We start from the raw sequence: 54,074 nt of genomic DNA on the forward strand, positions 1-54,074 counted from the left end.
TACCTCAGAGATTTGTAAGGTTCGTGTAAGGGTTTTTGTGAGGTTACCAGCCGGTTCCGTAACCGTTTTGTCACATGTGGAGGATCTTTCGGCAGGCTCCAGGGCTAGCCTTCGATGCATTTGAGGACCTAACGTCACGCTATGAACCTGGAGCTGCGGCATCTCAAGGTGGTCGTTGCCATCGCGGAAACCGGCAGCGTGACCAAGGCAGCGTCACAGCTCGGACTCGCCCAGCCGGCCTTGACCGCGCAGTTACAGCGCATCGAACGCACTCTCGGCGGACCACTGTTCGAGCGGGACCGCCGCGGCGCCCGGCCCACGGCTCTGGGTGAGCTCGTCCTCTCCCGCGCCCGGGTCCTGCTGCCGGCCATGAAGGGCCTGCAGGACGAAGCGGCCCGGCTGGCCGGCTCCTCCGGTTCGGACACGATGAGCCGCTATCGCATCGGGGCGCTCGGCGGCCCGATCCTCGGCGGCATGGTCTACCGGCTCTCCACGATCCAGCCCGACGCGCAGATCACCACCCACGCGTCGTACTACGTGGAGGAACTCGCCACCATGCTGCAGGGTGGCAAGCTCGACTACGCCCAGGTGGGCGTCTGCGGCGACGCCATGCCCTCGGCCGACTACGGCCTGGTCTGGCAGACCGTCGCGGTCGACGCGGTGTGTGTCCTGATGCCCGACGACCACCCGGCCGCCAAGGCCGTCGACGTCGACCTGGCCGAGCTGGCCCACGAGCAGTGGGCGGGCGGCACCGGCGACGGCTGCTTCGCCGACTGCTTCGCGGCGGCCTGCGCCCGGGCCGGCTTCACCCCGCGCCGGGTTCTCGAGAGCGACGTGCGCGGCTGCGTCGACATGGTCGAGTCGGGGCTGGCGCTCGGCCTGTGCCAGCCGACGTTCCGGCCGCCGGCCGGGCTGACCTCGCGGCCGATGCGTGGCGCACCGCTGCGCTGGCGGCAGGTGCTCGGCTGGCACCCGGAGTCGCCGGCCGCCCGCAGCGCGACCAAGCTGATCGAGATGGCCGAGGAGGCCTACCAGGAGGTCGTGTCCCGCAATCCGCTCTATGTCGAGTGGACGAAGGAATACCCGCACCTCGGCGGCGGCGTGCCCGACAACATGGCCCCGCTCAGCGCGAGCTGAACGGGGCCGATGCCGGCCTTACTGGAGCGATGCGGGCGCGGGCGAGCTCACGTCGAAGCTGAGCGTGCCGTCCGCCACCTCGACCCGCACGGTCTGACCCGGGGCCAGGTCGGCGGCGAGCAGCAGCCTCGACAGCCGGTTGTCCAGCTCACGCTGGATGGTCCGGCGCAGCGGCCGGGCGCCGAACTCGGGCTGGAAGCCCTTGTCCGCCAGCCAGTCCACCGCGTCCGTGCTGATCTCCATGGTCACGTCCTGCGCGTGCAGCCGGCGCCGAGTCTCCTGCAGCATCAGCTCGGTGATCTGCCGCAACTGGTCGGTCTCCAGCTGCCGGAAGACGATGATCTCGTCGATCCGGTTGATGAACTCGGGCCGCAGCTGGTCCTTGAGCCGCTTGTCGAGCCGGCTCCGCAGTTCCGCGTCCGCGCCGTCGAACGACGACCCGAACCCGACGCTGCGCCGCGTTCCGCTGATGATGTCCGAGCCGATGTTGCTCGTCATGATCAGCACGGTGTTCTTGAACGACACCGTCCGGCCCTGGCTGTCGGTCAGCCGCCCGTCGTCCAGCACCTGGAGCAGGATGTTGAACACGTCCGGGTGCGCCTTCTCGATCTCGTCGAGCAGCACGACGCTGTACGGGCGGCGGCGGACCGCCTCGGTGAGCTGCCCGGCCTCGTCGTAACCGACGTAACCGGGAGGCGCGCCGACCAGCCGCGACACGGTGTGCCGCTCCTGGAACTCGCTCATGTCGAGCCGGATCATCCGGTCCGAGTCACCGAACAGCGCCTCCGCGAGCGAACGCGCCAGCTCGGTCTTGCCGACCCCGGTCGGGCCGAGGAACAGGAAGCTGCCCACCGGCCGGTTCGGGTCGCCCAGTCCGGCCCGCGAGCGGCGGACCGCCTCGGCGACCGCCTCGACGGCGTCGTCCTGGCCGACCACCCGGTCGTGCAGGTGCCCCTCGAGGCGCAGCAGGCGCTCCCGCTCCTCCTCGGTGAGCTGCGACACCGGGATGCCGGTGGCCCGGGAGACCACCTCGGCGATGTCCGCGTCGGTGACCTGCGGAATGCCGTCCTTGGCAACCGTCGCCGAGTCGATCTTGGCGCGCAGAGCGTTCATCCGGTCGCGCAGTTCCGACGCCTTCTCGTAGTTCTCGGCGGCCACCGCCTGGTCCCGGTCCCGGGACAACTGCTCCAGCTCGCGCTCGTCCTCACGCGTGTCAGCTGACGGCGTCTTCACCCGCAGACGGACCCGCGCGCCGGCCTGGTCGATCAGGTCGATCGCCTTGTCCGGCAGGAACCGGTCGGTGATGTAGCGGTCGGACAGCTCCGCCGCCGCATCCAGGGCCGCGTCGGTGATGCGTACCTGATGGTGTGCCTCGTAGTTGTCGCGAAGCCCACGCAGGATCGCCACCGTGTCCTCGACGCTCGGCTCGCCGATCAGCACCGGCTGGAACCGCCGCGCCAGGGCCGCGTCCTTCTCGATGTTCTTGCGGTACTCGTCGAGTGTGGTCGCGCCGACCACCCGCAGCTGCCCGCGGGCGAGGGCCGGCTTCAGCATGTTCGAAGCGTCCATGCCGCCGCCGTCACCGCCGCCGCCACCGGCGCCCACCAGGGTGTGGATCTCGTCGAGGAAGACGATCAGTCCGTCGCCCTCGTTCTGGATCTCGTCGATGACCTTGCGCATCCGCTCCTCGAAGTCGCCCCGGTAGCGGGTGCCCGCGACCAGGCCGGCCAGGTCGAGCTGGATGACCCGCTTGCCCTCCAGGGTCAGCGGCACCTCACCGTCCACGATGCGCTGGGCCAGGCCCTCGACCACGGCGGTCTTGCCGACGCCGGCCTCGCCGATCAGCACCGGGTTGTTCTTGGTGCGCCGGGACAGGATCTCCACGGCCTGCTCGATCTCGTCGGCCCGGCCGATGACCGGGTCGATCTCGCCGCGGCGGGCCATCTCGGTGAGGTCCACGCCGTACTGCTCGAGCGTCGGGGTTTTGCCGTTTCCGGCCGGCGCCGTTCGAGCAGCGGGCTGCGGTTCGCCGCCCTGGAGCGCCTGCGGGTCGAGCTTGCCCTGGAGAAGGCGGCCGGCCGCCGAGTCCGGGTTGAGGCCGAGCGCCATCAGGATGTGCTCCGGCCCGATGTACGAGGAATCCAGCGCCCGGGAGATCTGCAGGCTGTCCAGCAGAGCCCGCTTGGCCTGCGGAGTCAGCGCCACCTGGTCCGGCGGGTTCTCCCGGATCCCGGCCGGGCGGCCCAGCGCGGTCAGCAGCGCCTCGGGGTCGGCGCCGGCCCGGCGAACGGTCTGCTTCATCGCGTCCTGCTGCAGCGCGCCCCACAGGAGGTGGTCGGTGTCCAGATCGGCAATGCCACGATCCGGGTCGGCGAGCTCAGCGGCACGGCGGGCGGCTGCGGAAAGCACCTCACGAGCGTCGCCGCTCATGTACTTGGTGATGTCGATGCGCTGCTGCCGGCGCGGCTCCGCCGCCCCGAAGAAGCGCGAGAACAGGTCGTCCCAGTTGCCGGGTCCACCCGGTCCGATCGGTCCGATGCTCATAAGTCTTCTTCTCTCTCGGTACGTCCGTTGCCCCCCGGTCAGCGCCAAGGTCCACGGGATAATTCCCAAGACTTGACACGAGTAGGCTCAACTTCATGACCGTACCTCTGGTGATCGTCGACGGGGCCAACGTCGTCGGATCCGCCCCCGACGGCTGGTGGCGAGACCGCGCGGCAGCGGCAATTCGCCTGCGTGATGCCCTTGCGGCGGTCATCCCGGCCGGCCTCCCGGAGCTGCCCGGCCCGGTCGAGGTCACGCTGGTGGTCGAAGGAAAGGCCAAGGACATCCCGCAGGCTGAGAGCGGCGTCACGGTGGCCCGGGCGCCGCATTCCGGCGACGACAAGATCGTGGATTTGGTACGGGATTCGAGCCGCGACCGCCGAATCGTGGTCGTCACGGCCGACCGAGCCCTACGCGATCGCGTCCAGGCGCTGGGCGCCGAGGTGCGGGGTCCCTCGGCGGTCCCCCGCCGTTAAGCTGTGCCGATGATCGCCCCGGCCGCCCCCGTCTCCGGGGCTCGCCGCGCCTCGGCGGCGGCCCTGCTGGTGCTCGCCCGCTGGGTCACGCCCGATCTGCCGCTCTACGGCAACGACCACGACCGCGGCGACTTCGCTCCCTGACCGCCTCAGCGCGGCCTTCTCCTTTCCTTCTCATCGCTGGGAGCGATGTTCCTGATGCCTGCCGTTTCTGCCGTCCTGCGCGCCCCGCACGTGCCGCTCGTCCTGATCGCCAGCCAGGTGGGCCGGCTGCCCACCGCGGCCGCGCCCCTCGCCCTGCTGCTGTTCGCCCGCCAGTCGGTCAGCCTCGCTGTCTCCGGCATCGTGGTGGCGGTGTTCACGGCCGGCATGGCCGTCACGGCGCCGCTGCTCGCCCGCGCCGTGGACCGCTGGCGCCAGCCACCCGTGCTCTACGGCTCGTCGGCGTTGTCGGCGGTCGGATACGTGCTGGCCGCCCTGAGCGGCGGCCGCCCCGCCCTGCTGGTGACCGGCGCGTTCCTGGCCGGCATGGGCACGCCTCCGCTGGAGGCCTGCCTGCGCGCGCTGTGGCCGCACCTGGTGCCACCGGCCGACGTCACCGCGGCGTACTCCCTGGACATCGCCCTGCAAGAGGTGATCTTCGTGGTCGGCCCGCTGGTGACCCTGGCCGCCGTGGCGGTCGCCGGCCCGGCGACCGGCCTGATCACCGCCGCCGTCCTGCAACTGGCCGGCGTGGCCGCCTTCGTGGCCGCCCCCACCGTGCGCCACTGGCGCGGCGAACCCGCCGGCCACCGGCACTGGGCCGGCCCGCTCCGCTCGTCCCGGCTGGTCACCCTGATCGCCGGCATCGCCTGCGTGGGCGCCGCGGTCGGCAGCATCCCGGTGGTCCTGACCGGTTACGCGGAGGCCTCCGGCGACCGCGGCCTGACCGGCTGGCTGCTGGCGTTCCAGGCCCTGGGCGCCCTGGTCAGCGGGCTGCTCTACACCCGCGCCCGCCCCGGGACCCTGCGCCGCCTCCCGCTGCTGGCCGCCTGCTTCACCGTGGGTTACCTGCCGCTGCTGCTGGTCCCGGCGCCGGCCGCGATGTTCGCCTGTCAGTTCGTGAGCGGCTTCGGCCTGCCCCCGCTGCTGACCGCCGCCTTCCTGGCCGCCGACCGCCTGGCCCCACCGGGAACCGCGGTCGAGGCGTTCGCCTGGATCTTCACCGCCTTCACGGTCGGCAGCGCCACCGGCGCCGCGATAGCCGGCCCCTTGACCGATGCGACGATCCGCACCGGTTTCACCTTCGCCCCGCTGGCCGGCCTCCTGGCGATAGCCGCGATGGCCGTCACCGCCCACCGACAATGCGGTCCGTCATCGGATCGCGCATAGGGTCGGGAGCAGTGTTTCTGATGGTGCCGATGGTAGTGTCGGCCGTATGACGGTGAGCATCTCGATCACACTCGATGACGAGCTGGGCGCCGAGCTCAACAACGCGGTCGCCGGCAGCAATCGATCCGCCTTCGTGGCCGAGGCCATCCGGGATTACCTGGATCGCCGCGCCGTCGCGGACGCGGCCGCCTGGCACGCGTCCCTCACCGGCCCGGACGCTGAGGTCTTCACCGACTTCAACGCCGAGTGGTGATCTCGAAGCGCGGCGACGTCGTCGACTACACCCTCGGCAGCCGGCGGATCCGGGTCCTGGTCGTGAGCGCCGACACGTTCACGCGCGCCTATCCCATCATCGTGTTGATCCACGACCGCGCCGACGGCGACGTGCCCGGCATCCTCCTGCCGCTGCCCGGCGATCTCGGCGGTGGCGGCACCATCGACCTGACCCGGGTCAGGTTCGCCGTGCCGGCTGCCTTCGGCCACCGGCACGGCCGCATCAACACCGCGCTCGCCGCCAAGGTCGATCAGGGGCTGCGCCGCCTGCTCGCGCTTTAGTCCACATTTCTCGGCCCGCCGGCTTCACTCGCGTACGGACCGACGATCAGCGGAGCGGGATTCGTTCCTGCTTGCTGCCGTAGCCGTCGACGACCGTGACGACCGCCTCGCCGGTCTTCTGGTCGAGAGTTATCCGGACCTGCACCCACCGGCGGCGCAGTTTCGTGATCAAGTCGGTCCACCCGGCAGCCGGCACCGATGCGGCCCGCGACAGGACGAGGCCATGATCACGGACGGCGGCGTCGCCGAACATCTCGATGAGGCCGGCCCACGGATCGCTCGGCTCGGTCACCGCCACGAGCACGGTGCGGGCGGCTTCCGCGTCAGCGTCGCCCTGGTCGAGCTGGTCCATCAGGTTGAGCTCGACCAGAGCGCCGAATCGGGGCAGCGGACCGCTGTCGTCGGCGCCGAGCCGGATCCGGAAGCCCAGGCTCAGGTCACCGGCTTCGGCCACCCCCACCTGGAACTCAGCCCCGCGACCGTCGTTCAGAGCGGCGAGCACCGCCTGATACTTCGCGATGAAGTAGGCGACGCGGACCAGCACGCCCGCGCCCGGCACGACGCTGTCGACCACACGTTCGGCCACTCGCCAGACCGCCGTCTGCACCGCTTTCTCGAAGAACACCGCCCAGGGACCCTCGCTTTCCGGCCCCTCCGGCAGCTCGCCCCAGCGCATCCGGTCCGCCTGAGCCTCGCCGATCTCGCGCGGGCCCACGGAGTCGGAGACAACCACCGGCTCCGCAAGCAACAGGCCCTCCGGTTCCTCGGAGAGTCCGAGTCGGTCCCCGTCGTCGAAGGGGTCGGGAAGACCGTCCGGCCGGCCGAGCGGGAGATCGTCGTCGATGTCGGGCTCGAAGTCGTCGGCGCCCCAGCCCTCGGGCGCGACCGCTTGCACGGAGGAGGACTCCCACTCGGGCGGGTCGTCGTCGCGGAACGAGGCGAGCGGCTCGAACGGGTCGGGAGGGTCGTTGAACTCGCGGAAGAACCCCATGGCGGAACGCCCTTCTGTCGCCTCCGAGGATGACACCTCGTCGCACACCGGATTCATTCCTGTTCACTCAGTAGTCAGATCTTGGACAGCTGAGGGCTAAGGCGGAGGTCGGGGACGATGCTTCGGGCAAGCGCTCTCCCTGGGTTTGCGAAAACGGGCGTGCGCGGACAGCGAGGCAGGAAGGGGGCAGTAGGCTGAGGGTGCAAGTCGGGTTCCGCACAGCAGGAGGCTGCACGGGTGGCCAGTGTCGCCGAGGTCAAAGCCGCCGTGGATGCCGCGCTCCAGCAGGTCAGCGAGGGGCAAGCGGCGATCCAGGCGGCCCGGGAGAAGCTCGGCGAGGCGCAGCAGAGCCTGGCCGCGGCGCTCGACGGCAGCGGGAGCGATGCGGTCGGCGCGGCGCACGGGTCGCTGTCGCAGGCCGACCAGTCGCTGGAAGAGTGTCTGGGTGCCACCGCTCTGGCGGTGGAGCAGGCGCAAAACTACACGGCGATGCTCTGACGCGATGTCGCTGATCCAAGAGCTCGGCGCCCAGCTTCGCGCCACCTCCGACGAGCTGCCCACCGGCCTGGTGACGGCCGCGATGGAAAAGCTGCGCAGCGCCACCGAGATCCTGATGTGGGTTCGGGAGACCTCGATCGACCCGGTCGGCGTGCCGCAGCTGGGCAACGCCACCGAGCATGCCGAACGGGCCGCCGCGGCGCTGCGGATCGCCCAGGACGCCATCGCCACCTATCTGACGCAGGTCGGGCTGACCGGCGACGCGGCCGCGCCGCCCGACTCGGACTGGAAGGCCGGGCTTGAGCGCCCGGAGGTCAAGCCGGAGAAGCCGGAGGACGCGAAGCCCGAGGGCGAGAAGCTGGGCCCCTGGTGGCATCAGCGGATCGCCCAGCTGACCGGCGAGGACGCGCCCGAGGTGAACGACAAGGACCAGCCGCAGGCGGACACGGCCGAGCTGTTGCGCCGGGTCGCGAGCGGGGTGCGGGCCGGGGACAAGGCACGCCTGGGCCGCGAACTGCATGCGGCGTCGGCCGCGACCGGGCTGGCGCTGTCCGCGGTGACCCCGGCCGTGCTGCATCGACTGGCCGGTGATCTGCTCGGGCACGAACCGCGGCCGGAGGATGTCGAGCGGCTGCGGTCGGCGGCTGCGGGGCGGGTGCGGTCGCTGCTGCCGGGCACCTCGCCGGCGGTGCTCGACACCCTGATCGCCCGGATCTGCCGGGTGCCGGTCGCTCAGCAGGGGCAATCCGGGCATCCCGCCGACAACGCTGTCACGGCGGGCGTGCTCACCGGCGTGCTCCTGGCCCGTCTCGGCCGCGACGCCAACACGCTCGACCCGAACGCCCCCGAACCGTTGCGCCGCCCCGAGGCCGCCGACGCCCGATGAGAACGTTGATAGCCCATGTCTGAGTCGTCGACCACGCAGCAAGTCATGGACATCCGGGCCGGGCTCTCGCACGCTCTCGGCGCGGCCGAGAACGCGCTGGCCGCCGCCCGCGTCGCCTACGAGTCGGCGGTCGCCCGCCGGGAGCGGGTCGTGCAGGCCGCGATCGAGCGCCGGCACAACGTGGCCGAGGCGCGCGACCAGCGGCTTCTCGAGATCGACGAGCAGAGCAGGAGAAACCTGTCCGCGTACGCCGAGGCCGCCGCGGGCGCCGCCGACCGGGCTGCTCCCGGCGCCGCCGGTGATCCGTGGGACGACTGGCAGGTCTCGCCGCTGGACACCGCGGCCGAACTGCGGGTCGGCCGGCTGCTGCTGCCGCATCCGGAGGACGTCCCGGCCCTCGTCCCGCTGCTCGACCACGGCCACGTCGTGGTGCGCGGCGATCGGGCCATCGGCGACGAGGTGGTCGCCGGGCTGCTGCTGCGGGCGCTGGGCACGGCCGCGCCCGGATCGCTGCAACTGTTCGGGCACGACCCGGACCACCTGGGTGGTGGGCTGGCCCGGTTCGCCAGCCTGGCGCCGGCCGGGGTGCTGCGGTTCACCGGGCCGGGCGAGCTCGGCTCGCTGCTCGACGATCTGGTCGACCACGTGCGGCGGATCAACGAGACGGTCCTGGCCGGGGAGTACACCTCGTTGCGGGAGCTGGCGGCGGCGACCCACCGGCGGCCGGAGCCGTGGCGGGTGGCGGTGCTGCTCGGCGTGGGCGAGTTGAGCCGGGCGGAGCAGACCCAGATGCAGCGGCTGCTGCGCACCGGCGCCGCGGCCGGCGTGCACCTGGTCATCCAGGGGATGCCGATGCAGCCGGGGCCGGGCATCGAGTTCATCACGGCCCAGCCGGGCGACAACGCGCATATCAGCAGCGCGGGTGCTCTACCCGTACGGCTGGATGGTGGTCCGCCGCAGCCGGTTGTCGCCGCGGCCTGTCGCCGGATCGCCGAAGCTGTTGCCGCCGGGCCCGCACCGGTGGCGCTGGACAGCCTGCTGCCGGCCGAGTTGTGGACGGAGAGCGCGGCGACCGGGTTGTCGGCGCCGCTCGGCGACGGGCCGCAGGGTGTTCCGGTGACCGTGACGCTGAGCGATTATCCGCCGCATGCGCTGATCGCCGGGCCGTCGGGCACCGGCAAGACCAACCTGATCTACGCGTGGATGGGCGCGCTCGCGGCTCGCTACTCCCCCGACGAACTGGCTTTCTACCTGCTGGACTTCAAGGAGGGGGTGTCGTTCGCGCGGTTCGCGCCGGGGCGGCGGGACCCGAGCTGGCTGCCACACGTGAAGCTCGTCGGCGTCAACGTCAACACGGACCGTGAGTTCGGGCTGGCGCTGATGCGGTTCCTCGGTGAGGAGCTGCGACGGCGGGCCGACGCCGCGAAACGGCACGAGGTGACCAACCTGGCCGAGCTGCGCGCCGAGGACCCTGATGGGGACTGGCCGCGGATCGTGGCCGTCGTCGACGAGTTCCAGGTGCTGCTCTCGGGCCGCGACGCGGTCGCCACCGAGGCTGTCGACCTGCTAGAGGACCTGGCCCGGCGGGGCCGCTCGCAGGGCATCCACATGATCCTGGCGTCGCAGGACGTCTCCGGCATCGAGGCGCTGTGGGGGCGGCCGGCGCTGGTCGCCCAGTTCTCGCTGCGGATCGCGCTCCCTCGCGCCCGGCGCGTGCTGGCCGAGACGAACACCGCCGCCGAGTCGCTGCCGCGCTACCACGCCGTGGTCAACGCGGACTCGGGGTCGATCGAGGCCAACAAAATCGTGCGGGTGCCGGCGGCCGGCGATCGTGACCGGTGGAACGCCCTGCAGCACCGGCTGTGGCGCAAACGCCCGGAGGGGCAGGGCCCGCCGCGGCTGTTCGACGGTGACGTGATCCCGCACCTGTCCGACAGCCCGGACTATCAGCGGCTCGCGCCGCTGGAGGGCACGTCGGCGCCGGTGGTGCTGCTCGGCGAGACGATCGACGTGGCCGCCCGGTCGGCGCGGACGGTGCTGCGCCGCGCGCCCGGCCGCAACCTGGCGATCCTCGGCACCCGGACCGAGGAGGCGTGCGCGATCATGGCGACCGCCGGGGTGTCGCTCGCGGCTCAGTTCCCGCCGGAGGGCGCCCGCTTCTCGATCCTCTGCCTCGACCAGGACGCCGCCCCGGCCGCCGAGGCGCTCTGTGCCGAACTGCCGGACTGCGGCCTGTTCTGGGCGGACAACGCCGACTGGCTCCTGGAGGACGCCGCCAGCGAGGCTTCGGCGTCGTGGCCGGCCGACCGGCCGCATTTCCTGATGGTGTACGCGGCGGATGCGCTGCCCGGCGGCAAGGTCGTCGCCGACCAACTGCGCACCATCCTGCGGCAGGGGCCGGAGCGGCGTATCCACGTGCTGGGCTGGTGGCGCGGGGCGGGGCTGCTGCGTGACGCGCTCGGCGGGCACGCGTCGCGGACCGATCCGATCGGCGCCTGGGTCGCCCTGGACGTGCACGGCAGCGAGCTGGCCCCGTACTACCCGGGCGCCGGCGCGCCCGTGTGGTACCCGCGGCCGTGGCGGGCGCTGCATTTCGACCGCTCGGTGCATCGAGGCGCCGAAGTGATCATCCCTTATGGACAACTATGAGCGACGTACGCCCGGCCGATTTCGACACCGCCGACTACCGCAGCGTGCTGCGGCGGCTGACCACGCTGGACGAGGAGGCGGCCAACCTGCGCGCCGAAGCGGTGCGCTGGCACGACGGCCGGATCCAGGCCGCCGACGAGGCGGTCCGCAAGGCCGACGAGGCGTTGAAGGCGGCGCGGCTGGATGCCGCCGAGGCGCAGCGCACCCTCGAGACGGTCGACGCCCGGGCGGCCGGCTTGTGGGCGGACTACGTGCACAAGGTCGGGGCGGTGGCCGAACGCTACGGCCGCGGCAAGCCGCCGGCGGTGATCCCGCGGCAACGCGGCGAGAAGGACGCGACCGATTACCTGGACGAGGTCGCCACCAAGGTGAAATACACCGCGCCGGCCCGGCCGCTGAACGCCGCGACCAAGGCGCTGTTCGCGGTGTTCGGCCTGGTCAGCGGGATCGTGGGGTCGGTCGTGTTCCGGGTGCTGCGGCAGAACGCGCAGGGCGCGCAGACCGGCACCTGGCGCGACGCCCTGCCGGTGGTCGCGCTCGTGGTGCTGCTGGCCTGCCCGGTCCTGGCGGTGGTGGCCGCCAAGCGGGTCGCCGACCGCCGCGCCGTCGGGCTGGACGTGTCGACGGTCGTCACCGTGCTGCTGGCCGGCCTGGCGACGGCCGGCCTGATTCTGGCCGCCGCCGGGATGGGCTGAGCCTCAGGCCGGTTCGGGATTGGCCTCAGGCCGGTTTGGGGTTGGCCTCAGGCCGGTTTGGGGTTGGCCTCAGGCCGGTTTGGGGTTGGCCTCAGGCCGGAACCACCAGGGCTTCGCGGAGCAGTCGCCGGGCCAGGACCAGGCGGTCCGCGTCGTCGTCGAGCAACAGGTCGCCGACCCGGGTCGGCTCGCCGCCGAGGGCCTGACGCAGCGCCGCCGCGCAGTACGCCGGAAAACGCAGCGTGCGGCCGGTGAGCCGGAGCACCACCTGGTCGGCGCCGTCCTCGGCGATCCGCCAGCGCAGGCCGCCGCGCACCGTGATGGTGTCGGCCGGGCCGAGCGCGTCGGCGAAGTCGAGCTGCCGCAGCGGGGCGACCGGTTCGGGGCGGGCCGACGGCCAGTCCCGGGCGGCGAGACGCTCGGCGACCTCGGCCGGCGCGGTGCCGGCCAGCCAGTCGCGCAGGGCCTCGACGGTCTCGGTCAGTTCCGGCTCGATCGCGTCGGGCTCGCCGACGTCGAGGCCGAACGGCAGGGTGGCGCGCAGCCGGGCGTCCTGGGCGGCCATGGCGAGCAGCTCCTCCACGATCGCGTACCGGGTCAGGGCCCGTACGCCGAAGGTCAGGTGAAGTGACCTGGCGCCTTGAGCCTGGGCCGAGTGCAGCCAGCCGCGCGGCAGGTAGAGGGCGTCGCCCGGCTCGAGAACCACGTCCAGGGCGGGCTCCCCTTGCGCGGTCGCGCCCACCTCGTCGGCGCGGCCGCCCCACGGCTGCTTCTCCAGGGGGTCGGCCAGGACCGGCTCGTGGATGCGCCACCGTTTGGTGCCGTCGACCTGGAGCACGAACACGTCGTGGGTGTCGTAGTGGGTGCTGAAGCCCTGGCTGGCCGGGGGCGTCAGGTACGCGTTCACCTGCAGCGGGCGGCGCAGTTCGGCGCCGAGCTCGCGCGCGTAGTCGATCAGTGGCGGCCAGATGCGGTGCAGGCCCTGCAGGACCAGGGTGGCGCCACCGGCGTACAACCGCATCGCCTCTTCGTCGACGACCTGGTCGCTGATCTCCGCGCCGGCCCCGCCGGAGCCAGTGAACCGGGCCGCCGGAAGCACTTTGCCCTCCTGGGCGACCCGCAGGAACGGGGTGCGCAGGCCGCGGCGGCTCAATAGCTCGTCGACCGCGTCGGGGGAAAGCAGGTCGGTGAAGCCGGCCGGGTCGGCGGCCCGGCACAGCAACGGCGCCCGCCCCCAGTGCGCGGCGGCGAACTTGTCCTGCTCGATCTTCACTATCCGGGCGAGTGCCGGGCGGTGACCGCCCGGCACTTCGATCGTCATGTCGCTTCCTCAGGCCGCGGAGCCGTCGGCGCCGCCGTCGTGCCCGTCCGGGTTCGCGCCGCCGTCGGCCGGACCTTCGCCGGCCGAGCCGTCCGCGCCGCCGTCGTGGCCGGCCGGGTTCGCGCCGCCGTCCGCCGGGCCCTCGCCCGCGGAACCGTCCGCGCCGCCGTCGTGGCCGGCCGGGTTCGCGCCGCCGTCCGCCGGGCCTTCGCCGCCCGCGGCCGAGCCGGTGGTGATGTCGTCGTCGCTGAGTGACATCGAGTTCTCCTTCGTTGTTGCGGTGGAGACCTCGGCATACCCCCGCTTGATCACATCTAACCTGCTGCCGGACCGGGTCACTCCCCCAGCAGTTCGATCAGCGTGGACGCGTTGCGCTGGGCGTAGTCGGAGTAGCAGTTGTTCATGAAGACCTGCGTCTTGTCGGCGTGCTCAGCCAGGTCGCGGAGCTGTGGCGCCCAGCCGGCGAGTTCCTTGCCGGAATATTCGTAGCCGAACTTCTCGTGGATGTCCTTGCTCGTCCACTTGGTGCTGTGGCCGTGGAAGCGGACCACCGCCAGGTCGGCCGTGGCCTCGACGATCGGCGGGACCGACGACTTGTGGCCCTGCGGCATGTCGACGCAGACGAACGGCAGCCGGTGATTGCGCAGGAAATCCAGGGTCTCGTTGCGGTTCGCGCCCTCGAACCAGGAGGAGTTGCGCAGCTCGAACACCGGCCGCAGCGGCTTGCACCGGGCCGCCACCTCGAGCATGTATTCCTTGTTGGATTTGCGGATGCCGAACCACGGCGGAAATTGAAAAAGCACGGCGCCGAGCTTCCCGGCCTCCTGCAACGGGTCCAGCGCCGAGAGAAAACGGCTCCAGACTTCCTCGTACGCCGAGGGCGGCAGATCGCCGGGATAGATGTTTTTCTTGTCGGTCTGCGGGCGCAGGTCCTTGTAGATTGCCGAGACCTTCGTCGGATGACCGGTGAGCAGGCTGAACGCCTTGATATTGAAAGTGAAGCCGGCCGGCGTGCGCTGCGCCCACAACTTCGTGGTCTGCTCGGCCGGCGGGCCGTAATAGGTCGAGTCGACCTCGACCACCGGGAACTGCTTGGCGTAATAGGCCAGCCGTTTCTCCGGGTCGTCGGCGGACGCCGGGTACCACCCCGACGCCAGCAGCGTCCGGTCGGTCCAGGAGGCCGTTCCGACCTCGATCGCGCCCACGTCAACCACCCCTGGGGATACGGCGGGTCCGCCGCTGGCACGCGGCGGACCCCGGTGTGACGGTGGGCTCAGCCGGCCCGGCGCTCGCGGTTCGACTTGCAGTGCACGCACGTGGTGGCCGAGGGGAAGACCTCCAGTCGCTCCCACGGGATCGGGTTGGAGCAACCCTCGCAGTTGCCGTAGGTGCCGTCGTCCAGCCGCTGCATGGCGTGCTCCGCCTGCGTGCGCCGGTCGAGGAGGGTGCGCAGCAGCGACGTGGCCGCGTCGCGCTCGGCCGTCTTGGACCCGCTGTCGGCCTGGTCGTCGCCGGCGGCGTCGCCGATCTCGACCAGCCGGAGCTTGTGGTTCTCCGCGACTGCCGACTCGTACTCGGTGTTCAGGCTGTCGAACCGGCCCCGGAGGATCGCCCGGATCTGCTCGACCTCCTCGGCCGACCGGCCTTTGGCGGTGGCGCTCTTCCCCGTGATCACAGCTCCATTGACGAGCATGCCGCTCCCCCTGCCCTTCATCTGCCCCTGCCGGCGGGTCCCCCCGCGGGCCGGCCCCATCGCACCGTGGGGCCTCCCGGTACCCGCCGCCGAAGATCCCAAACGGGCCTCCGCCGAAAAAAGTAACCGGAGCATAACTGTCAGTGGTCGACTCCGCCACAGACTCGCTTCACCAACTCTTCTCACTCACGTGAGACGACGAGCGCGGGACGGCGGGGGTCGTCGAGGCGGACGACCATGTCGGCGAACGCGGCGGGGTCGACCTCGTCGGCGTACCGCTCCAGGGCCGGGATGGTCCATGCCTGGTCGGACGGGGTGCGGCGGCGCAGCGCGGCCGGTGAGAGCTCCAGATGCACGGCGAAGTCGAAGTCGAGGCCGCCGCCCAGAAGGAGGGGTCCGCTGACCAGAACGACCGCGCCGGGCGGCAACGGGTGATAGGGCTCACGAGCGGCTCGATCGGTCCCGGCGTTCCAGAATTTGGTCAAGATCTTTCCGCTGCCGCCCGGGCCGGCCGGGCCGAGGACCTCGCGCGCCAGGGCGGACTCGTCGAACCAACCGGCGTAGAACGAGTCGGGGTTGGTGCGGCCCTGCTCCAGACGCAGCGAGGCGGGGCGGAGGAAGTCGGCGGTGTCCACCCGGACCGCCGGGCGGCCGCGCAGCCGCAGCGGCCCGACCAGGGCGTCCGCCAACGCTCCCGGATCGGCTGCCGCGGAGCCGTCGATAGCCACCCGCCGCAAACTGTCAGCTTCCCGACTCACTAGGTAGGAAGCCAGCTCATCGACGAGACCCTCTACGGACACCGGACGCACGCGCACGCCCGGCAACGCTACTCGTTGGCCTGGACCACCACGCGGGCGTCGTCGGAGAGGCGGTAACCCACGCCGTAGACGGTGGTGATCACCGGGAGGCCGCCGCCGAGCTTGAGCCGCAGCCGGCGGACGTGCACGTCGACCGTGCGCTCGCCGGTGTGCTCGTAACCCCAGACGCCGGCCAGCAACTGGCCGCGGGTGAAGACCCGGCGGGGCCGCTCGGCCAGGAACAGCAGCAGGTCGAACTCGAGCCGGGTCAGCGCCAGCGCCTCGCCGTCGAGCAGCACCTGCCGGGACGAGGTGAGCATGCGCACCTCGGGACCCGCCGGGCCGGGCTCGGGGTCGAGCGGGAACTGACCGGCCGGCTCGACCGTGATCGTGCCCTGGCTGATCTCGACGAGCTCGCGGACCGCCTCGATGAGCCGGTGCGCCTGCGGGGTGAGCGCGTCGGTGGTGAGTGGAATGGCGACCGTCACGGTCAATGAGGGGTCGGTGGGCCGGCGTGGTCCGGAACCGCGTCCCGGACCTGTGACATGGCGGTTGACACGAGGCGACAGCGCGCTTACCGGCATTGTGAAAGAGCCCCCTGAAATTGCATGGTCGGTAACCGTATGGGACCGATCACGCTCCGTAAATTCGCGGCAATAATTCCGCTACGGCCGTTGCCCGGTCAAGACAGCAACCACACTGTGGGAAAATCGTTCCACTTTAGCTTTGACGCACCGAAATGCATTCTGCGAACAGATTCTGTCAGCCTGCTTAAAGGTTAGCTAACGGCAACAGCGCTGGTACTTGCGGCGCAAGGCAACTACCGGCGTTATTGCTGAGACACGTGCCACATCTGCACGAATCCGCAGACGTGAATGTAAAAAAGGGATCCCCGCGTAGCAAGAACCTTGCTACGCGGGGATCTGGAATGATTCAGTTCGCGCCGGTGAGGCGGCGGCCCACGGACGCGATCAGACGGTCCAACTCGGAGCCGAACGGGTTGTCGTGCACCAGATAGGTCCAGGTGGCGCTGGGCCGGACGATCTCGGCGCGCTCGGGCTGCCAGCCGTCGGAGAGGTCGGTCTCCTCGAACGTCTCGATGGTGCGGGCCTCGATGTCGGTGAACAGCTGCTGGAAGGCCGGGACGGCGGCCCGGTGGAACTCGTCCAGCGGGTCCAGCTTGCCCAGAGCGCGCAGGTGCACACCCTCGCGGACCTCGTTCAGCTCGGCCAGGTGCTCGGCCCAGCGCCGGTCGAGGTGGAACAGGGCGATCGCCCGGCCGGCGTCGGACAGGACGTCCTCGTCGGTCTCCTCGGCCTTCTCCTTCGACTGCTCGAGCAGCATGATCGTGGCGACCTCGGAGGTGAGCAGCCGCTCCCGGCGCTCGGCCAGGGCGATCCGCTGCTGCTCGATCACGACGCTGTAGCGCCACGTGTTGCGGTGGATCTCGTGGTTGACGCCCTCGGCGACCCGCTGGGCGTGCTCGACCGCATATTCCACCTGTTCGTCGTGGACCACGCCGTCCATGTCCATCCGCGGCGAGGGCGGCAGCGCGTCGCCGGCGTGCCGGGTGACCAGCTCGTCCTCGAGGCTGACGAAGAACACCGAGCGGCCCGGGTCACCCTGCCGGCCGGCCCGGCCGCGCAGCTGGTCGTCGACGCGACGGCTGTCGTGCCGGCCCGCGCCGATCACGTAGAGGCCGCCCAGCTCGACGACCGCGTCCCGGTCGGCCTCGTCGGAGCCGCCGAGGCGGATGTCGACGCCACGGCCGGCCATCTGGGTGGAGACGGTGACCGCGCCGAGCGCGCCCGCCTCGGCGATGATGGTCGCCTCCTCGGCGTCGTTCTTCGCGTTCAGCACGTTCGACGGCACGCCCGCCGAGGCCAGCTGCTTGGCCAGCAGCTCGGAGGCCTTCACGTCGAGGGTGCCGATCAGCACCGGGCGGCCCTTCTCGTGGGCCAGCTTGATCTCCTCGACCAGGGCCTCGTCGCGGGTGTCGTGCGCCGAGAAGATGCGGTCGTCGTCGTCCTCCCGGATGTTCTCCGTGTTCGACGGGATGACCGCGACCTCGAGCTTGAAATATTCGCGAAGCTGCTCGCCGACGTGCACCGCGGTCGCGGTCATGCCGCAGACCGTCTTGTAGAGCGCGATGAACGCCTGCACGGTGATCGTGTCGAGGACCTCGCCCTCGGCGGTGGCGGTCAGCCCCTCCTTGGCCTCCACGGCCGCCTGCAGGCCGTCCGGCCAGCGGCGGCGCTGGGCGACCCGGCCGCGCATCTCGTCGATCAGCTCGACCCCGCCGTTGCGCACGATGTAGTCGACGTCGCGGCGCAGCAGGGCCTGCGCGTGCAGCGCCACGTTGACCGCGGACAGCTGGGCGACCTGATCGTCGGCGTAGAGGTCGATGCCGCCGAGCTTCTCCTCGAGCCGCTGCAGGCCGGTCTCGGTGAAGGCGACGCTGCGGCCGTCGTCGGCCACCTCGTAGTCCTTGCCGTTGCGCAGATCGCGGACCAGCTCGGCGGCGTCGTGCACCGGGTCGCTCTCGGTCGCGGTCGAACCGGCCAGCACCATCGGCACCCGGGCCTCGTCGATCAGGATCGAGTCGGCCTCGTCGACGATCGCGGTGGCCAGCTCGCGCTGCACCCGGTCGGCGATGTCGGTGACCAGCTGGTCGCGAAGGTAGTCGAAGCCGGCCTCGGAGACCGACACGTAGGTGACGTCGGCGAGGTAGGCCTCGCGGCGCTCCTCCGGCGTGGCCGCCTCGGTGACCCAGCGGACGGTGAGACCGAGCAGCTCGTAGACCGGCCGCATCCACTCGGCGTCGCGGCGGGCCAGATAGTCGTTGACGGTCAGCACGTGCACCGGGCCGTGGCCCAGCCGGACATGCCCGTACGCCGCGATGGTCGCGGTCAGCGTCTTGCCCTCACCGGTCGCCATCTCGGCGACCTGCCCGGAGAGCAGCGCCATCGCGCCGAGCAGCTGCACGTCGTACGGCCTCTGCTCGAGCGCGCGCCAGGCCGCCTCGCGGCCCACCGCGCAGATCTCGGTGTAGTCGCTCGCCTCGGCGGCTGCCGCGGTCAGCGCCTCGTCATCGAGCTCGCGCAGCGCTTCCTCACGAGCTTCGATCGCTGCGAGCCGCTTGTGGAACGGCGCCAGGTCGACCGTTGTGCCCGGACGCTGCAGAAACTTGCGGAACCGGCTCTTCAGCCGCTGCGACACACCCATGGCGCGAAACGGTACTTCATTTACCTGAAAGCGTGGCGCGCGACACCTACCGGTTCGTTCCGCTCGCCGGCCGGATGGTCTGACGTTTGCCCCCGGGCGTGGCCGGGCACTGGTTCGGCTACGAGGCGGCGTCCGTACGGGGAGGGAGACGAATTGCCTAGTCAACTCGTCTGCCGTCCGGTGCGGGACCGGCCCGTGGCGGTGCTCCGGCTCACCGGCACCCTCGACCCGATGACCGGCGACGCCCTTCAGCTGGCCATGCGGCACAGTCTCGCCACCGAACCCGATCGGCTCCTGCTCGACGTCTCCGGACTGCGGATCGGCGATCCCCTCGGCCTTACCGCGCTCAGCACCGTGGTCGGCCAGACCGCCGAGTGGCCCGACGTGCCGATCGTGCTGTGCGGCGCCGACGCCGAGACCGAGGCCGCCATCCAGTCGGCGCCTGAATGCACGAATCTCAGCTATGCGCACGACTGCGACACGGCCATCGCCGCGGCCGGCGCCGAACCGGCGCACTCGCGGGTGCGACTGCGCCTGCGGCCGGTGCCGGACGCGTGCCGCCAGGTGCGGCAGATCGTCACCCAGGCCTGCGAGGCGTGGCACCGCTCGAACCTGGCCGGCACGGCCGCGCTGATCGCCACCGAGCTGGTCGCGAACGTGGTCCGGCACGCCCACACCACCATGGAGTTCACCTTCGCGCTGCGCGACGGCCGGCTGCGGATGAGTGTGCGGGACGGCAGCCGGCGCATGCCGAAGCCCGCGGACCCGGCGGTTACGGCGCCGGGTGGGCGCGGGCTCTGGCTGGTGCGGGACCTCACCGACGCGTGGGGCGTGCTGCCGGTCAGCGACGGCAAAGTGGTCTGGACCCGATGGGCGGCGGCCGCTTAGCTCGGGCCGCCATTGCGCGGTAGGCCACTTGGCGGCTGGTCGGCGCCCTTCTCCCCGGTGATCGGGCGATTCAGCTGGCCCATCTGCGGCGGCTCCAGCGGCGGGCGGTTGCGGCGGGCCGTCTTCGGCTCGGCCTGCGGCGGCTGGTTCGGCGGGCCGGCCTGGTCCGTCTGGGGCTCGATCGGAGGACGGTTGGGGGCGGCAGTCGCGCCGAGGCCGCTGGGCTCCGCGGTTCCGCTTCCGCCGAAACGATTGGCCGGGTCCTCCGCTCCGGCCCCGAAACCGCCGGGCTGCGCGCTGGCGCCGAGACCGCCGGGCTGAGGGGCGGCTCCGAGACCGCTGGGCTGAGCCGTTGCCCCGGCACCGCCGGGCTCCGCCATGGCTCCGAAACCGCCGGGCTGCGCCGGGGGTCCGAGACTGCTGGGCTGCGCGGTCGCTCCGAACGCGCTGGGCTGCTGGTCGGCCGCCGGCGTCGCGCCGAGGCCGCTCGGCTGCTGCGCCGGACCGCCCAGGCCGGCACTCAGGCCGCTCGGCTGCTGCGCCGGGCCACCGAAGCCGCCGGGCTGCTGGGCCGAGCCGCCGAGACCGCCGGGCTGCTGGGCCGGGCCACCGAGCTGCTGGGCCGGGGCGCCGAGCTGCTGGGCCGGGGCGCCAAGCTGCTGGGCCGGGGCGCCGAGACCACCTGGCTGCTGCGCCGGGCCACCGAGACCGCTGGGCTGCCGGGCCGGACCGACCGGGTTGCCGGGCTGCTGGCCGGTGGCCGGGCCGGCCATCGGCTGCATCGGGGATCCGGGCGGCGTCACCAGGTACGGCTGGTCCGGGGCTGGGCGGCCCAGCGGGGCGGCGCCGTTCGACGGCGGCGGGCTGGTCGGGCGGGCGGCCGGCGAGATCGGGCGCGCCGCGGGCGGCTGGTTCACCGGCGGCGGCGCCATCGGCGGGGTGTTCATCGCGGTCGGGGCCGGCCGGGCCGAGGGCGCGAAGTGCGGCGCGTCCAGCGGGCGGGTCTGCTGGTGGTAGGTCTGCGGGCCGGAGAGCAGCGGATCGGCATCCGACGGATACGGCGCTCCGAGCGGCGCCGGGCCGGCCTGCGGGCGGGCCGGGCTGACCGGCCCGGCGGGCGGCATCGGCGGCGAGACCGGACGGAACGGCTGCACTGCGGGCTGGGCCCCGGCCGGCGGAGACCACGCGCCGGCCGGCGGCTGCGGCGGCGACACCGGTCGGAGCGGCTGCGCTCCGGCCGGGGACGTGGGCTGGGCCGACCAGGCGGCGGCCGAGGGCGGCGGCGAGACGGGCTGAAGCGGCTGCGCCCCGGCGTAGGGCCCGGACTCGGCCGACCAGGCCCCGGCGGCCGGCTCCGCGGGCGAGGCCGGGAACGGCCCGGACGGCGGCAACGGACCGGCTTGCGGCATCGGACCGGCTTGCGGCGTCAGGCCGGACTGGGACAGCGGGCCGGACTGAGGCATCGGGCCGGACTGAGGCATCGGGCCGGACTGGGACAGCAATGACGGGCCGGACGGCGGCTGGCCGGGCTGCGACAGGGATGACAGGCCCGACGGCGGCTGGCCCGGCTGCGACAGGGATGACAGGCCGGACGGCGGCTGGCCCGGCTGGGACAACGAGGACGGGCCGGACGGCGGTAGGCCCGGCTGGGACAACGAGGACGGGCCCGACGGCGGCTGGCCCGGCTGGGACAACGAGGACGGGCCGGACGGCGGTAGGCCGGAGCCGGGAAGGCCGGATGCGGCGAATCCGCTCGGCGCCTCGTCCGCCTCGGGGGCGAGTGACGACGCGTTCAGGCCGCCCAGGCGCGGTCCGGGCGGCTCCGCGTCCGGGCCGGCCGGCGCGGGCACCGGCGGCAGGTCGAACGACAGCCCGGCAGCCGACGGCGGCTTGTAGACGGGCGGCTCCGGCATGAGCGACGGTCCGAACGACGTCTCGAACGAGGACTCGTACGACGGCTGCGCCGCGGGCTGGGACAGGGGCGGCGACGCAGGAGCGGGCGACTGGGGCGACAGCGAGGGCGACGGGTCGAGCGGCGACTCGGGCGACTCGTGCCGGGACCGGTGCGACGGCTCGTGCACCGGGCCGGCCGCTTCGGCCGAGAAGGACAGCTCGACCGGCCCGCCGCCGAGCAGCGGAGACCCGGCCGACGGCCCGTTCCAGGCGGGCTCGTCCAGATCCGGCGACGACAGGTCGACCGGGGAGCTGAAGGCGAGCGGTGACGCGTACATCTCCTGCTCGAAGACCGAGGGGCCGCCCAGGCCCTGCCGATGCACCTCGATCAGCCCCGACGCCTCGGCGAGCCCGGCCGCCTCGAGCACTTCGGCGGCCGAACGCCCGGCCGGGCAGGGCAGTGGCTCCCCGCAGACCGGGCATTCGGTCATACCCTCGCTGGGTCCCGCCCCGCCGGCGTGCAGCTCGAGCATCTCCCGCGCGGTCTGCGCGAGCACGCTCTCCGGATCTACGAAGGCCTCTGTCGACGCCACGTCTCTGCCCCCAATTCGCCCTGTTCCGAGTCAAGTTCACCTTTTCGGAGCGGCGATTCGTGCGTTTTTCCATAATTCGGAGGCTGCTGTGACAGGCGTGAAGATTCACTCACGGTTCGCATCGAGTTGCTCTCCGTACGATATGAAGACATCCAGGAGGTGATCCCCCATGGACGAGGTCGAGCTGTACCGCGAGCAGATCCTCCGGCACGTCAGCCCCGTCATCACCGGCCGCTTCGCCGGCTACCAGGCCGCGTACACCCGTGAGGTGCGCGTCGGTCAGCCGTTACTGATCGTCGTCTTCCTCGCCGCCGGCATCGCCCAGATGATCGGCTCGCTGCTGCGTATGCGGGCCAGTCGCCGCAGTTTCAAGGATCTGAAAAAAGGACCCGAGTTCCTCGTGACACCGGTGCGGGTGCGCGACGACCTCGGCCAGACCTACGAGGTGGAGATGCATGGCCACCTCCCCCAGTCGGCCCTGCACCGGGGTGACCTCGTGCAGGTCCGGACGGCGCCGCAGAAGGACGCGCGGCTGCCGGTGAAGCTCGTTCAGGTGGTCAACCTGACCACCATGCAGCCGCTGACTCCGCGTATTCCGACGATGTGGTCACACATCGGCCCGGCCCTGCTGCTGCAGGCCGTTCTGGGCGCCGCGGTGCTGATCGCGGCAACGGCGATCTGGCTCGCCTGAGAAAGATCAAAACCGGCCACCGCGTCGCGGGCAACGTCGCCTCCGACGCGGTTACTCTGCGTCCGTTTGCGATCAACGGGCGAAGGGTACGCCCTGCCTGGCGCAGACCCGCTCGGTATGCGAGTTTAAATCTCTCGAGATAGGCGGTGTGCCGATGGGCGAGGAAGTCGAGCAGACCAACTTCACCCGCGAGGACCGGGCGAAATACCGTCACAAGATCCGCCGCAGTCTGGACGTGTTCGCCGCGATGCTGCGGGAGTCGCGTTTCGAGTTCGAGCGGCCGCTGACCGGCATGGAGATCGAGCTCAACCTCATCGACGAGGGCGCCGATCCGGCCATGCGCAACGCCGAGGTGCTCGGCGCGATCGCCGACCCCGACTTCCAGACCGAGCTGGGCCAGTTCAACATCGAGATCAACGTGCCGCCGCGGCGGCTGGCCGGCGACGAGAACGCCGATCTCGAGCGCACCCTGCGAGCCAGCCTCAACAGCGCCGAGAAACACGCCCGCGAGATCGGCGCGCACACCGTGATGATCGGCATCCTGCCGACGCTGCGGCGCGAGCACATGACGCTCGACGCGCTGTCCGCCAACCCGCGTTACAAGCTGCTCAACGAGCAGATCTTCGCGGCCCGCGGGGAAGATCTGGACATCCGGATCGACGGCATCGACCGGCTCGCGGTCACCACCGACACCATCGCGCCCGAGTCGGCCTGCACCAGCACCCAGTTCCACCTGCAGGTCAGTCCGGCGCAGTTCGCGGCGTACTGGAACGCGGCGCAGGTGATCGCCGGCATCCAGGTGGCGCTGGGCGCCAACTCGCCCCTGCTGTTCGGGCGGGAGCTGTGGCGGGAGACCCGGATCCCGCTCTTCGAGCAGGCCACCGACACCAGATCAGAAGAAATAAGAGCGCAGGGTGTACGCCCTCGGGTGTGGTTCGGCGAACGCTGGATCACCAGCGTCTTCGACCTGTTCGAGGAGAACGTGCGCTACTTCCCGGCGCTGCTGCCGATCTGCGACGACCTCGACCCGGCCGAGATCCTCGAACGCGGCGAGGTGCCCGAGCTCAGCGAGCTGCGCCTGCACAACGGCACCGTCTACCGCTGGAACCGGCCGATCTACGCGGTGGTCCGCGGACGCCCGCACCTGCGGGTGGAAAATCGCGTGCTGCCGGCCGGGCCGACCGTGCTCGACACCCTCGCCAACGCCGGCTTCTACTACGGTCTGATCCGCACGCTCGCCGAGGCCGAGCGCCCGCTGTGGACGCAGATGAGCTTCAGCGCCGCCGAGGAGAATTTCCACGCCTGCGCGCGGCACGGCATCGACGCCAGCGTGTTCTGGCCCGGTCTCGGCTACATCCAGGTCACCGAGCTGGTGCTGCGCCGCCTGCTGCCGCTCGCTGCCCAGGGCCTGGACCGGTGGGGCGTCTCGGCCGGCGAGCGCGACCGGCTGCTCGGCATCATCGAGCAGCGCTGTCTGACCCACCGGAACGGCGCCGCCTGGCAGGTTCAGACCTTGCATGCGCTGGAGGCTTCGGGGAGCGATCGGCAGGACGCGTTGCACGAGATGCTCCGCCGCTACCTCCCGCTGATGCATGAGAACCGCCCGGTGCACGAGTGGCCGTACCCGACCGATTGAAGAATGGCCGCTGAGCCGCCGGCAGCGAATGCCGCCCGGTGGCCACCGCCCGTTCCCGGACGCCGATGATCAGCATCAGGCCGAGCGCGATCATGACGGCCGAGAGCACGCCCAGCCGGACCGCGTCCGGGCCGGTGACCGGCAGGCTGCTGTCGTCGGTGTCCTGGGCGGTGAGCGCCAGCGGCACGTCGACGGCGTTGTTCGTCGCGATGCCGTCGGCGCTGGTGGTGGTGACGGTGACCCGCATGGCGTGGGTGCCGGTCGTCACTCCGTCGCCGAGCTTCAGGGTGAGCCACAGCTCCCCTCCGCTCTGGGCGGCGGCGTCCGGCGCCGAGCAGGTCACGTCGTTGGCGTTGCCCGTGGTGGCCGCGGTGCAGGTCGCCTCTTCGGTCGACGCGGCGCTGATGCTCTTCCGGCCGGCCGGCGCGCTCTGTTGCGTGGACGAATCCAGCGAGACCTGCGCCCTCGTAATCCAGACGCCGGTCGGCGGCTCGACGGTGAAGGAGACGTTGGCGGCGGTGCCGGTGCCGCCGTTGGTGTACGGGATCTTCACGACCGGGTTGCTGCTGCCGGCGACCGGAACGGTTCCGCCGTCATAGGTGACGCCGAGGTCGACGTCGTACTTGCCGAGCGTGAAGTCCGGGATGGCCACATCGTCCTCGCCGCCACAGGTGTAGTCGAAGGTGGGCGTGCCGGTGCCGAGCGCCTGGTCCACGCAGCCACCGGTGATCACCGTGCCCGCCTCGAGGTCCTTGTCGATGACCAGCGGCAGCTTGATGGTCGTCGAGTCACCGGCCGTCAGCGACCGCCGGCAGACGACGATCGTGGCGCTGCTGCCCTCGGTACAGTTGCTCGGCAGGGTGCCGTGCGACGTCCCGTCCGGCAGCATGATCGTCACCGGGTAGTCGTCGGCGTCGCCCGGTCCGTTGTTCTTCACCGTGATCGGCAGCACGGTGGTCTCCCCCGGCGCCGGCGTGGTGGGTGAGACCGCGCCGACCGTGACGCTCACCGTGAAGGTGTTCGCCACGGTGCTGACCAGCACACCGGAGGCGGTGAGCTGGTCGGTCAGGTCGGCGGCCCGCGCCAGCGTGACGCCGCTGACCCGCCACACGGTGGCCGTCGTGACGCTTGCGTCGACGCTGACCGCCAGCCGCAGGTTGCGCGCGGTGCCGGACACCAGCGAGACGCCGGTGCAGACCACGCCGGCCGAGCCGACCGTGCAGGAGTCCGACCCGAGGGTGGCGGAGTTGACGGTGAAGCCGGTCGGCAGGGCGTCCAGCGGCACGGTCAGCACCAGGTCGTCGTAGGCCGCGGTCGCCGACAGCGTGACGGTCGCGGTGCCCGAGCTGCCCGGCTCGATGACGGCGCCGCCGACGGTGAGCGTGCCGTGCGTGGCCAGCAGCACCTTCACCAGCTGGCGGCCGCCGCAGGCCGTGGTCGTGCCGGCGGTCACGCAGCCGTCGGCGACCTGGTCGCCGTCCTTCGCCGTCGACGACACCTTCAGCGGCAGGGACCAGGCCAGCGAGCCGCCCGTCGCCAGGGTGTAGGTGCAGGACACCTGGGTGCTCGTGACGACCCGGCAGGCGGTGGCGACTGCGCCGGTGAGCGTGCCGAAGGTGGCGTTGCTGGGCGCGGCGATCGTGACGGTGCTGTTCACGGCGTTCGCCGTGCCGCCGTTGACGCCGGTGACGGTCATCGACGTCGTGCCGCCGGGCTCCACCGTGCCGCTCGGGCTCGTCACCGTGAAGGTGACGGCGGCGGTCCCGCCCGGGGTCTGGATCAGGTCGGCGCTGCCGGTGTAGGTCTTCAGCCCGGCGAGGACCGTGATGCCGGTGGCGTGCCAGACGACCCCGGCCCCGACGCCCGCGTCGACCGACACGGTGACCGTGATCGCGGTGTCCACGCCGGCCAGCAGCGGCAGGTTGGCGCAGGTGATCCGGCTGCTGGTCACCACGCAGAGCAGGTTGTTCGGGCCGGCCGCCGCGGTGACGTGGAAGCCGCTGGGCAGCGTGGTCAGTGGCACCGAGACGGTCGACAGCGCGATCGCCGAGGTCGAGCGCACCTTCAGCGTGCCGGTGCCGCTGCTGCCGGGGGCGACGGTCACCGGCGTCGCGCTGATGGTGACCGGGCCCTTCAGGTGGATGTCGGGGATGGCGCTGTCCGGCGGGATGGTGCAGGTGCCGTCGTGACCGGCGTCGGCGCAGCCGCCGGTGAGCACGACGGTCGGGTCGGCGGAGCTCGCCACCTTGATCGGGAGCGGGAACCGCAGGTTCGCGGCGGCGTTCACCGAGAGCGTGCAGTCGACCCGGCGCGAGCTGGTCAGGGTGCAGTAGCTCGGGACCGGCGCCACGAACGTGGTGTTGTTCGGGGCGAGGAAGGCGTACGGGACGGCGGTCAGGTTGGTGGCGCCGCTGTTGGTGGCGGTCACGGTCAGCGTGCCGGTGTCGCCCGGGCTCAGCGTGCCGTCGGCCGGGCCGGTCACCACGACGGTCAGTCCGCCGGTGGCCGCGCCCTGCGGTGTCACCAGCGTGCCGGAGCCGTGGGACTCGATCGTCGTCGCGGTGGCCGCGGCGACCGGGGTGCTGATCGCGTCGATCCCGGAGGTCGGCGCCCAGGGAGTGGCCGACGTGGCCGACGACGACAGGGTCACCGGCAGCGAGACCGTCGCGGTGCCGCCGGCCGGCACCGTGACGCCGGAGCAGGTCACCTGGGTGCTGCCCTTGACGCAGGTGCCGCCGACGGAGGTGGTCGGCGTGCCGAGCTGATAGCCGGTGGGTGGCAGCGGGACGGTGATCACCGTGTTCGGGGCGGCGGCGTCACCCAGGTTGTCGACCGAGACGGTCGGCGTGCCGCTCTGGCCCGGGGCCAGCACGACCGGGGTCACCTTGACCGCGCCGAGCCGCACCTTGCCGGAGCAGATCGACTCGGCGACGGCGATCTCGCTGCTGGCCACGACGCCGAGGCCCGAGTTGGTCAGCAGGTTCACGTCGAGCGCCTGGACCTTGTAGGTCAGAGTGCCGGTGCCGCTGTCCCAGCTCGCGCTCTCCTTGTTGAGATCGGCGGTGAGCAGCGGGGAGAGGTCGACCGCCAGGCTTCCGGTGACGGTTCCGCGCGAGGACGTACCCACCTTGAGGTTGGCGATGCTGCTGGACCCGGTGATCTGCGAGGGGGTCATCTGGCAGCCGGTGCTGATCGCCCCGGTGTTGATGCCGAGCAGATCGAGGCTCGCGACCTGCGACGACGCCATGCCGCCCAGCCCGCCGGCCGCCGCCGCGGCGGTCGAGGTGACCGCGCCCAGGTTGGCGATCGTGCCCAGGTTCGAGACGACCGCGGACGGGATGGACTCGGTATCGGCCAGTCCGCTGGTCCAGTTCGCCCGGTTCGTCGAGATCGGGAGCGTTCCGCCCAGGACCGAGATCGACGCGCGCAGCCCCTGGGCCGAAGTGATGATCGAACTCGCGGCAGGTGCGGCGGCCGGGAGCATCAGCAGCCCCAGGGCGATCGCGGCCAGGGCCAGCACGGCCAGTCGGCGGCCTCGGGCTCGTCGTTGTGCAACCGCCGTCATCGCCGGTCACCGTCCTCTCGCCGGAAGGCCCGCCACAGGGCGCTCGGTCGCGCATGGCGAGGTCTGCGATATGCGTGCCGCCGTATCTCCGTGCCGGCGCGGTGGCCGGCGAGCATGCCGCCGCGCTCCCGTACGCCGATGAGCAGCACCAGGCCGAAAGCGACCAGGATCGCCGAGAGCAGGCCGAGCCGGGCCACGTCGGCGCCGGTGGTCGGCAGGTCGCCGTCGCTGTCGCTGTCCTGCGCGGTCAGCACCAGCGGAACCGAGACGGTGTTGTTCTCGGACACACCGTCTTTGCTGGTGGTGGTGATGGTGACCTGCATGGCGTGGGTGCCGGCCGTCACGCCGGTGCCGAGCGCCAGGGTCAGCCACAGCTCGCTGCCGGTGTCCGCGGCCGCGTCCGGTGCCGCGCAGACGACGTCGTTGACGTCACCGCCGGTCGCCTTGGTGCAGGTCGCCACGACCGTACTGGCCATCGCGGTGATCTTCTTGATCTTCAGTTTGCTGGCCTGCGCGACCTGCTGCGCGGTCGAGTCGTCCAGCAGGATCTCGGCCTTGGCGATGACCACGCCGGTCGGCGGCTCGACCGTGAAGCTGACGTTGTCGGCCATCACCGTGCCGTCGTTGGTGTACGGAATCTTCACCACCGGCCGGGTGCTGCCGCTGACCGGGACGGCGCCGCCGCCGTAGGTGACCGCCAGCTCCACGTCGTACTTGCCGATCGTGAATTTCGGGATGGCCACGTCGTTCGTGCCGCCACAGGTGTAGTCGAAGACCGGTGTGCCGGTGCTGAGGGCCTGGTCCACGCAGCCGCCGTTGATCACCGTGCCCGGGTCGAGACCCTCGTCGATGATCAGCGGCAGCCGGATGGTCGACGAGTCACCGGCCGGCAACGAGACCTGGCAGACGACGATCCGGTCGGAGCTGCCCTCGGCGCATTCGCTCGGCAGGGTGCCGTGGCTCGCCCCGTCCGGGATCATGATCGTCACCGGGTACGGATCGGCGTCGCCGGGCCCGTTGTTGGTCACGGTGATCGGCAGGACGGTGGTCTCGCCCGGCGCCGGGGTCGCGTTCGACACCGCGGCGACCGTGACGCTCACCGTGTAGGCGGTGGCCGACGTGCTGACCAGGATGCCGGAGGCGGTGAGCACGTCGGTCTCGTCGTCGGCCGGCGCCAGGGTGACGCCGGCGGCCCGCCAGACGCTGGTCGAGCCGGCCGACGAGTCGACGGTCACCGACAGCCGCAGGTTGCGGGCCGTGCCGGACACCAGCGCGACCCCGGTGCAGACGACCGTGGCCGAGCTGATCGTGCAGGAATCGGAGCCGAGCGTGGCCGCGGTCACGGTGAAGCCGTCGGGCAGGTCGTCCAGCGGCAGCGTCAGCAACAGATCGTCGTAGTCGGCGGTGGCCGACAGGGTGATCGTTGCGGTGCCGGAGGCGCCGGCCGCGATGATCGTGCCGCCGACGGTGAGCGTGCCGTGTGTGGCGAGCGGCTCGGCGACCGGCGTGGACCCGGTGCCGACGTCCTGGCTGCCACCGCATTTGGTGTCGCCGTCGGCGGAGACGCAGCCGCCCGCCACCTTGTCACCGGTCTTGGCCGTCGACGAGACCTTCAGCGGCAGCGTCCAGGTCAGCGTGTTGCCCGTCTCCAGGCTGTAGGTGCAGCTCAGCTGGGTGGTGGTGACGGCCCGGCAGGCGGTGGCGGTGGCGCCGGTGAGAGTGCCGAAGGTGGCGTTGCTGGGCGCGTTGATCGTGGCGGTGCTGTTGACCGCGTACGACGGCCCGGCGTTGACCCCGCTGACCGTGAGGGTGGTGACCGCGCCCGGCGCCACCTTGGCGGCCGGGCCGGTCACCGTGAACCCGACCTTGGCGATCCGGGCGCCCGACTGGATCAGGTCGGCGTTGCCGCTGACCGTCTCGGTGCCGGAGGCGACGGTGATGCCGGTCGCGGTCCAGACGACGGCGGGCGCCACGTTCGCGGCGACCGTGGTGGCTATCGCGATCGTGGTGGTCGCGCCGGCCGCCAGGGCGACCGAGGTGCACCGGAACTGGGTGGTGGTCACGCTGCAGGCCGAGCCGGTCGGCCCGGTCGCGCCGGTGGCCAGGAAACCGGTGGGCAGCCCGGTGATCGGGATGGTGACGGTCGCGGTGGCGACCGCGGACAACGAGGTGATCCGCACCGAGCCGGTCCCGGCGGCGCCCGGGGTGACCGAGCTCAGCGACCCGGCGATGGTGATCCGGCCGCTGAGCGGGGCGATCAGCCGGAACGAGGTGATCGCGCTGTCCGTACCGGTGCAGGCGCCGTTCCCGTCGGTGTCCACGCAGCCGCCGGTCACCGGGTTGTCCGGGTCGGCGGTCGCGGACACCTTCAGCGGCAGCGCGAACGTGGTGCGGCCGCCGCCGGCGACGGCCAGCGTGCAGGTCACCCGGGTCGAGGTGGCCAGGCTGCAGAAGCTCGCGGTCGTGCCGGTCGGCGCCAGGAAAGTGGTGCCGGTCGGCGCCACGAACGAGTAGCTCAGGCCGGAGGCGGCCGACGTGCCGGTGTTGACCGCGGTGACCTGGATCTGGCCGGTGTCACCGGGATTGAGGGTGCCGTCGGCCGGCGGCTTCGCGGTCACGGTCACCGCGACGTCGGCGGCGCCGACCTTGGCGACCTCGACGGTACGGGTGATCGCCTCGCTCGCCGTGTTGACGATGGCGATGGCCGGCGACCAGGTGGCGGCCGGACTGGCGCTGTCCCGGACCGCGACGGTCAGCACGATCGTCGAGGTGCCGCCGGTGGCCACCCCGAACGTGGTGCAGGTGACGTCGCCGGCGTTCGGGGTGCAGTTGCCGTAGGAGGACGTCGCGGCCGTGACGGTCATGCCGGCCGGCAGCGTGCCGAACGGGATCGTGACGGTGAGGCCGCTCTGTGCCTGGGTGGCGAGGATGCGGACGACCGCGCGGCCGGTGGTGCCGGGGCGGATCGCCGGGTCGCTCGCGGTGACCGAGATCGCCTGGTCCAGCGTCGGGGTCAGCTGCACGTCCGGGATCGGCTTGTCGCTGCTGTCGCAGTCGCCGTCCCGGTCGAGGTCGAGGCAGCCCCCGGAGATCGTGCTGTTCGGGTTGGCGTTGGACGGGATCTGCACCGGCAGCGTCCAGTCCAGCGGGGCGGCGCCGGCGGCCAGGTTGAAGCGGCAGTCGAGCTGGGTGCGCGCGGTGTCGACGGCGGCGCAGTACGTGCTGGTCGGGGCGGTCAGCGTGGCGAACGTGGTGCCGGCCGGCGCGCGCACCCGGGTGACCACCCCGGTCGCGTCGGACGGCCCGGTGTTGGTGACCTTGAGCGCGATGTCCGCGACGTCGCCGGGCTCAAGCGTGCCGGCCGGCGCCGTCATCGTGTAGGCGACGCCGCTGCTCGGCGCGAGGGTGCGGATCACCGCGCCGGTGGTCTGGCTGGTCCCGCCGGCGTTGCTGGTCAGCGTGATCGCGGCCGGGGTCCAGGTGGCGGCGGCCGGCAGCGACGGGTCGGCCTGCGCGGTGAAGGAGATCAGCCGCGCCGTGCCGGCCGTCGCGCCCAGCCCGGTGCAGGTGATGCTGCCGGTGAACGTGCAGGTGCCGGTGCCGGACACGTCCTTCACGTCGGTGAGGGTCAGCTCCGGCCGCGGCATGTCGGCGCTGCCGATGGTGAGCGTCATCCCGGACAACGTGCGGTCGGAGGTGATCTTCAGGTAGCCGGTGCCGGTCTGGCCGGGCACCACGGTGCCGGTCTCGACGGTCAGTTGGGCCTGGTCGCCGAACACCTTGGCCAGCACGAACAGGTTGAACGTGACGTCCTGCGTGTCGCCGCAGGCGCCGTTGAGGTTGACGTCGGCGCAGCCGCCGCTGACCGAGGTGCCGCCGGTGACCGTCGAGCCGACGGTCAGGCCGAGGGTGAACGACTTCGATCCCGTGCCGAGATCGGCGTCGCAGCTGACCAGCCGGTCGGAGATCAGCGTGCAGTAGTCCGAGGCGGGCGCGTCGAGGGCGGCGAACGTGGTGCCGTCCGGCGCGCGGAACTCGGCGCGGGCGTGCGGGAGAGCCGACTTGCCGTTGTTGGTCATGGTCACCGCGAGGTAGCCCGTCGCGCCCGGCAGGACCGAGCCGTCCAGCGGCGAGTCGACGTCCACGACCAGCTCGGTGTCGGCGGCGCCGACGGTGGCCAGCTTGTTGCGCACCACGGCGGTGTCGCTGCCCTCCGTGACCGTGACGGTCGGCGTCCAGGTGGCGCCGGGGCTGGAGGCCGCCGCCGCGGTGAGCTGGACGGACAGCGTCTTGCCGGCGCCGGTGGTGAGGCTGACGGCCGGGCACAGCACGGCGGTGCCGGTGATCGGGCAGGCGGCGCCGGCGATGTCGACGGCGCCCACCGTGAGACCGGACGGAGCCCCGGCGGTGTCGAACGAGACGACCAGGCCGGTCCGGTTGCTGGTCGTGCCGAAGGCGACGGTGGCGGTCTGCGTGGCCGTGCCACCGGGAACGACCGTCACGTCGGTCGCGGTGGCGGAGAGCACGGCGGACAGCGCGGACTTCAGCACGAAGCCGGGGATGGCCACGTCGGTGCCGCTGTCCCCGCAGGACCCGTTGGCGTTGAGGTCCACGCAGCCGCCGGTGACCGGCGTCGAGGTCGAGGCGGTGGACGACACGACGATCGGGAAGGCCCAACTGACCGTTCCGCCGGAGACGGTCACCGTGCAGGACGCGGTGACCGTCGAGATCAGCGTGCAGGCGGCGGCAGTGGTCGCGTCGGTGATGGTGTCGAAGGTCGTGTTGACCGGGGCGCGCACGATGACCGGCTCGTCGGTGGCCGCCCCGGTTGCGGTGATCGACACCGCGATCGAGGTGGACCCGCCGGACAGCACGGTGTTGTCGGCCGGCGAAGTCGCCTGCGCGTGCAGCGTGTAGGACGGCGCAGCGCCGCGGGCGATGATCGCGCCGGCGGTGACGGTGGCGCTGCTCTGGTCCTGGACCCTGATACCGGCGTTCCACACCGTGCTCGAAGTGGCGTTGGCATCGACCGTGACCGGGATGCTGATCGTGGTCACGTAGTTGGATCCGGACTGGTTGGCGGACACACCGACGCCGGTGCACTGGATGTTCGAGCCGACGGTGGCGCAGCTCCCGGCGTCGTCGAGGGTCAGTGCGCCGGGGACGATCATCGCGTCGGACGGCAGCGGAATGGTGACGGTGAGGTTGCTCTGGGTCGCTCCGCTCGCAGTGATCAGCACCTCGGCGGTGCCGGCGCCGATGCCGACGTAGGGGTTGGCCTGGACGGTGACCTGCTTGTCGAACGGCACCGAGACGGTGATGTCCGGGAGCTTCTCGTCGGGCGGCGCGGCCGTGGTCGTACAGGCGCCGTTGTTGTCGCCGTCGAAGCAACCGCCGGCCACCGGCTGGCCCGGGGCGGCGTCCGCCTTGACCTTCAACTTCAGCGTCTGGGGCCCCCAGTTGCCGCCCCCGGTCACGTTGGCGACCGAGCAGGACATAGTGGTGAAGGGACTCGCGGTGGTGCACCCGGCCGGCTGCGGGGTCGCGTCGAACGTGGCGCCGGCCGGAGCGATGAAGCCGAACGTGGTGGCGCCGGAGTCGGACGGCCCGTTGTTGTGCACGGTGACGGTGTAGGTGGAGGTGCCGCCCGGATCGACGGTCGAGGCCGCGCCGAACGTCGGGTCGAGCACGAACTGCCGCCCGCCCGCCGTCGCGATCAGCCGGTTGACCGTGACCGGCGTGCCGCCGCCCTGGTCGGCGCGGATGCCGTTGGCCGTCCAGCTGGTGGTGGGCGCCAGGCCCGCGTCCGCGGTCAGGTGGAGAGTGAGCTGTTCGGAGGCGCCCGCGGCGATCGCCAGGCCGTGGCAGGTGACGTCGGTGGCGCTGATCTGGTCGCAGCTGCCGCTCGACGTCGCGACCGAGGCGACGTGCATGCCGTTCGGCAGGACGCCGAGCGGAACGTCCACATTGATGTTGGACAGCGCGCCGTGGGTCGCGGTGATCCGGACGGTGGCATCGGCCCCGCCGGCCGCGCCGGGCGTGACGGTGGCCGGGTTGGTGCTGATTGCGAGCCGCTGGCCGATCGACGCCGCGAGGGTGATCCCGCCGACCGTCTTGTCCTGCGACCCGGTGCATCCGGGCGCGCCGTCAAGATCGACGCAACCGCCGTTGAGAGTGGCGAAGACGTCGGCGTCAAGCGGCACCGCCACCGGGAACGTGTAGTTCTCGTCCTGACCCGCGGCCACCGTGACATGGCAGGTGGCGAGGGTGGTGAAGGTCAGCGAGCAGTCGGTGGCCGCCTGCCCGGTCAGGGTGTCGAGGGTGGTGCCGGCCGGGGCGCTCACCGTGACGGTCGCGCCGGTGGCGTCGGACGGGCCGCCGTTGTGGATCACCACGTCGACGTTCCCGGTGCCACCGGCCGCGGTCGTCCCGGCGCCCGGGATGTTCACGGTGGCAATGAGCGAGGTCTGGGCCGGCCCGACGACGGCGAGAATTGCCGTGTCGGTGGCCACGCCGCCCGCGCCGGTCCCGTCGTCGGCCTTGATGCCGGTGGCGGTCCAGACCGCGGCGGTCGCCGAGGCGTCCGCGGTGAGCGGCACGGTGATGACGACCGGAGTTCCCGGGGTGGGCAGGTCGACGCCGGTGCAGCGCAGGTCGCCGTTGCCGTCCGCGGCGCAGGTGCCGCCGGGCACGGTGGCCTGGGTCGGATCGACGTTCAGGCCGGTGGGCGTGCCGGACAGCGGCACGGTGACCGTCAGGCCGGTCTCGACCTTGGACGAGATCAGGCTGATCTTGGTGCTTCCGGGGGCGCCACCCGGCGTCACCGTGGCCGGGATGGCGGCGACAACGATCCGCTGCTGGGCCGGGATGCCCACGTTGATCGTCGGGATGCTCGAGTCGGCGGCGGTGCACAGCCCGTTGGCGTCCAGGTCGACGCAGCCGCCGACGAGCGCCTGGCCGGGCAGCGCGATGGACGAGACGTTCAGTGGCAGCGCGTAGTTCGCCGAAGCGAGCGCGGCCAGGCTGACCGTGCAGGTGAGCTTCGTGTTCAGCAGGCCGGCCGTGCAGTTGCTGCCGCCCGGCGGCGTGCCGAAGGTGGCGCCCACCGGCGCGAGGACGTTGAACGTGGCGCCGGTCGCGTCGGACGGCCCCTGGTTCTTGAGCGCTACGTTGAGCGTCGTCGTGCCGCCGGGGAGCAGCGAGCTCGAGCCGAGCGTGACCGCCGTCGTCACCAGTTCCGGCTTGGCCACGCCGACCGCAGCCAGCTGCAGGCTGGTGCTGGTCGGGGTCTCGCCGGTGGCGGACACCGCCACGGTGGCCGGCCAGGCGCCGGCGGTGGCGCCGGCCGGCGCCCGGACGGTGAGCCCGATGTCGCCGGTGGCGCCGTTCGCGACCGAGACGTGGTCGCAGACGATCGCGTTGGCGCCGGCCGTGCAGCTGGAGCCGGCCGGGCCGCTGACCGTGGAGTCGACGGTGAGGCCGCCGGTCAGGCCGGTGGTGGGGATGGTGACGGTCACGTTGGACAGCGGCCCGTGCGCCGCCTTGACGTGCACGGTGGCGGTGGCCTGGCTGCCCGGGGTCACGGTGGCCGCGTCGGCGGTGACGACCGATCGGGAGGCGAACGGCACCTTGAGCGTGAAGGTGGGGATCGCCGGGTCGGTGGTAGTGCAGCCGGGGATGCCGTCGAGGTCGATGCAGCCGCCGCTGACCGGGGTGTCCGGGTCGGCGCCGGAGCTGGTCACCAGCGGGATGGTCAGCTGACCGGTGGTGGCGCCGTTGACGAGATTCTGCGAGCAGGACGCGACGGCCAGACCGGCGCCGGTGCAGATGTTCGGCAGCGTGCCGAACGTGGTGCCGGTCGGCGCGATGAGCCGGAAGGTGGCCGGGGTGGCGTCGGACTGGCCGTTGTTGGTCACCTGCGCCTGCACGTTGACGGTGCCGCCCGGCTCGACCGCGCCGTTCGCCGGCTGAGCGACGGTGGCGCCGAGGGTGTACGAGCCGATCCGGGTGCCGCCGAGCGCCGCGGTGACGCTGGTCTGGTCGCTGCCGGCTGCGACCGTGACGGTGGGCGTCCAGATCTGCAGCGCCGCGGCTCCGGAGGCGGCCGTGATCGGGACGTTGACGGTCGCCGGGGTGTTCGCGGTGAGGTTGACGCCGGTGCAGGTGATGGCGTTGGCGCTCGGCGCACAGGTCGAGCCGGCCGGTCCGGTGACCGTGCCGACGGTGAGGTCGGCGGGCTTGCCGGTCAGCGGGAGGGTCACGGTCAGGCCGGTCTCGGCCTGGGTGGAGGCGAGCTGGATCTTGCCGGTGCCGGTGCCGCCCGGGGTGATCGACGCCGGGACCAGGACGGTGGCGAGCCGGGTCGCGAGCGGGGTGCGCAGGCCGAACGAGGGCAGCGCCGAGTCGGTCGCCCCACCGCAGGCGCTGTCGTTGTCGAGGCTGACGCAGCCGCCGGCGATCGGCGTGGACGGGTTGGCCAGCAGGGACACGTCCAGCGGCAGGGTCAGCGAGGCGGCCGCGCCGGCGGCCAGGGTCACCGAACACTGCAGGGTGGTGAGGGTGGATCGGGTGCAGGCGCTCGCGGTGGCGCCGCTCGGCACGCCGAACGTGGTGTTCTGCGGCGCCACCACGACGAACGGGGCGGCGGTGGCGTTCGACGGGCCCTGGTTGGCGACGTCGACCTTCATGGTGGTCGAGCCGCCGGGGCTGGCCGATCCGTCGGCGGGCGCCTCCGCGTTGACGCTGAGGGTGTAGCGCGGCGCGAGGGTGACGAGCGCGCCGGTGGCGCTGCCGGTGGTGCCGCCACCGGTCGCGGTGACCGGGGTGCCGGAGACAATCCAGCCGGTGGTCGCCCCGGTTCCAGCGGTCACCGGGATCGAGACGATGACCGTGCGGGCGCCGCCCGGGACGATCACGCCGGTGCAGACGACGTCCCCGCTGCTGAGGGCACAGGTGCCGCCGCCGTCGGTGGTGACGGTGCCGAGCGTGTAACCCGAAGGCAACCCGGGAATGATGATCGTGGTCGGGGAGACGTCGGCGGTGCCCGCATTGGTCACCCGTACCGTGGGCGTCACCTGGGCGCCGCCGGGGGTGGCGGTCGCCGGGCGGATGGTGACACCGCCGTTGAGGTTGACGGTCGGCGCGCTGACGGTGAGAAGCCGGCCGCTTCCGGTGACTGTCTTGCCATTGAGATCGGCGGATATGCCGCTGAGGTCCCAGGTGGAGTTGGGGGTCGTGCTGACGGCCGACGACATCCGGATGTCGATGCGGGCCGAACCCTTGGCCGCGATCGGCACCCCGGAACAGGTGATGCTGACGTTGGGGTCGATCACGCAGTCGTTGCCACCGGCGACCTTCGCCGAGACAACCGTGACGCCGCCCGGCGGGGCGTTGCCGAGCGGGATCGTCACGGTCCCGCTCGCGTCGGACGGGCCCTGGTTGGTGACGGACACCGAGCCGGTGCCGGTCGAGCCGGCGACGAGGGTGGCCGGCGCGACCGTGACCGTGCCACCGGTCGTGACCGGGGGCTTCGCCGTGACCAGCGTGCCCGCGCCGGTCGGCGCCTCGATCTTGGTGTTCGGCGACTGCGGCGCCGGCACGCTGACGGCGCTGATGCCGGTCGGCGCCCAGGGTTGAGCCCCGGTGCCGGCCGACGAGACGAGGGTGACCGGCAGGGACACCACGGCGCTGCCGTTGCCGGGCACGGTCACGCCGGTGCAGACGACCGCGGTGGTGTTCTTGGTGCAGGTGCCGCCGCCGGTGGTCATCGTTGGCGTGCCGACGCTGTACTGCGCCGCGTTCGCGGGCAGCGGGATCGTGATCGTCGTGTTGATCGCGGCGACGTCGCCGGTGTTGGTGACGGTGACCGTCGGCGTGCCGGACTCGCCCGGTGCCAGGGTGGTTCCGCTGACCGTGGTCGTACCCAGCGCCACGGTGCCCGCGCAGCTCGCCTTGGCGACGGTCAGTGCGCTGTTCGCGACCAGGCCGAGGGCGCCGTTCAGAAGAGTGACATCCAGCGCCTTGACGGTGTAGGTCAGCACGTTGTTGGCGTACGTCGCGGTCCGCGTCTCGGTGTTGATCGTGGCGATGCCGGGAACGGACACGCCGGTCTGCCCGGCCACGACGACCGTTGGTTGGCCGCCGAGCCGCAGGTTGGCGATCTCCGCGGTCGAGGTGATGTCCTGATTGGTCATCTGGCAGGCGGCCGTGAGCGGGCCGGTGGTGATCCCGTTGCTGCCGAGGATGGAGATACCGGTGGTCTTCGCCTCGGCCTTGCCGCCACCGGAGGCCGGCCCGGCGAGTTCGGAGACGGCACCGAGGCTGAGGATGCTGGAACCCACGATGCCGACGTTCGCGTTCACCAGGCTCGAGGACGCGGTGGGGCCGCCGGTCGTCCAGCTCTTGCCCTGGTTGATCGACCCCAGGTCGAGGTTGATCACGTTCAGCACGCTGATGTTTCCCGAGATGAACTGCGCCGTCGTCGAGATCGCGGCGGCCGCCGCGGACGAGGGCTGCAGCACGAGAGCCAGGAGCACTGCTGCGAGGGCCAGCGCCGCCAGCCGGCGGCCGCGGTTAGGCCGTTGGGTAACCACGAGCTGTATTCAAGTTCACCCGAACGGTGAAAATCCTCCTTTTCCACCACCTACCGACATTTCGGCATTGACTGCTGTTACGGCTGTTTTCGGTGGTGACGAAAGTATGCCTACGGCAACAGTCAGGAAAGCTTCACGTGAAAGGGGATAGACGATCATCGTCACCCGCGTAGGTTCGGCGACGGGCCTACGAAAGGATGAAGTATGTCGATACGTGCCGTACTGGCCGGCGCCGTGGGGACGGCCTTGGTGGTCACGCTCGCGGGGACGGCAGCCGCAGCGGACGAGACCACCGACCCGGTGAGCTATGTGGACCCGTTCATCGGGACCGCGCACGGGGGCAACACCTGGCCGGGCGCAACCATGCCGTTCGGGATGATCGCCTGGAGCCCCACCGGCACCAGCGGCGATCAGACGAACGCACCTGCCGCCAACGGTTACGAATACAACACCACCAAACTGCGTGGCTTCAGCCTCACCCATGTCAACGGGGCTGGTTGCGCCCCAGGAGCGGCCGGTGACGTGCCGATCCTGCCGTACGCCGGAGCAGTCGACTCCTCCCCCACCGCTGACATCAAAGACACCAAGTACATCGGTACCTACAGTCACGCCAACGAATCGGCGACTCCGGGGCGTTACACCGTCACGCTCGACTCGGGCGTCCGCACCGATCTCGCGGTCACCACCCGTGCCGGAATTGCCGACTTCTCCTTTCCCGCCGGAAAAGCCGAAAACCTACTATTTCGTACGTCGAATTCACTCAACGGCAGCGAGGACGCCGAAATCACCATCGACCCGGCCACCCGCACCGTGAATGGATCGGTGCTGACCGGCGGTTTCTGCGGGCGGCGGGGCAACGGCGGCGGGGCGAACAACCCCGACCGGCGCTCCTACTACCGGCTGTATTTCAGCGCGGTCTTCGACCGGGACTTCGCGAGCACCGGCGGCTGGCAGAACTCGACGCTGACCCCGGGCGCTACCACGGCCACCGGCGGCGAGGGCTATCTGACCGGCGCGGACCGGGCCGGCCGGGGATCCGGTGGCTGGGTCGGATTCGACACGACCAGTGATGCGGACGTCCGGATGCGCGTCGGTATCTCGTACACCAGCCTCGGCGGAGCCGTCGCCAACCGTGACGGGGAGATCCCGGCGCAAGCTACGCCGGGTGATGTCGCGCTGCAGGCGCGTCAGGCATGGAGCACCGAGCTGAAGCGGATCGCGGTCACCGGCGGGACGGACGCGCGGACGACCGCTTTCTACACCGCCGTCTATCACAGCCTGATGCAGCCGCAGACGCTCAACGACCTCGACGGCAGGTACCTCGGGGCGGACATGCAGGTGCATGCTCTGCGGGCGGGACAGAAGGCGGCCTACGGGACGTTCTCCGGATGGGATCAGTATCGGGCACAGATCCAGTTGCTCGGTCTGCTGCGGCCCGACGTCGCCGGGGACATGGCGACGTCCATGATGGACTTCGCCGCGCAGAACAACGGGATCTGGGACCGGTGGCTGCATCTGGCGCGCCGACGCACGTGATGACCGGCGATCCGGCCGCGCCGACGCTGGCCACCTGGTATGCGCTCGGGGTCCGGAACTTCTCCTCGGCCGAGGCGCTGGACTCGCTCGTGCGGCAGGCGACCGTGCAGAACGCCGATGCCTTGAACGATGCCGGCTGCCCTGGTCAGTGCACCGGCCAGCGGCCGACGCTGAACACCTACCTGGCCTTGAAGTACGCCGCCAACGACATCTGTCACTGCTGGGGCGGGGCGGCCGAGACGCTGGAGAACTCGCTCGCCGACTTCTCTCTCGCCATGTGGGCGCAGCGGTCCGGCCGTAACGATCTGTATCGGCAGCTCCTGCCGCGCGGTGACTACTGGAAGAACACGTTCAACACCGCGGTCGGCTACCAGGCGGCCCGGAAGGCGGACGGCAGCTGGCAGACCGGGTTCACGCCGTCGACCGACGCCGGGTTCGCGCAGGGGTCGAGCGCCACGTACACCTGGATGGTCCCGCAGGACGTGTCCGGGCTGGCGGCGCTGATGGGCGGCCGGCCCGCCGCCGCGACCCGGCTCGACGGGCTGTTCCACGACGAGAACGGCAACTGGGCGGTGCTCGGCGGGAACGCGCTGCGCTACGACCCGACCAACGAGCCCGGCATTCACGCGCCGTGGCTCTACAACGGACTCGGTCAGCCCTGGAAGACGCAGGCCACGGTGCGGCAGATCGTCGACACCGCGTACGGCGTCGGGCCGTCCGGGCTGCCCGGCAACGACGACCTGGGCACGATGAGCGCGTGGTACGTGTTCGCCGCGATGGGGTTCTTCCCGCAGGTGCCGGGGCGGGCCGAGATGCTGCTCGGGTCGCCGGTCTTCACCCGGGTGGTGCTCACCCGCAGCAACGGGGTCCGGCTCACGATCAACGCCGACTCCACCGAGACGTACGTGCAGAGGGTGACGCTGAACGGCCGCACCCTCGGTAAGTCGTGGCTGCCGGAGTCGTTCGCGCAGCGGGGCGGGACCGTGAACTTCACGCTTGCCGCGACCGCGAACCAGAGCTGGGCCGTCTCCGGCCTCCCCGTGGATCACTAGCTTCTCGGGCCGGCTGGGCTCCGCCTGGCCCCACGGCCTGTTTCCAGGAAGTAGGCCTCTCGCATGCGTAGCGAGGGGCCCATTTCCTGGAAAAGTGGCTTGGCTCACGCCGTCGGCGTCAGCGTCACGTCGTCGAGGACGAAGGACGTCTGGATCTGACTGCCCTCGGCACCGGTGAAGGTGACGGTGGTGCTGCCCGAACCTGAAATCACCACGGATTTCTGGACATATCCGGAAGCGGCGTTCAAGTTCGAGTATGTCGCCAGCGTCGAGCCCTTGGCGGCAACGGTCAATTTGTCGTACACCGTCGTCGTGGTTGTCTCGTCGGTGTCGATGTGCAGCCAGAAGCTCAGCGTCGCGCCGCTGCACCCCGATGGAATCGTCACCGTCTGCGACAGCGTGTCGGTGTGCGTGCTGCCGTAGCCGTCGAGCCAGGCCTTGTAGGAGCCGGCGTGCGCGGCCTGCGACGACGAGTTGGTGATCACGCCCGAGGTGGCGGTCCAGGTGGTCGCCCCCGACTCGAAGCCGGTGTTGCCGAACAGCTGCGTGCTGGTGCACGAGCCGCCAGGAGTCGGCGCGGTGGTCGGGGACGTGGTCGGCGTCGACGTCCCGGTTCCGGCCAGCCACTCGGTGGCGTTCAGGGCCAGCTCCGCATTGCTGCCGGCGGTGTCGTTCCAGCCGTCGTAGAGCGTGTTGCCGGACTGCCCCGTCCCGTCGTCGATCGGCGAGCTGTCGCCCCACACCGCCACCCGCCCCGACCCGAACGTGCTGGTCGTGAAGAACGCCCCGGTGGTGCCGGTCTGACTGGAACTGGTCCGCCACACCAGGCCCTTGACGCTGGAGTTGGCCGTCTTGTTCAGCGTCTGGGTGCTGCCGTCGCGGATGATGCTGCCGGTGACCTGGCCGTACGGCCCGTTGACCACCGGGTCGGTGCTGCTGCTGATCGCGACCGGGTTCTCGCTGGAGATGTCGTTGGTGTCGATGCTGAACCCGAACGGCGACGTGTTGTCCACGCCGTTGTTGGTGAGCAGGTCGTTGGCGATCTCGACCGAGTCGTAACCGTCGTTGTTCCGGTCGCTGCCGGCGTGGTCGACGATCAGGAAGAAACCGCCGCCGGCCTGGATGAACTTCATGATCGCGGTCTTCTCGGCCGTGCTGAGCAGCACGTTCGGCTCCGGCATCACGAAGACGTCGAAGTTGGCGAGGTCGAGCGCGCCGGACCCGCCGTACGTGATGGTGTTCCCGCTCGGCAGGGTCTTGAGGCTGTACTTCCCGGTGCGCTGCAGCCCGACGCCCCACGCCGACAGCGCGCCGGTCCAGGACGTCTCCGAGGTCGGGCTGGAGTTCTGGCTCAGCGGATCGGGCTGGGACGTGCTGATGATCCAGTCGGCGTTGCCCGCCGTCTCGGCCTTGGTGTTGTCGAACAGCACTCGGTAGCTCACCGCGGCCGACGCGGGTGGCGTCGTCACCACGGCGAAGAGGGCCACACCGGCAGCCAGGATGGCGGCGGCCAGCAGAGCCCGGTATCGGACCAGCACGTTGCACCTCCGATAGTCGATATATCGGCGGAAGTCTATGAGTGCCGTCCCGCTCCGCCCACCCCCAGCTGGTGAAACAGGGGAAAACCCTTACCGCGACCGGCGCAGATCCAGCACCGCAAGATCACACCGCGGGTGTAGCGGCCACCGCCACGACCACCCCGGAGTACACCCGCTTGGGCAAGACGAGCTCGGCCCCCGGTCCGGCGGCGGCGAGTGCCGCCGCTTCCGCGACGCTGGGGGTGCCTACGGCGGCGGCGATTCTTTCGCTCTTATGGGGTACGTCGTGAGCACCGAGCTCCGCCGCCACGAACGAAACCAGCTCCCACCCGTGCGTCGCGGCCAGCTCCCGCACGCCGTCCTCGGCCGCCCGCCGATCAAGAGTGGCCAGCACCCGCACGTCACCCCAGTCGGCCCCGGCCTCGGCGAGCGCCCGTCCGACCGCGTCGGCGAGCTCCGGCATCGGCTTCCCTGCCCGAGCCCCCAGCCCGACGACCAGGCTCACCGCGGTGTGGAAGCCGCCGCCACCACGTTGCTGGCCAGTGACGGGGCGCCGGCCCAGTGCAGGTGCAGGTAGGAGGCGTGCACGGCGGGGGTGGCGAAGCCCTCCGGGTCGGCGCCGCGCCACTGCCAGGCGGCGCCGCCCGCGGGCGACAGCAGCAGGCCGGATCGAGGATGGACGGTCGTGCGGTGGAACTCGTGGCCGGTCACCCGGGTGCCGGCCGGGGCGAGCGGGCTGTCCGACAGGGCGACGGCGTCGCGGTAACCCAGGGTCAGGGTGGGGGTCATCGCGGCGTCGGCGTCGAGGACGCCGCACATCGGGGCGTCGTCGAGGGTGCGGCACAGCCAGAGCAGGCCGGCGCACTCGGCCACGATCGGGCCGCCGACCGCGGCCAGCGACGCCACGGCCAGGCGCAGGGGCTCGTTGGCGGAGAGCTCCGCCGCGTACACCTCGGGGAAGCCGCCACCGACCACCAGGCCGCGCGTTCCGGCCGGCAGTTTTTCGTCCCGCAGCGGATCGACCGTCACCACGTCGGCGCCCGCCGCCGTCAGCAGCTCCGGCGTCTCCGCGTAGGAGAACGAGAAGGCCGGCCCACCGGCGATCGCGATCACCGGCCGGACGCCTCTCGCACCCTGCGGCCCGCTCAAATCCAAGCCGGCCGTCTCGAGCGCGCTCTCGGGGCTCCACGGCGTCACCGACAGAGCCGGCGCGGAACGCGCGATCACGGCTACCTCGTCGAGGTCGACCGACGCGGCGACCAGTGCGGCCAGGGCGTCCACCGAGGCCCGTGCCTCGGCCCGGCGTTCGGCGGCCGGCACCAGACCCAGGTGGCGGGAGGGTGCGGCCACCGCGTCGGCCCGGCGCAGCGCGCCCAGCACCGGCGTGCCGACCTCCTCGCACGCCTCGCGCAGCAGCGACTCGTGCCGGTCCGAGCCGACCCGGTTGAGGATCACCCCGGCCAGCCGCACGCTGCCGAAGCTGCGGAAACCGTGCACCAGCGCGGCGATCGACCGGCCCTGGGCAGCCGCGTCGACGACCAGGATCACCGGCGCGCTCAGCAGCTCGGCGACCTGGGCGGTCGAACCGGTGTCGCCGGCGCCGGTGCGGCCGTCGTAGAGGCCCATCACGCCCTCGACGACGGCCAGCTCCGCGCCGGCCGAACCGTGCGCGAACAGCGGCGCGATCCGGTGCTCGCCGGCCAGCACCGGATCGAGGTTGCGGCCGGGGCGACCGGCGGCGAGGGCGTGGTAGCCGGGGTCGATGTAGTCGGGACCGACCTTGAACGGCGCGACCGTCATCCCGCGCCGGGCGTAGGCCGCCAGCAGCCCGGTGGCCACGGTCGTCTTGCCGTGACCCGACGCGGGCGCGCCGATCACGACCCGGGGGATCATCACCACTCGATGCCCTGCTGTCCCTTGCGGCCGGCGTCCATCGGATGCTTCACCTTCGTCATCTCGGTCACCAGGTCGGCCGCGTCCAGCAGGGCCGGCGCCGCGTCCCGCCCGGTGATCACCACATGCTGCGTGCCGGGCCGGTCGGTGAGGGTGGCCACCACGTCGTCCACGTCGACCCAGCCCCACTTCATCGGGTAGGTGAACTCGTCGAGCACATAGAACCGGTAGGTCTCCGCGGCGATGTCCCGCTTGATCTGCGCCCAGCCCTCGACGGCCTCGGCGGCGTGGTCGCGCTCGGTGCCGGCCCGCTGGATCCACGACCAGCCCTCGCCCATCTTGTGCCAGGTCACCGGCGCTCCGCCGGGCATCTGGCCGAGCGCCTTGAGCGCCGACTCCTCGCCGACCCGCCACTTCTCCGACTTGACGAACTGGAACACCCCGACCGGCCACCCGGCGCTCCATGCCCGCAGCGCCATCCCGAACGCGGCCGTCGACTTCCCCTTGCCATGCCCGGTGTGCACGGCAAGCACGGCCTGCCGGCGACGCTGCCGGGTGGTGAGCCCATCGTTCGGTACGACGTCGACCTTCCCCTGCGGCATCAGGCAGCCCTCCCCGGGGCCGTGGCGGCGCCGGCTTCGAGTTGGTCGAGGGGCATCAGGTCGGCGTCGAGCGCGGTGGCCAGCCGCCGGGCCAGGCCGAGGCGCACCGGACCGGACTCGCAGTCGACGACCACCGTCGCGACGCCGGCCAGGGCGGGCGCCATCAGCACCGGGTCCGGCCCGCTGGTGGCGCGGCCGTCGGTGACGATGATCAGCAGCGGCCGCCGGCGCGGATCGCGGCGGCGCTCGGTGGCGATGGTGGCGGCGGCGGTGCGGAGCCCGGCCGCGAGCGGCGTGCGGCCGCCGGTCTTCAGGGCGGCGAGCCGCATCACCCCGACCTCGTGGCTGGAGGTCGGCGGCAGCACCTGCTCGGCGTCGTGCCCGCGGAACGTGATCATCCCGACCCGGTCCCGCCGCTGGTAGGCGTCGCGCAGCAGCGACAGCACCGCGGTCTTGACCACGGTCATCCGGCGGCGCGCGGCCATCGACCCGGAGGCGTCCACCACGAACAGGACGAGGTTGGCCTCACGTCCGACGTGGACGGCCTCCCGCAGATCACGGGGCTGAACAAGCCGCCCACCGGCCTGCGCGAACCGGTCGCCGCGGTGCAGCGCGGCCCGCAGGGTGGCGGGCAGATGCGGCGCCCCGCCGAGCTTGCCGACCGGAACCCGGGAGCCGATCACCCGGCCGCGGCGGGCGATCGACGGCGACCGGCGACCGGCATGCCCGCCGGTGCCACGAGCAGCGATCTTGAGCGTACGGGTGCGATAGGCGTTCCCGGCCGCAGCGGCCGGCGCCATCCCGGCACCCGATTTGTCCCCTGCGTCCGGGGTATCAAGGCCGGCGTCGGAGGGAGGCTGACCGGGCGCGCCACCATCCGGCCCGGACGAGGGGGGCGGAGGCGGTCCTCCATCCGGCCCGGACGAGGGCGGCGGAGGCGATCCCCCACCATCCGGCTCCGGGTCGTCATCCTCGGAAGGCGGCGACGGCGGCGGCTCGGCCTGCGACAGCGCATCTTCCAGGCGTTCCTCATCGGTCCCCGGCGGATCGAGCGGATCCTTGCGCCGCCGGTGCGGCAGCGCCAGCCGAGCCGCGTCCCGCACGTCATCAGCGGTGACGACATCCCGCCCGTGCCAGGCCGCGAGCGCCACCGAGCACCGGGCCACCACGATGTCGGCCCGCATCCCGTCGACGCCGTAGGCGAGGCACACCCGGGCGATCCGATCGAGCTCGCCATCCGGCAGCACCACCCGCGGAAGGTGCTGACGGGCGGCCACGATCCGGGCCGCCAGCGCCAGCTCGTCGCCGGCGAAGCGAGCCGCGAACGCGTCCGGATCGGCCTCGTAGGCCAGCCGGCGGCGCACGACCTCGGCGCGGTCCCCCGCGTCCCGGGGCGCGCTGACCGTGACGACCAGCCCGAACCGGTCGAGCAGCTGCGGCCGGGGCTCGCCCTCCTCCGGGTTCATCGTGCCGACGAGCAGGAACCGGGCGGCGTGTTTGACCGACACCCCGTCCCGCTCGACGTGCGCCCGCCCCATCGCGGCCGCGTCGAGCAGCAGGTCGACGAGGTGATCGGGGAGCAGGTTGACCTCGTCGACGTACAGAATCCCGCGGTGTGCCGCCGCGAGCAGTCCCGGCTCGTACGCCTTGACCCCGTCGGCCAGCGCCCGCTGAATGTCCAGCGTGCCCACCACCCGGTCCTCGGTGGCGCCGACCGGGAGCTCGACGAGGGCGGCCGGGCGGGAGTGCGCCGGCGAGTCGGGCGCGTGTGGCCCGTCCGGGCAGAGCGGGTCGGGCGCGCCCGGGTCGCAGGCGAAGCGGCAACCGCGAACCACGTCGACCGGCGGGAGCAGGGACGCGAGAGCGCGTACGACAGTGCTCTTGGCAGTGCCTTTTTCGCCTCGGACGAGAACCCCGCCGACGTGCGGCGAGACGGAGTTGAGCAGCAGGGCGAGCCGAAGATCGGCGAGCCCGACCACGGCGGAGAACGGGTACGGCGTCACAAAGATCCCTTCTGCGCGGGTGTCCACGCCCACGCGCCGGTGACACGAGCGGACGGAGTCTCTGACTCCCGGATAGGGATCGCTACCCGGTCACAATGGCGGGACCGTCCCGGATTTCCACCGGGTTCCTCCGCTACCGCTCGACCGTCATGCTTTCTCACCGCTGTGTGCGGCGTCAACGCGGCCGTCGGTGACGGGAATCGCAGGCGTCGGCGGCGGGGCGAGCCGATCGAGCTCTTTGACGGTGTCGAGCATGGCGAGCGCGGACTTCTCGATGAGGGGCCGCAGCCGGGCATAGAGGGCGGCGTTCGCCGGATCGGGCACGGTCGGTTCGCCGATCGGGATGAGCGCGGCCGCATGGTCGAGGTCGGGCAGTTGGCCGACGGCATGCCAGCCGAGCAGGCAGGCGCCGAGGGCGGTGCCCTCCGGAGTGTCGGCGACCGCGACCGGCAGATCGAGGGTGGCGGCGAGCACCCCGATCCACAGCTCGGACGCCACCGCGCCGCCGGTGGCCCGGACCTGCGTGACCGGGAAGTCGAACGAGTCCTTGACCAGCGCCAGCTGCTGGCAGACCCCTTCGACCGCGGAGCGCACGAGGTGGGCCCGCCCGTGCTCGCGGCGCAGCCCGAGGTAGGCGCCCCGCAGCCCCGACCGCCACCACGGCGCCCGCTCGCCGAGCAGGTAGGGCAGGCACAGCAGTCCGTCGCTGCCGGGCGGCGCGCTCTGCGCCTCCATCAGCAGGGCGGCGTCGCGCTCGTCGGCGTCCTCCCCTTCGGCGCCGGGCCGTTCGAATCCGGCCGCGAAGCTCTGCCCGGCCCACCGCACGACGGATCCGGCGTTGTTGACCGCCCCGCCGATGACCCACCGGTCCTCGGTGAGCGCGTAGCAGAACAGCCGGCCGTTCTCGTCGGAGGTGGGCCGGTCGACGACCGTGCGCAGGGCGCCGGAGGTGCCGAGCGAGATGGCCGCCACTCCGGCCGGGGTGGCGCCGACACCGAGGTTGGCGAGCGGCCCGTCGGCCGCCCCGATGATCAGCGGGGTGCCGTCCGGGAGCCCGGCGAGCCCGGCCTTGAGCCGCAGGACGGTCGTGGTGGGCACGACCTCGGCGAGCTGCCCGGCACTGACGCCGGCGATCTGGAGCGCCTCGGCATCCCAGCCCCGGGCGTGGATGTCGTAGAGACCGGTGCCGGACGCCAGCGACAGGTCGAGCAGGAACGGCTCGTCGGTGAGGGCGGCCAGGATCAGCTCCTTGACCCCGCCCCACCGCGGGGTGTCCCGCAGCGTGGCCGGGTCGTTGTCGCGCCACCAGGCCAGCTTGGTCAGCGGCGACATCGGGTGCACCGGCGTGCCGGTGCGGGCCTGCAGTGAACGGGACCGCCCGGCCGCGAGGATCCGGTCGCACTGGTCACCGGAGCGGGCGTCGGCCCAGGTGACCAGCGGCCCGAGCGGATTGCCGCTCTTGTCGAGCGGCACCAGCGCGTGCAGGAACGCGCTGAGGCTGACCGCGACGACCCGGTCGCCGTTCTCCCGGCAGGCCGCGGCCACGTCGGTGAGGGCCTTCACGGCGGCGTCGCGCAGTTGCCCGGGGTCGAGCTCGGCGCGGCCCGGGCCCGGCACCAGCAGGGGGTAGTGGACGGAGGTGTGGGCACGCAGCGTGCCGTCGATGGTGGCAGCGATGCCCTTGGTGGCGGTGGTCCCGGTGTCGATGCCGATCACGACGTCCGTCATGCCTTCAACGTATCCGTCAGACGACCGTCACAAACGGTTGACCGCCGCGCGGCGTCACCTCCACCTCGTCGGCCACGGCGGGCAGCAGCACCACGTCTCCGGTCACCGGGAGCCAGGGTCCGCCGGCCGCGCGATAGCGGAACGTGGCGTTGAGGTAGCCGACCACGACTCCCTGCGGAAACGCCAGCCGCACGTGCAGCAGCAGGCCCGGCGGCCGGACGAAGCCCGCGTAGCGCGGGGTGCCGCTGCCGACGAAGAAGAAGACCCGGGCGCCGTCGTCGCCGGGCACGGTCTGCACGACCAGGGCCCGCCCGTCCGGTAGCGTGCCGCGGACGTGCCACGAGGTCAGGTCCGGGTTGAGCTGGTAGCCGTAGGTGTCGGCGTACTTCGCCAGGGCGGTCACGTCCCAGCCGCCGAGAGCGGTGGCGCCGGCCAGGACCCGGTCGATCCGTTGCGGCACCTGCGAGGTCGTGGCCGGCTGCATCTCGCCGAGATTGGCGATCTCCACCCGCTTCGTGCCGTAGCGCATCGCGATCCCCACCCGTCCGAGCTGCGGAAAGACCCGCCGGACCGACACACCCCCGTCCGAGACGACCGGCTGCCAGGTCCGCAGCAGCTGCCCCACCGCGTCGAAGCTGAAATCCTCGGACAGCTCCACCGGCTGCCCGAGGTCCGCGACCACGAGCACGTCCCGTAACCGTCCGAGCAGCAGCGCCGACGGTTCGACCGCCCCCCGCGCCACCAGTTGCCCGGACCCCACCGCGCGCAGCTCCCCACCGGCCGTCTCGACCCAGCCGAGCAGGTCCTGCCGCTCCCCGCCGTCGAACCGGACGGGTTGGCTGAGCAATGCCGCCGGACCGGCCGGCGTGTTGCCGGCCCACCGGACCCGGGCTCTGCCCTCGGTCCCGAACATCCCCGCGACCCCGTCCCAGGCATCGCGTGCCCGCCCCAGGAACGCCTGGTCCTGCCCGAGGTCCCCGGCCGCCGGCGGTTCCGGCTCGACCGCGCTCGTCCCGCGCCACACCGCGAACGGCACGGCCGCCAACCCGGCCACTCCGGCCGCGAGCACGGCCCGCCGCCGGACGACCCGCCGCCGCCCCCCGTTGCGGACCCGAGCGAGCAGATCCGCCGGCGGCGCCAGATCGGAGGTGGCCCGCACCAGAACTTCCCGGATGTCGGAGTCGGTCATCGCTAGTCCCCCTCCTTGACCAGAATCGGCCCGAGAACCGCCCGGAGCTTGTCGAGCCCCCGCGCCGCATTGCTCTTGACGGTGCCTGCGCTGCAGTCGAGCGCCGCGGCCACCTCGTCGACCGGCAGATCCTCGAGATATCGCAGCACCACGACGGCCCGCTGCCGGGGAGGCAACCCGCGCAGCGCGCCGATCACCGCATCGCGAACGACCACCCCGTCGCTGTGATCCGGGAGCCCGACCTCGATGTCGCCGAGCGCCGCCTCCGGCCGCCGGCCGCGCCGTCGCCACCGGTTGATCGACCGATTGACCAGGATCCGCCGCGCATAGGCATCCGGTCCGCCGCGAATGCGCCGCCACCGCACGTACATCTGCTCGAGAACTTCCTGCAGGAGATCCTCGGCCGCATGCCGATCCCCGGTGAGCAGGTAGGCAACCCGCAACAGCGCAGCCGACCGGCTACGCACGAACTCATCGAACTCGCGGTCCGCCAATGCCCCTCCCCCGTCGGTCACCCTCCCAGACACCGGGAGACCGAGGCAGGTTGCATCAACGGCAAACCATTCAGAGGTACGGCATTGACCGGTCCCGTGGCCGTCGAGGCGACCTGGGCGGCCGGTCACGGCCGTTGCGCCACCATCGCGTTGGCGGCGGGTCAGGCTACTTTCGCCGGGCTGTAGAGCTTCTCGAACTCGCCCGCCGGCATCGGCCGCCCGAACAGGTAACCCTGGGCGAAGTGGTAACCGGCCGCGCGCAGGCGGGCGGCCTGCGCCTCGGTCTCGACGCCCTCGGCGACCGCCTCGATGCCGAAGTCGTCGGTGAAGCCGATCAGGTTGCGCACCACGATCGCCCCGGCGTGGTCGGCCGCCGCGCCGCTGACGAACGACTTGTCCACCTTGAGGACGTCCACCGGCAGATCGAGGAGCAGGCTCAGCGAGGAGTGCCCGGTCCCGAAGTCGTCGAGGGCCACCCGCAACCCCAGCTCGCGCAGCGCGGTCAGCTGCTCGGCGGCGCTACCGGTGTTCAGCACGGCCGTCTCGGTGACCTCGATCAGCAGGCGGGCCGGGTCGGCCCCGGTCTCGGCGAGGATCTCCCGGACCGTCGCCACGAAGCCGGGCTCGGCCAGCTGCCGCGCCGACACGTTGACGCTGATCTTCTCCGGCGCGGCGTCACCGAGCCGCCGCTGCCAGTCCGCCGCCTGCCGGCACGCGAACTCGAGCACCCAGCGCCCCAGCCCGAGGATGGCGCCGTTCCGTTCGGCGAGCGGGATGAACACGTCCGGCGGCACCAGGCCGCGCTCCGGGTGCTGCCACCGCATCAGGACCTCGGCGCCGACCGGCCGCCCGGTGGACAGGTCGGTGATCGGCTGGAACAGCGCGAAGATCTCGCCGCGCTCCAGCGCCTGGCGCAGTTCGCCGGACAACCGGGCCGACTCGTCCGCGGCCCGGTCCATCGCCGGGTCGAACCACTGCCACCGGTCCCCGCCGGCCGCCTTGGCGCTGTACATCGCCACGTCGGCGCGGCGCAGCAGCTCATCCGGGTCGTCGCCGGCGCGGCTGCGGGTGACGCCGATGCTCACCGCGGTGGCGAGGATGTTGCCGGCCAGATCGGCCGGCCGCCCCAGCTCGGTGACCAGCTGGTCGAGAAGATCGTCGCCGACCGCGGCCAGGACCACCGCGAATTCGTCGCCGCCGAGCCGCCCCACCGTGCCGAGGTCGCCGACCAGGTCGGTCAGCCGGCGGCTGGTCTCGACGATCAGCCGGTCGCCGACCTGGTGGCCGAGCCGGTCGTTGACGACCTTGAAGTCGTCCAGGTCGAGCAGCAGCACGTGGAAGTCGCCACCCTCGTCGAGCAGTTCACGGGTGCGCTGCTCGAGGAGGGCGCGGTTGGCCACCCCGGTGAGGCTGTCGTGGGTGGCCTGCCGGGTCAGCTCCTCCCGGTGGCTCTCGACGGTGGCCATCAGCCGGTTGTTGTCGCGCAGCGCGATGATCTGCCGGCCGATCGCCAGGAACGTCAGCGCCACCACGATCGCCTGCATGAACCGGGTCTCGCCCGGGCTGCGGGTGCTGGTCGTCAGCAGCATGCCGTCGGTGACCGCGACCGCGAAGTAGGGCACGACACTGATCCGCCTGCCGCGACGCCGGTTGCGGGCCGGTGTGTCGCCGGCCCGCCACTGACGGACCGCGGCGAGATGGATGGCGACCGCGGCGATCGGCACCGCTACCAGGCTGCTGGACAGGTACGGCTTGTCGATCAGGAACGGCGACATGCTGCCGACGGTCGCGGAGACGGCGGCGCCGACCGCGAGGACGTAGGTGGACCGCCGGTCCAGCCGGCCGGCGCCGGCGAACGCCACCTTCATGAAGGTGACCATGGACAGCGTGGTGAGCAGCGCGATGGCCAGCATCCCGCCGGCCGAGCCGGTCTGCCGCTCCCACGTGTGGTGGTCGCGCAGCGAGAACCGCCAGACGAACGCCGCCACGGTGATGAGCACGACGCAGGCGTCGATGCCGAACCGGATCCAGTCGCTACGGCTGCGATGCCACGAGGGCAGGCGCAGCAGCGACCACATGACCAGCACCAGGACGCCCAGATAGAAGACCAGGGCGACCGGCCCGACCCGCTGCGACGGCGCCGCACCGGCGGTGGCGTCGGCCGCGTTCGCCACGATCCCGGCGGTGAACAGCGCGCAGGCGATGGTCAGGTGGCGCCAGAAGCGGCGGGTGCTCGGGTCCAGGTCGGGCCGGCGGCTCACCGCCCAGCAGGCGCGCCCCGCGAGGATCGCGGTGACCGGCAACGGCAGCCACCCGACGACCGGGTGCGCCCACGGGTGGAAGAGGCCACCGATCAGCCACGCGGTGCTGAGCGCCAGGGCGATACCCGACACCACCAGCGAACTCAGCCTGCGCTGCAATGCAAACTCCCTCCGGCGGATCCTCTGGAAGATCAGGTCGGCTCCCGCGCCGCCGACCTGAGCAAAACGGCCGGCGCGCGACGTCCCGCTCAGTTCCCCGCCCCGCCTGCCGAACCGAGTCTTGAGCGGTCGGAACGCACGGAGGAGCCACCGGATGCAACCCGAGCAGCCGCCGTCGCCCTGGGCGGCCGCGGGCACACCGCAGTACAGCCCACCCGACCCCACCGGCTGGCCCACCCCGACCGCCCCACCCCCACCCGGCACCGCCGGCTGGCCGGCCCCGAACGGCGCCCCCGGCTGGCCGGCCCCGAACGGTGGTGCCGGCTGGCCACCTCAGGGGGCCGCGCCGTGGCAGCCGGGATATCCACCGCCGGCCCGCCCCGGCAATCACAAACCGCTGATCATCGGCCTGATCGCCGTCCTGGTGATCGGGCTGGGCGCGGGCGCGATCGGCACCAACGCCTGGGCGAAGCACTCCATCTGCGCGGCGATGGAGAACGACACGATCACCGGCAGCTCGTCCGCCGGCAGCTCCTCCGGCGGCCTCAGCCAGTCCGACCTGGCCGAGATGCGCCACGTCGCCGAACAGCTGCGCGGCCGCGCCCGCCTGCTGATCTTCGACGGCACCCTGCGCACCGCGGTCAAGGGCCTGGCCGACGACGTCGACAACATCGCGAACCTGCTCGGCTCGTCGAGCAGCACCGAAGACGCCTTGCTGGGCGGCGGCTTCGCCGAGCTGATGATGGTCGCCGCCTCGGTGAACGGCCACGCCCGCCAGGCCCAGCGCGCCTGCGGCCTACCGGCCAGAGGCATCTTCAACGACTAGAGCCAACGCCGCTCAGTTAGGGCGGGGTGGTGCTCGTCAAGGGTCTGGGCTGACGATGTTGATGCTGGTGGTGGCTTGGTAGCTGTACCGGTCGATG

The 54,074-nt window shown here is 71.9% G+C and carries 38 protein-coding genes, 1 pseudogene and 1 riboswitch (1 of these 40 cut by a window edge); of the genes and pseudogenes, 17 read left to right on the plus strand and 22 right to left on the minus strand.

Annotation, left to right across the window (positions count from 1 at the left end; translation table 11 throughout):
* Together AB0E90_RS43355 and AB0E90_RS43360 are read left to right on the plus strand one after the other, a co-directional pair.
* Positions 1-18 carry the 3' end of a hemerythrin domain-containing protein gene (locus AB0E90_RS43355; protein WP_360418175.1) on the plus strand. 564 nt of this gene lie to the left of the window's left edge, so the window shows 18 of its 582 coding nt (coding positions 565-582); its start codon lies beyond the left edge, outside the window; the stop codon is at positions 16-18.
* Positions 19-141: 123 nt separating this feature from the next.
* Positions 142-1,137: a LysR family transcriptional regulator gene (locus AB0E90_RS43360; RefSeq protein ID WP_360418176.1), complete on the plus strand. Its 996-nt coding sequence runs from the start codon at positions 142-144 to the stop codon at positions 1,135-1,137.
* Between the two features lie 18 nt (positions 1,138-1,155).
* Here the strand turns inward: AB0E90_RS43360 and AB0E90_RS43365 are convergent, their stop codons facing one another.
* Positions 1,156-3,681, minus strand: coding sequence for an ATP-dependent Clp protease ATP-binding subunit (locus AB0E90_RS43365; RefSeq protein WP_360418177.1), 2,526 nt, complete (start codon positions 3,679-3,681; stop codon positions 1,156-1,158).
* Between the two features lie 95 nt (positions 3,682-3,776).
* Here AB0E90_RS43365 and AB0E90_RS43370 point away from each other — a divergent pair, with 95 nt between their 5' ends.
* From AB0E90_RS43370 to AB0E90_RS43390, 5 genes are read left to right on the plus strand one after another with little or no spacing between them, the layout of a single operon-like run.
* Positions 3,777-4,157, plus strand: a complete 381-nt coding sequence (locus tag AB0E90_RS43370) for a hypothetical protein (protein ID WP_360418178.1) — start codon at positions 3,777-3,779, stop codon at positions 4,155-4,157.
* A 9-nt stretch (positions 4,158-4,166) separates the two neighbouring features.
* Complete coding sequence (locus tag AB0E90_RS43375) at positions 4,167-4,301, plus strand: hypothetical protein (protein WP_360418179.1); 135 nt, start codon at positions 4,167-4,169, stop codon at positions 4,299-4,301.
* 36 nt (positions 4,302-4,337) lie between these two features.
* Complete coding sequence (locus tag AB0E90_RS43380; RefSeq protein WP_360418216.1) at positions 4,338-5,528, plus strand: MFS transporter; 1,191 nt, start codon at positions 4,338-4,340, stop codon at positions 5,526-5,528.
* 46 nt (positions 5,529-5,574) lie between these two features.
* Entirely contained in the window at positions 5,575-5,781 is a 207-nt protein-coding gene (locus AB0E90_RS43385; RefSeq protein WP_360418180.1) for a ribbon-helix-helix domain-containing protein, read from the plus strand.
* Positions 5,778-6,083: a hypothetical protein gene (locus AB0E90_RS43390; protein ID WP_360418181.1), complete on the plus strand. Its 306-nt coding sequence runs from the start codon at positions 5,778-5,780 to the stop codon at positions 6,081-6,083. Before AB0E90_RS43385 ends, AB0E90_RS43390 begins: the two co-directional genes overlap by 4 nt.
* Before the next feature lie 46 nt (positions 6,084-6,129).
* Here the strand turns inward: AB0E90_RS43390 and AB0E90_RS43395 are convergent, their stop codons facing one another.
* Positions 6,130-7,074 (minus strand): hypothetical protein, encoded by a 945-nt coding sequence (locus AB0E90_RS43395; RefSeq protein ID WP_360418182.1) that lies wholly within the window; start codon positions 7,072-7,074, stop codon positions 6,130-6,132.
* Between the two features lie 237 nt (positions 7,075-7,311).
* Here AB0E90_RS43395 and AB0E90_RS43400 point away from each other — a divergent pair, with 237 nt between their 5' ends.
* The 4 genes from AB0E90_RS43400 to AB0E90_RS43415 are packed head-to-tail and all read left to right on the plus strand — an operon-like array spanning position 7,312 to position 11,802.
* Positions 7,312-7,572 (plus strand): hypothetical protein, encoded by a 261-nt coding sequence (locus AB0E90_RS43400; RefSeq protein ID WP_360418183.1) that lies wholly within the window; start codon positions 7,312-7,314, stop codon positions 7,570-7,572.
* A gap of 4 nt (positions 7,573-7,576) precedes the next feature.
* Positions 7,577-8,458, plus strand: a complete 882-nt coding sequence (locus AB0E90_RS43405; protein WP_360418184.1) for a hypothetical protein — start codon at positions 7,577-7,579, stop codon at positions 8,456-8,458.
* 15 nt (positions 8,459-8,473) lie between these two features.
* Positions 8,474-11,107 (plus strand): FtsK/SpoIIIE domain-containing protein, encoded by a 2,634-nt coding sequence (locus AB0E90_RS43410; RefSeq protein ID WP_360418185.1) that lies wholly within the window; start codon positions 8,474-8,476, stop codon positions 11,105-11,107.
* Positions 11,104-11,802 carry a hypothetical protein gene (locus tag AB0E90_RS43415; protein WP_360418186.1) on the plus strand — a complete coding sequence of 233 codons (699 nt, stop codon included), beginning with the start codon at positions 11,104-11,106 and terminating at the stop codon, positions 11,800-11,802. Before AB0E90_RS43410 ends, AB0E90_RS43415 begins: the two co-directional genes overlap by 4 nt.
* A gap of 91 nt (positions 11,803-11,893) precedes the next feature.
* Here AB0E90_RS43415 and AB0E90_RS43420 read toward each other — a convergent pair whose 3' ends face one another.
* The 7 genes from AB0E90_RS43420 to secA2 form a co-directional block, all read right to left on the minus strand.
* A complete protein-coding gene (locus AB0E90_RS43420) occupies positions 11,894-13,123 on the minus strand; it encodes a cupin domain-containing protein (protein ID WP_360418187.1) in 1,230 nt (409 codons plus the stop codon).
* A 9-nt stretch (positions 13,124-13,132) separates the two neighbouring features.
* A complete protein-coding gene (locus AB0E90_RS43425; protein WP_360418188.1) occupies positions 13,133-13,381 on the minus strand; it encodes a BatC protein in 249 nt (82 codons plus the stop codon).
* 77 nt (positions 13,382-13,458) lie between these two features.
* Positions 13,459-14,328: a DUF72 domain-containing protein gene (locus AB0E90_RS43430; RefSeq protein ID WP_360418189.1), complete on the minus strand. Its 870-nt coding sequence runs from the start codon at positions 14,326-14,328 to the stop codon at positions 13,459-13,461.
* A 68-nt stretch (positions 14,329-14,396) separates the two neighbouring features.
* The gene (locus tag AB0E90_RS43435; RefSeq protein WP_360418190.1) at positions 14,397-14,816 is read right to left on the minus strand and encodes a TraR/DksA C4-type zinc finger protein; all 420 of its coding nucleotides are present in this window, start codon (positions 14,814-14,816) and stop codon (positions 14,397-14,399) included.
* A 182-nt stretch (positions 14,817-14,998) separates the two neighbouring features.
* Complete coding sequence (locus AB0E90_RS43440) at positions 14,999-15,631, minus strand: uridine kinase (protein WP_360418191.1); 633 nt, start codon at positions 15,629-15,631, stop codon at positions 14,999-15,001.
* A gap of 11 nt (positions 15,632-15,642) precedes the next feature.
* Entirely contained in the window at positions 15,643-16,101 is a 459-nt protein-coding gene (locus AB0E90_RS43445; RefSeq protein ID WP_360418217.1) for a winged helix-turn-helix domain-containing protein, read from the minus strand.
* A 445-nt stretch (positions 16,102-16,546) separates the two neighbouring features.
* Positions 16,547-18,838 carry an accessory Sec system translocase SecA2 gene (gene secA2, locus AB0E90_RS43450; protein ID WP_360418192.1) on the minus strand — a complete coding sequence of 764 codons (2,292 nt, stop codon included), beginning with the start codon at positions 18,836-18,838 and terminating at the stop codon, positions 16,547-16,549.
* 153 nt (positions 18,839-18,991) lie between these two features.
* Between secA2 and AB0E90_RS43455 the strand changes: the two genes are divergently transcribed.
* Entirely contained in the window at positions 18,992-19,726 is a 735-nt protein-coding gene (locus AB0E90_RS43455; RefSeq protein ID WP_360418193.1) for an ATP-binding protein, read from the plus strand.
* On the opposite strand, the gene AB0E90_RS43460 is transcribed toward AB0E90_RS43455, so the two are convergent.
* Positions 19,723-22,212: a hypothetical protein gene (locus AB0E90_RS43460; RefSeq protein ID WP_360418194.1), complete on the minus strand. Its 2,490-nt coding sequence runs from the start codon at positions 22,210-22,212 to the stop codon at positions 19,723-19,725. The genes AB0E90_RS43455 and AB0E90_RS43460 overlap by 4 nt on opposite strands.
* A 169-nt stretch (positions 22,213-22,381) precedes the next feature.
* Here AB0E90_RS43460 and AB0E90_RS43465 point away from each other — a divergent pair, with 169 nt between their 5' ends.
* Both AB0E90_RS43465 and AB0E90_RS43470 read left to right on the plus strand, forming a co-directional pair.
* Positions 22,382-22,903: a hypothetical protein gene (locus AB0E90_RS43465; protein ID WP_360418195.1), complete on the plus strand. Its 522-nt coding sequence runs from the start codon at positions 22,382-22,384 to the stop codon at positions 22,901-22,903.
* 154 nt (positions 22,904-23,057) lie between these two features.
* Positions 23,058-24,539 (plus strand): glutamate--cysteine ligase, encoded by a 1,482-nt coding sequence (locus tag AB0E90_RS43470; protein ID WP_360418196.1) that lies wholly within the window; start codon positions 23,058-23,060, stop codon positions 24,537-24,539.
* Positions 24,540-25,314: 775 nt separating this feature from the next.
* Here the strand turns inward: AB0E90_RS43470 and AB0E90_RS43475 are convergent.
* The 3 genes and pseudogenes from AB0E90_RS43475 to AB0E90_RS43485 all read right to left on the minus strand — a co-directional run.
* Positions 25,315-28,104: pseudogene (locus AB0E90_RS43475) on the minus strand (hypothetical protein); the annotation flags it as partial.
* Positions 28,101-38,696 (minus strand): hypothetical protein, encoded by a 10,596-nt coding sequence (locus tag AB0E90_RS43480; RefSeq protein ID WP_360418197.1) that lies wholly within the window; start codon positions 38,694-38,696, stop codon positions 28,101-28,103. The gene AB0E90_RS43480 and the pseudogene AB0E90_RS43475, both read right to left, overlap by 4 nt.
* A 15-nt stretch (positions 38,697-38,711) precedes the next feature.
* The gene (locus AB0E90_RS43485) at positions 38,712-38,861 is read right to left on the minus strand and encodes a hypothetical protein (protein WP_360418198.1); all 150 of its coding nucleotides are present in this window, start codon (positions 38,859-38,861) and stop codon (positions 38,712-38,714) included.
* Between the two features lie 39 nt (positions 38,862-38,900).
* Between AB0E90_RS43485 and AB0E90_RS43490 the strand changes: the two genes are divergently transcribed.
* Together AB0E90_RS43490 and AB0E90_RS43495 are read left to right on the plus strand one after the other, a co-directional pair.
* Positions 38,901-40,232 carry a glycoside hydrolase domain-containing protein gene (locus AB0E90_RS43490; protein WP_360418199.1) on the plus strand — a complete coding sequence of 444 codons (1,332 nt, stop codon included), beginning with the start codon at positions 38,901-38,903 and terminating at the stop codon, positions 40,230-40,232.
* A complete protein-coding gene (locus AB0E90_RS43495) occupies positions 40,202-41,284 on the plus strand; it encodes a glycoside hydrolase family 92 protein (protein ID WP_360418200.1) in 1,083 nt (360 codons plus the stop codon). Before AB0E90_RS43490 ends, AB0E90_RS43495 begins: the two co-directional genes overlap by 31 nt.
* 104 nt (positions 41,285-41,388) lie before the next feature.
* On the opposite strand, the gene AB0E90_RS43500 is transcribed toward AB0E90_RS43495, so the two are convergent.
* From AB0E90_RS43500 to AB0E90_RS43540, 9 genes are all read right to left on the minus strand, one after another.
* Positions 41,389-42,822: a hydrolase gene (locus AB0E90_RS43500; protein WP_360418201.1), complete on the minus strand. Its 1,434-nt coding sequence runs from the start codon at positions 42,820-42,822 to the stop codon at positions 41,389-41,391.
* Positions 42,823-42,946: 124 nt separating this feature from the next.
* Complete coding sequence (locus tag AB0E90_RS43505) at positions 42,947-43,327, minus strand: cobalamin biosynthesis protein (protein ID WP_360418202.1); 381 nt, start codon at positions 43,325-43,327, stop codon at positions 42,947-42,949.
* Positions 43,324-44,715: a cobyrinate a,c-diamide synthase gene (locus AB0E90_RS43510; protein ID WP_360418203.1), complete on the minus strand. Its 1,392-nt coding sequence runs from the start codon at positions 44,713-44,715 to the stop codon at positions 43,324-43,326. Before AB0E90_RS43510 ends, AB0E90_RS43505 begins: the two co-directional genes overlap by 4 nt.
* Entirely contained in the window at positions 44,715-45,317 is a 603-nt protein-coding gene (gene cobO, locus AB0E90_RS43515; RefSeq protein WP_360418204.1) for a cob(I)yrinic acid a,c-diamide adenosyltransferase, read from the minus strand. Before cobO ends, AB0E90_RS43510 begins: the two co-directional genes overlap by 1 nt.
* Positions 45,317-47,320: a magnesium chelatase subunit D family protein gene (locus AB0E90_RS43520; protein WP_360418205.1), complete on the minus strand. Its 2,004-nt coding sequence runs from the start codon at positions 47,318-47,320 to the stop codon at positions 45,317-45,319. Before AB0E90_RS43520 ends, cobO begins: the two co-directional genes overlap by 1 nt.
* A 36-nt stretch (positions 47,321-47,356) precedes the next feature.
* A riboswitch (cobalamin riboswitch) is annotated at positions 47,357-47,484 on the minus strand.
* Entirely contained in the window at positions 47,468-49,048 is a 1,581-nt protein-coding gene (locus AB0E90_RS43525) for a gluconokinase (protein WP_360418206.1), read from the minus strand. It overlaps the preceding riboswitch by 17 nt.
* Before the next feature lie 16 nt (positions 49,049-49,064).
* Positions 49,065-50,237 carry a hypothetical protein gene (locus tag AB0E90_RS43530; protein ID WP_360418207.1) on the minus strand — a complete coding sequence of 391 codons (1,173 nt, stop codon included), beginning with the start codon at positions 50,235-50,237 and terminating at the stop codon, positions 49,065-49,067.
* A 2-nt stretch (positions 50,238-50,239) separates the two neighbouring features.
* The gene (locus tag AB0E90_RS43535; protein WP_360418208.1) at positions 50,240-50,731 is read right to left on the minus strand and encodes a SigE family RNA polymerase sigma factor; all 492 of its coding nucleotides are present in this window, start codon (positions 50,729-50,731) and stop codon (positions 50,240-50,242) included.
* Between the two features lie 161 nt (positions 50,732-50,892).
* A complete protein-coding gene (locus tag AB0E90_RS43540) occupies positions 50,893-53,151 on the minus strand; it encodes an EAL domain-containing protein (RefSeq protein ID WP_360418209.1) in 2,259 nt (752 codons plus the stop codon).
* A 154-nt stretch (positions 53,152-53,305) separates the two neighbouring features.
* Here AB0E90_RS43540 and AB0E90_RS43545 point away from each other — a divergent pair, with 154 nt between their 5' ends.
* Positions 53,306-53,977: a hypothetical protein gene (locus AB0E90_RS43545; protein WP_360418210.1), complete on the plus strand. Its 672-nt coding sequence runs from the start codon at positions 53,306-53,308 to the stop codon at positions 53,975-53,977.
* The last annotated feature ends 97 nt before the right edge of the window (positions 53,978-54,074 follow it).

This window comes from Actinoplanes sp. NPDC026619 (assembly GCF_040638295.1).
GTDB lineage: Bacteria > Actinomycetota > Actinomycetes > Mycobacteriales > Micromonosporaceae > Actinoplanes.

Bases quoted from the DNA above. Each gene is read 5' to 3' on its own strand.
- AB0E90_RS43360 (WP_360418176.1), top strand. From the start codon at position 142: ATGAACCTGGAGCTGCGGCATCTCAAGGTGGTCGTTGCCATCGCGGAA.
- AB0E90_RS43365 (WP_360418177.1), bottom strand. From the start codon at position 3,681: ATGAGCATCGGACCGATCGGACCGGGTGGACCCGGCAACTGGGACGAC.
- AB0E90_RS43370 (WP_360418178.1), top strand. From the start codon at position 3,777: ATGACCGTACCTCTGGTGATCGTCGACGGGGCCAACGTCGTCGGATCC.
- AB0E90_RS43375 (WP_360418179.1), top strand. From the start codon at position 4,167: ATGATCGCCCCGGCCGCCCCCGTCTCCGGGGCTCGCCGCGCCTCGGCG.
- AB0E90_RS43385 (WP_360418180.1), top strand. From the start codon at position 5,575: ATGACGGTGAGCATCTCGATCACACTCGATGACGAGCTGGGCGCCGAG.
- AB0E90_RS43395 (WP_360418182.1), bottom strand. From the start codon at position 7,074: ATGGGGTTCTTCCGCGAGTTCAACGACCCTCCCGACCCGTTCGAGCCG.
- AB0E90_RS43405 (WP_360418184.1), top strand. From the start codon at position 7,577: ATGTCGCTGATCCAAGAGCTCGGCGCCCAGCTTCGCGCCACCTCCGAC.
- AB0E90_RS43410 (WP_360418185.1), top strand. From the start codon at position 8,474: ATGTCTGAGTCGTCGACCACGCAGCAAGTCATGGACATCCGGGCCGGG.
- AB0E90_RS43415 (WP_360418186.1), top strand. From the start codon at position 11,104: ATGAGCGACGTACGCCCGGCCGATTTCGACACCGCCGACTACCGCAGC.
- AB0E90_RS43420 (WP_360418187.1), bottom strand. From the start codon at position 13,123: ATGACGATCGAAGTGCCGGGCGGTCACCGCCCGGCACTCGCCCGGATA.
- AB0E90_RS43425 (WP_360418188.1), bottom strand. From the start codon at position 13,381: ATGTCACTCAGCGACGACGACATCACCACCGGCTCGGCCGCGGGCGGC.
- AB0E90_RS43435 (WP_360418190.1), bottom strand. From the start codon at position 14,816: ATGCTCGTCAATGGAGCTGTGATCACGGGGAAGAGCGCCACCGCCAAA.
- secA2 (WP_360418192.1), bottom strand. From the start codon at position 18,838: ATGGGTGTGTCGCAGCGGCTGAAGAGCCGGTTCCGCAAGTTTCTGCAG.
- AB0E90_RS43465 (WP_360418195.1), top strand. From the start codon at position 22,382: ATGGACGAGGTCGAGCTGTACCGCGAGCAGATCCTCCGGCACGTCAGC.
- AB0E90_RS43470 (WP_360418196.1), top strand. From the start codon at position 23,058: ATGGGCGAGGAAGTCGAGCAGACCAACTTCACCCGCGAGGACCGGGCG.
- AB0E90_RS43490 (WP_360418199.1), top strand. From the start codon at position 38,901: ATGTCGATACGTGCCGTACTGGCCGGCGCCGTGGGGACGGCCTTGGTG.
- AB0E90_RS43510 (WP_360418203.1), bottom strand. From the start codon at position 44,715: ATGATCCCCCGGGTCGTGATCGGCGCGCCCGCGTCGGGTCACGGCAAG.
- cobO (WP_360418204.1), bottom strand. From the start codon at position 45,317: ATGCCGCAGGGGAAGGTCGACGTCGTACCGAACGATGGGCTCACCACC.
- AB0E90_RS43525 (WP_360418206.1), bottom strand. From the start codon at position 49,048: ATGACGGACGTCGTGATCGGCATCGACACCGGGACCACCGCCACCAAG.
- AB0E90_RS43530 (WP_360418207.1), bottom strand. From the start codon at position 50,237: ATGACCGACTCCGACATCCGGGAAGTTCTGGTGCGGGCCACCTCCGAT.
- AB0E90_RS43545 (WP_360418210.1), top strand. From the start codon at position 53,306: ATGCAACCCGAGCAGCCGCCGTCGCCCTGGGCGGCCGCGGGCACACCG.